At 59.9% G+C, this 47,488-nt stretch carries 41 protein-coding genes and 3 pseudogenes; 20 read left to right on the top strand and 24 right to left on the bottom strand.

The annotated features are described in order from the left end of the window. Positions 1 to 751: 751 nt before the first annotated feature. From NKI37_RS29835 to bluB, 4 genes are all read right to left on the bottom strand, one after another. Positions 752 to 1,006 carry a helix-turn-helix domain-containing protein gene (locus NKI37_RS29835; protein ID WP_031197535.1) on the bottom strand — a complete coding sequence of 85 codons (255 nt, stop codon included), beginning with the start codon at positions 1,004 to 1,006 and terminating at the stop codon, positions 752 to 754. Between the two features lie 430 nt (positions 1,007 to 1,436). Then, positions 1,437 to 3,257 (bottom strand): glutamine--fructose-6-phosphate transaminase (isomerizing), encoded by a 1,821-nt coding sequence (glmS, locus tag NKI37_RS29830; protein WP_352512941.1) that lies wholly within the window; start codon positions 3,255 to 3,257, stop codon positions 1,437 to 1,439. Between the two features lie 228 nt (positions 3,258 to 3,485). Continuing rightward, entirely contained in the window at positions 3,486 to 4,013 is a 528-nt protein-coding gene (locus NKI37_RS29825; RefSeq protein ID WP_156940739.1) for a class I SAM-dependent methyltransferase, read from the bottom strand. Between the two features lie 126 nt (positions 4,014 to 4,139). Further along, positions 4,140 to 4,775: a 5,6-dimethylbenzimidazole synthase gene (bluB, locus tag NKI37_RS29820; RefSeq protein WP_352512939.1), complete on the bottom strand. Its 636-nt coding sequence runs from the start codon at positions 4,773 to 4,775 to the stop codon at positions 4,140 to 4,142. Between the two features lie 2,448 nt (positions 4,776 to 7,223). Between bluB and NKI37_RS29815 the strand changes: the two genes are divergently transcribed. After that, positions 7,224 to 7,979: a Crp/Fnr family transcriptional regulator gene (locus tag NKI37_RS29815; RefSeq protein WP_352544304.1), complete on the top strand. Its 756-nt coding sequence runs from the start codon at positions 7,224 to 7,226 to the stop codon at positions 7,977 to 7,979. 537 nt (positions 7,980 to 8,516) lie between these two features. Here NKI37_RS29815 and NKI37_RS29810 read toward each other — a convergent pair. The 7 genes from NKI37_RS29810 to panB form a co-directional block, all read right to left on the bottom strand. Next, positions 8,517 to 9,491 carry a hypothetical protein gene (locus NKI37_RS29810; protein ID WP_352512937.1) on the bottom strand — a complete coding sequence of 325 codons (975 nt, stop codon included), beginning with the start codon at positions 9,489 to 9,491 and terminating at the stop codon, positions 8,517 to 8,519. Between the two features lie 170 nt (positions 9,492 to 9,661). Beyond that, complete coding sequence (locus NKI37_RS29805; protein WP_023673629.1) at positions 9,662 to 10,072, bottom strand: DUF2285 domain-containing protein; 411 nt, start codon at positions 10,070 to 10,072, stop codon at positions 9,662 to 9,664. Between the two features lie 58 nt (positions 10,073 to 10,130). Further along, positions 10,131 to 10,505 (bottom strand): transcriptional regulator domain-containing protein, encoded by a 375-nt coding sequence (locus tag NKI37_RS29800; RefSeq protein ID WP_352498917.1) that lies wholly within the window; start codon positions 10,503 to 10,505, stop codon positions 10,131 to 10,133. A gap of 22 nt (positions 10,506 to 10,527) precedes the next feature. Further along, positions 10,528 to 11,160, bottom strand: a complete 633-nt coding sequence (locus NKI37_RS29795; RefSeq protein WP_023707030.1) for an acyl-homoserine-lactone synthase — start codon at positions 11,158 to 11,160, stop codon at positions 10,528 to 10,530. 92 nt (positions 11,161 to 11,252) lie between these two features. Further along, positions 11,253 to 11,978 carry a LuxR family transcriptional regulator gene (locus NKI37_RS29790; protein ID WP_352544303.1) on the bottom strand — a complete coding sequence of 242 codons (726 nt, stop codon included), beginning with the start codon at positions 11,976 to 11,978 and terminating at the stop codon, positions 11,253 to 11,255. A 93-nt stretch (positions 11,979 to 12,071) separates the two neighbouring features. Further along, complete coding sequence (gene panC / locus NKI37_RS29785; protein ID WP_023740408.1) at positions 12,072 to 12,935, bottom strand: pantoate--beta-alanine ligase; 864 nt, start codon at positions 12,933 to 12,935, stop codon at positions 12,072 to 12,074. Then, positions 12,932 to 13,792 (bottom strand): 3-methyl-2-oxobutanoate hydroxymethyltransferase, encoded by an 861-nt coding sequence (gene panB / locus NKI37_RS29780; protein ID WP_023707031.1) that lies wholly within the window; start codon positions 13,790 to 13,792, stop codon positions 12,932 to 12,934. Before panB ends, panC begins: the two co-directional genes overlap by 4 nt. A gap of 162 nt (positions 13,793 to 13,954) precedes the next feature. Here panB and NKI37_RS29775 point away from each other — a divergent pair, with 162 nt between their 5' ends. From NKI37_RS29775 to groL, 11 genes are all read left to right on the top strand, one after another. Next, positions 13,955 to 14,923: an NUDIX hydrolase gene (locus NKI37_RS29775; RefSeq protein ID WP_023673634.1), complete on the top strand. Its 969-nt coding sequence runs from the start codon at positions 13,955 to 13,957 to the stop codon at positions 14,921 to 14,923. Positions 14,924 to 14,990: 67 nt separating this feature from the next. After that, positions 14,991 to 15,965, top strand: a complete 975-nt coding sequence (gene nadA, locus NKI37_RS29770; protein WP_352544302.1) for a quinolinate synthase NadA — start codon at positions 14,991 to 14,993, stop codon at positions 15,963 to 15,965. Next, positions 15,962 to 17,503, top strand: coding sequence for an L-aspartate oxidase (locus NKI37_RS29765; RefSeq protein WP_352544301.1), 1,542 nt, complete (start codon positions 15,962 to 15,964; stop codon positions 17,501 to 17,503). The genes nadA and NKI37_RS29765 overlap by 4 nt, the downstream gene beginning before the upstream one ends. After that, complete coding sequence (gene nadC / locus NKI37_RS29760; protein WP_352447893.1) at positions 17,503 to 18,357, top strand: carboxylating nicotinate-nucleotide diphosphorylase; 855 nt, start codon at positions 17,503 to 17,505, stop codon at positions 18,355 to 18,357. Before NKI37_RS29765 ends, nadC begins: the two co-directional genes overlap by 1 nt. Positions 18,358 to 18,449: 92 nt before the next feature. After that, positions 18,450 to 19,463, top strand: a complete 1,014-nt coding sequence (gene bioB, locus NKI37_RS29755) for a biotin synthase BioB (RefSeq protein ID WP_031203143.1) — start codon at positions 18,450 to 18,452, stop codon at positions 19,461 to 19,463. Further along, complete coding sequence (locus NKI37_RS29750; RefSeq protein ID WP_023740402.1) at positions 19,460 to 20,611, top strand: 8-amino-7-oxononanoate synthase; 1,152 nt, start codon at positions 19,460 to 19,462, stop codon at positions 20,609 to 20,611. Before bioB ends, NKI37_RS29750 begins: the two co-directional genes overlap by 4 nt. Then, positions 20,608 to 21,243 carry a dethiobiotin synthase gene (bioD, locus tag NKI37_RS29745; RefSeq protein ID WP_023673640.1) on the top strand — a complete coding sequence of 212 codons (636 nt, stop codon included), beginning with the start codon at positions 20,608 to 20,610 and terminating at the stop codon, positions 21,241 to 21,243. The genes NKI37_RS29750 and bioD overlap by 4 nt, the downstream gene beginning before the upstream one ends. After that, positions 21,243 to 22,508, top strand: a complete 1,266-nt coding sequence (locus NKI37_RS29740) for an adenosylmethionine--8-amino-7-oxononanoate transaminase (protein WP_023673641.1) — start codon at positions 21,243 to 21,245, stop codon at positions 22,506 to 22,508. Before bioD ends, NKI37_RS29740 begins: the two co-directional genes overlap by 1 nt. After that, entirely contained in the window at positions 22,505 to 23,488 is a 984-nt protein-coding gene (gene bioZ, locus NKI37_RS29735; protein ID WP_023685574.1) for a 3-oxopimeloyl-[acyl-carrier-protein] synthase BioZ, read from the top strand. The genes NKI37_RS29740 and bioZ overlap by 4 nt, the downstream gene beginning before the upstream one ends. A gap of 432 nt (positions 23,489 to 23,920) precedes the next feature. Beyond that, positions 23,921 to 24,217, top strand: coding sequence for a co-chaperone GroES (gene groES, locus NKI37_RS29730; protein WP_019863563.1), 297 nt, complete (start codon positions 23,921 to 23,923; stop codon positions 24,215 to 24,217). 63 nt (positions 24,218 to 24,280) lie between these two features. Then, the gene (groL, locus tag NKI37_RS29725) at positions 24,281 to 25,945 is read left to right on the top strand and encodes a chaperonin GroEL (RefSeq protein ID WP_352791529.1); all 1,665 of its coding nucleotides are present in this window, start codon (positions 24,281 to 24,283) and stop codon (positions 25,943 to 25,945) included. A gap of 11 nt (positions 25,946 to 25,956) precedes the next feature. Here groL and NKI37_RS29720 read toward each other — a convergent pair whose 3' ends face one another. Next, positions 25,957 to 26,430 (bottom strand): hypothetical protein, encoded by a 474-nt coding sequence (locus NKI37_RS29720; protein WP_352791531.1) that lies wholly within the window; start codon positions 26,428 to 26,430, stop codon positions 25,957 to 25,959. Between the two features lie 263 nt (positions 26,431 to 26,693). On the opposite strand from NKI37_RS29720, the pseudogene NKI37_RS29715 reads away from it, so the two are divergent. The 4 genes and pseudogenes from NKI37_RS29715 to NKI37_RS29700 all read left to right on the top strand — a co-directional run. Then, positions 26,694 to 27,079: pseudogene (locus tag NKI37_RS29715) on the top strand (DDE-type integrase/transposase/recombinase); the annotation flags it as partial. A 1,053-nt stretch (positions 27,080 to 28,132) separates the two neighbouring features. Next, positions 28,133 to 29,143, top strand: coding sequence for a PLP-dependent cysteine synthase family protein (locus NKI37_RS29710; protein ID WP_352791533.1), 1,011 nt, complete (start codon positions 28,133 to 28,135; stop codon positions 29,141 to 29,143). A gap of 33 nt (positions 29,144 to 29,176) precedes the next feature. After that, positions 29,177 to 29,800, top strand: coding sequence for a class I SAM-dependent methyltransferase (locus tag NKI37_RS29705; protein WP_352791535.1), 624 nt, complete (start codon positions 29,177 to 29,179; stop codon positions 29,798 to 29,800). Between the two features lie 12 nt (positions 29,801 to 29,812). Next, positions 29,813 to 30,787 carry a DMT family transporter gene (locus tag NKI37_RS29700; RefSeq protein ID WP_352791537.1) on the top strand — a complete coding sequence of 325 codons (975 nt, stop codon included), beginning with the start codon at positions 29,813 to 29,815 and terminating at the stop codon, positions 30,785 to 30,787. A 100-nt stretch (positions 30,788 to 30,887) separates the two neighbouring features. Here the strand turns inward: NKI37_RS29700 and NKI37_RS29695 are convergent, their stop codons facing one another. Further along, positions 30,888 to 31,196, bottom strand: a complete 309-nt coding sequence (locus NKI37_RS29695) for a tyrosine-type recombinase/integrase (RefSeq protein ID WP_502896407.1) — start codon at positions 31,194 to 31,196, stop codon at positions 30,888 to 30,890. Here NKI37_RS29695 and NKI37_RS29690 point away from each other — a divergent pair. Then, positions 31,184 to 32,282 (top strand): IS3 family transposase gene (locus NKI37_RS29690; RefSeq protein ID WP_352791539.1). Its coding sequence is split into 2 segments (ribosomal slippage): positions 31,184 to 31,437 and positions 31,436 to 32,282, totalling 1,101 coding nucleotides; the frame shifts between segments, so codons are not numbered across the junction. The two genes, NKI37_RS29695 and NKI37_RS29690, sit on opposite strands and share 13 nt — an antisense overlap. Before the next feature lie 527 nt (positions 32,283 to 32,809). Here the strand turns inward: NKI37_RS29690 and NKI37_RS29685 are convergent. The 4 genes from NKI37_RS29685 to NKI37_RS29670 all read right to left on the bottom strand — a co-directional run bounded on the left by NKI37_RS29685 (position 32,810) and on the right by NKI37_RS29670 (position 36,825). Then, complete coding sequence (locus NKI37_RS29685; protein ID WP_352791541.1) at positions 32,810 to 33,607, bottom strand: tyrosine-type recombinase/integrase; 798 nt, start codon at positions 33,605 to 33,607, stop codon at positions 32,810 to 32,812. Positions 33,608 to 34,419: 812 nt separating this feature from the next. Continuing rightward, positions 34,420 to 34,947 carry a GNAT family N-acetyltransferase gene (locus NKI37_RS29680; RefSeq protein WP_352791543.1) on the bottom strand — a complete coding sequence of 176 codons (528 nt, stop codon included), beginning with the start codon at positions 34,945 to 34,947 and terminating at the stop codon, positions 34,420 to 34,422. A 34-nt stretch (positions 34,948 to 34,981) separates the two neighbouring features. Beyond that, positions 34,982 to 35,677 carry an ATP phosphoribosyltransferase gene (gene hisG, locus NKI37_RS29675; RefSeq protein ID WP_023724319.1) on the bottom strand — a complete coding sequence of 232 codons (696 nt, stop codon included), beginning with the start codon at positions 35,675 to 35,677 and terminating at the stop codon, positions 34,982 to 34,984. Beyond that, on the bottom strand, positions 35,674 to 36,825 hold the full coding sequence (locus NKI37_RS29670) for an ATP phosphoribosyltransferase regulatory subunit (protein WP_245272504.1): 1,152 nt from the start codon (positions 36,823 to 36,825) through the stop codon (positions 35,674 to 35,676). Before NKI37_RS29670 ends, hisG begins: the two co-directional genes overlap by 4 nt. 583 nt (positions 36,826 to 37,408) lie before the next feature. Here NKI37_RS29670 and NKI37_RS32015 point away from each other — a divergent pair. Then, positions 37,409 to 37,598: pseudogene (locus tag NKI37_RS32015) on the top strand (Mu transposase domain-containing protein); the annotation flags it as partial. A gap of 317 nt (positions 37,599 to 37,915) precedes the next feature. Here the strand turns inward: NKI37_RS32015 and NKI37_RS29660 are convergent. Then, complete coding sequence (locus NKI37_RS29660; protein WP_084626306.1) at positions 37,916 to 38,836, bottom strand: NAD(P)-dependent oxidoreductase; 921 nt, start codon at positions 38,834 to 38,836, stop codon at positions 37,916 to 37,918. Between the two features lie 101 nt (positions 38,837 to 38,937). On the opposite strand from NKI37_RS29660, the gene NKI37_RS29655 reads away from it, so the two are divergent. Together NKI37_RS29655 and argE are read left to right on the top strand one after the other, a co-directional pair. Next, positions 38,938 to 39,888 (top strand): LysR family transcriptional regulator, encoded by a 951-nt coding sequence (locus tag NKI37_RS29655; protein ID WP_352791546.1) that lies wholly within the window; start codon positions 38,938 to 38,940, stop codon positions 39,886 to 39,888. 366 nt (positions 39,889 to 40,254) lie between these two features. Beyond that, complete coding sequence (argE, locus tag NKI37_RS29650; RefSeq protein WP_352791548.1) at positions 40,255 to 41,412, top strand: acetylornithine deacetylase; 1,158 nt, start codon at positions 40,255 to 40,257, stop codon at positions 41,410 to 41,412. Positions 41,413 to 42,757: 1,345 nt separating this feature from the next. Here the strand turns inward: argE and NKI37_RS29645 are convergent. From NKI37_RS29645 to NKI37_RS29620, 6 genes and pseudogenes are all read right to left on the bottom strand, one after another. After that, positions 42,758 to 43,432 carry a DUF1028 domain-containing protein gene (locus NKI37_RS29645; RefSeq protein ID WP_023724314.1) on the bottom strand — a complete coding sequence of 225 codons (675 nt, stop codon included), beginning with the start codon at positions 43,430 to 43,432 and terminating at the stop codon, positions 42,758 to 42,760. A gap of 5 nt (positions 43,433 to 43,437) precedes the next feature. Further along, positions 43,438 to 43,878 carry a RidA family protein gene (locus tag NKI37_RS29640; protein ID WP_023724313.1) on the bottom strand — a complete coding sequence of 147 codons (441 nt, stop codon included), beginning with the start codon at positions 43,876 to 43,878 and terminating at the stop codon, positions 43,438 to 43,440. A gap of 41 nt (positions 43,879 to 43,919) precedes the next feature. After that, positions 43,920 to 45,194 carry a flavin-containing monooxygenase gene (locus tag NKI37_RS29635; RefSeq protein ID WP_023724312.1) on the bottom strand — a complete coding sequence of 425 codons (1,275 nt, stop codon included), beginning with the start codon at positions 45,192 to 45,194 and terminating at the stop codon, positions 43,920 to 43,922. Between the two features lie 165 nt (positions 45,195 to 45,359). Continuing rightward, positions 45,360 to 46,508, bottom strand: a pseudogene (locus NKI37_RS29630) (M20 aminoacylase family protein); the annotation flags it as partial. Positions 46,509 to 46,602: 94 nt separating this feature from the next. Next, the gene (irrA, locus tag NKI37_RS29625; RefSeq protein ID WP_352791553.1) at positions 46,603 to 47,010 is read right to left on the bottom strand and encodes an iron response transcriptional regulator IrrA; all 408 of its coding nucleotides are present in this window, start codon (positions 47,008 to 47,010) and stop codon (positions 46,603 to 46,605) included. A gap of 196 nt (positions 47,011 to 47,206) precedes the next feature. Next, positions 47,207 to 47,488: oligopeptide/dipeptide ABC transporter ATP-binding protein (locus tag NKI37_RS29620; RefSeq protein WP_352794640.1), on the bottom strand; the 282-nt coding region annotated here is incomplete at its 5' end.

Raw genomic sequence — 47,488 nt, 5'->3', positions numbered from 1 at the left:
TGCCGCCGACTGATGAAAAACCGCTCACCGGCAGCGCAAGATCGTTCATGGTGGGTGTGGTCTCCGGGAAATTTCGGATCGGCTTAAGCAACCAAATCCTACGTCATTTCAACGGGCTTGCGCCCACATCCACCAACCCCCATGAACTTTTCAGGCTAGCAGAGAGGGTGCTTGCGGTGCACTCACTGACACGAGATCGCAAATGGAGGCGCGTGACCACCAGAACTGGCGACACCCATGGTGGTCCGCTGGACCCGCAGGAGGAACCACAAGGTGTCAGCGGGCAGAGCGCAAGCGAGTGCGTACTTCGATCTTTCTAGAAGCGCGCCGGCAGCCTGGGCGGGGGGCTTGGGGGTGAGACTGCCGGCGCACGCCACTCACGAAGAGCGGCCCCTTTTCGTGGTTCGAACGCCCATAGTCAACCCGGAAACGTCAGGATGCCCGCCATGTTACTTTCAGAGCGGCGCGACTTCGCCGTGGTGGACGATTCAGCCTAGGAGTAGCCACTCTCGTAGGCCGAGTTGATGCTCAAGCCAGCATCGCCTTGCCGAACTGGGAAGAGTTCGCCGTTAGTCCTTCGTCGCGAGCCGATGCCGTCGTGCACGTTTCGTAGCACTCCGGGCGGCTATATCGCTTTGTTGTTCGGCGAGCTGCGCCAGAAGGCATCGCATCAGATCGAATCAAGCGTCGACATCAGCCGCAAGCTTCACATCACAACAGCTAGTCCACCCATTGCAGATCATCCGACTGTTCAGGCGGCGTCCGAAATGTCCAACTCCGACTCAAGAATTCCCACAGGTATGGAAAGCGATTTCGCTATCCGATCCCGATAGCCCTTGCTGTACCTCAGACCTCGCTCGATGTTTTGGATTTCCTCAGCGGCCAGCCCGCACGCGACCGCCAGATCGTCGATCGAATATCCAAGGTGCTCGCGATAAGCGCGGACGATGTGGGTTCCCTGGGACATAGCCGTCAAGACTGGTTCGGGAATGCGCGAATCCTTCATAAACATCTCCAAGAACTGGGAGCTCCCTCGGAGATTCCTCCCGAGGCGCACACCTAGCAAATAAAAAAAATGGTCGTCCATTCGGCCGAACCGGCCTCATGCAAGGGATGGGCCGCTGAATTGGCCGGGCCGGAATATGGCGGCTCACCTGCTTCTGATCAAGTATCAGGGCTGCCCGTGCTGAGAGCCTGGTCGGCGTAGCGCATGCGACCTACGATCCTTCGTGGACCATTCTCGCCGATGGACTTTCGGCACGGACACTGCTTCCTTCGGCAATCTCCACCGGCGAGGCAGCAAAAGACCCGCTCGTAACCGCTACCGAGTTTCGCAATTGCAGCAAACAATGGTCATCTGGTTTCATCCGGGCTTCGGATCCAGACAAGGGGTACCGCTTTCCTGGCGGCGCATCGCCACCTGTACAGGTTCACAATCATTCGACCGTGACCGATTTTGCGAGATTGCGCGGCTGGTCCACATCCGTCCCCATGAAGAGCGCCGTGTAATAGGCTAGAAGCTGTATCGGGAGCGAGAAGATCATTGGCGCGATAATCTCGTCGACAACCGGCAGCACGAGCGTGTGCATGGTTTCGAGTTTCGATACGGCTGCCCCTTTTTCATCGGTGATGAGGATAATCCGCCCTCCACGGGCAGCCACTTCCTGCATGTTGGAAACGGTCTTGTCGAAAAGACGGTCATGGGGCGCGATGACGATCACTGGCATGTTCTCGTCTATCAATGCGATCGGCCCGTGCTTCAATTCACCCGCTGCATAGCCCTCGGCATGGATGTAGGAAATCTCCTTGAGCTTCAGCGCACCTTCCATCGCTAGCGGGAAACTGGTGCCACGGCCGAGATACAGGACGTCACGACACTTTGACAGTTCGCGCGACAAGAACTCGATTTCCGGCTGGATGCTCTCGAGTACGTGGCCCATCACGCGCGGCAATTCGGCGAGGCTCCTGACGAGCTCCTGCAGCTCGTCTTCGGGGACGGTCCCGCGGGCTCTGGCGGCGCCGATGGCGAGTGCTGCTAGAACGGCAAGCTGGCAGGTAAAAGCCTTGGTAGAGGCGACGCCGATCTCCGGTCCGGCAAGGATCGGGAAAACCGTATCGGCCTCGCGAGCGATGGTCGATTCGCAGGCATTGACGATAGCGCCAATTTTCAGCCCACGCTCCTTGCAGTACCTCAATGACGCAAGCGTATCGGCGGTTTCGCCGGACTGCGAGATGAAAAGAGCCGCCGACTGCGGCGGCAACGGGATCTCGCGGTAACGGAATTCGGACGCAACGTCGATTTCAACCGTCAGGCGCGCATAGCGCTCGAACCAGTATTTTCCGATCAGTCCGGCGAAATAGGCGGTCCCGCAGGCAGAGATCGCCAAGCTCGGGACCTTGGCGAAATCAATGCCAGGAACCATGTCGCGACTGTCTATGATGTTAATGTAATGATGGAGAGCATGGGCTATGACCTCGGGCTGCTCGTAAATCTCCTTCTCCATGAAGTGGCGATGGTTGCCCTTGTTGGCGAGATCGGCCGCGGCCGTGGAGATATGGCGCGGACGCTCGACGGGACGGCCGTCGACATCGAAGATATGGGCGCCCGAATTGCCGACAACGGCCCAGTCGCCGTCGATGAGATAGGTAATTTCATTGGTGAAGGGAGCAAGGGCGATCGCGTCCGAGCCCAGGAACATCTCGCCGTCGCCGTGACCGATCGCGAGCGGTGGTCCGTTGCGCGCCGCCGTGATGGTCGACGGTTCATCTTCGAAGAGGATGGCAAGCGCATAAGCGCCCTTGACGCGTTTCAGCATGGCACGCGTGGCCTCTTGCGGCCTCATGCCCTCTCGGCGGTATCTTGCCAAGAGATGCCCAACGACCTCGGTGTCGGTGTCGGTCTGGAACTCGGCGCCATCCGCCGCCAATTCGTCCTTCAGCTCGGTGAAATTCTCGATGATGCCGTTATGGACTACGGCGACACCGTCGCTAAAGTGCGGGTGCGCATTGCGTTCGGTCGAGGCCCCGTGGGTTGCCCAACGCGTGTGGCCGATGCCGACGTTGCCGCTCAGCGGCTCTTCCTTCAGTCGCGTCTCGAGATTGACGAGCTTGCCCTCGGCGCGCCGGCGGTGCAAGGCACCCTCGATGATCGTCGCAACGCCGGCGGAATCATAGCCGCGATATTCCAAACCCTTCAACGCGCCGATCAACCGATCCGACACCGGCTGTTGCCCAACGATGCCAACAATCCCGCACATGTTCGTCTCCGCATCTTTGCGGGCAGCACCAGCCCACGCGAGACGGATACCCGTCTGGCCGCTTTAAGTGGCGGCCTTGTAGTAGAATTCCATAATATTGGTAAAATTGATTGTTGTGATAACTACCATCCACCCGATGGATAGGTCGGCCGCTGTGGAGCCACGACCCAAACTTCTATTCGCGCCTGACGCTCTTATGAGGATCGCAAACTCACACCCGCGGCAGGATCACGGCCTCGGAAAGGCCAGGAGGCCTTGGACAGTGGACGGACGACGGGCCTGCGACCCCTTGTCAGGCAGTCGGCATCTAGGAGCATGGTGCCGCCGACTTGGGCATCGGCGATGGTCTGTCTTGGCGACAGAGTTCGCTTCAGGACCGTCGTCGTCTCGCGCGGCTGCCAGTGTCAGTTGACGATAACAAAATGTCCGCCCGGGGGCGAGCGCCTCACGCACCGCACGTGCCAGCCGCGGTCGGTCCGGGACGCCGTCGAAGGCGTTGGCCGTGAAGACGAAACCGACGGGGCGCGACACCAGAGTAGCGAGTTCATAGCGCGTAGCCGGCGACCAATAGCAATTGGTCGCGCCGGCGCCGGTCAGCCGGCGGTGCGCGGCCTCCAGCTGGTCGGCGTAGTGCGACGACAGGCGGGCGATCGTGGCGATCGGCACAGCCGCCCCGCAACAGAGGTCGACCACCTCCATGCCCGGCTTCAGCCCGGTTGTCGCAAGCGCCATCTTCGCTGCGGTCGCGCTTGTCATGCTGCTCTTTCCTGGCCTTTGCAAGAACACGAACCTCGGCTTCGGTCGGAATGGCAATGTGGCGAAGGGCGACCCGATCTGCGTCAAGCTCATCGCCAGGGAAGAGGCGAATGATGGGCAGCCCCACTACCGCCTGATGACCACCGGCGGCCGCCGATGTTCCCAGCATTCGCGTTCCAAGGTCGGCATGTCGTGCTCCTCGCTGGCATAGCCGAGGCAGAAATAGCCGATCAGCGTCCATTCGGGCGGCGTGTCGAGAATTTCGGCCATCTCGGTCGCATCGAGGATCGACACCCAGCCCATGCCGATGCCCTCCGCCCGCGCCGCCACCCACAGTGTGTGCACTGCCATGACGGCCGAATAGTCGATGGTCGCCGCCATGGTCATGCGACCGAGCCCATGGCCTTGTCGGGTCGTGCGGTCGGCGAAGACCGCGAATTGACAGGGCGCCTCGTCGAGCCCGGCAAGCTTCAGCCGGGCATAGAGTGCGGCGCGCTCTCCCGAAAAGCGCGTGAGCGCCTCAGCATTGCAGCGCTCGAAGCAGTCTCTCACGGCAGTGCGCCGCTTGAGACTCTCGACGACTACGAAGCGCCAGGGCTGGCTGAGGCCAACGGAGGGCGCAATGCTGGCGAGCTCGAGCAGGCGTTCCAGCGTACCCTCTGGCAGAGCCGTCGGCTCGAAGCGCCGCACATCCCTGCGCCAGCGCAGCAGCGTGATCAGCTCGGAGCGAAAATCGTCGGTGAAATCTGGAGTTGACGGCATGGCGGTCTCGTTAGGTATGGATTGGCATTAGGGAGTACAGTGTGGACAGCCTCTGCCTACGCTTGTTGCGTCCGACAATCGCGTCATGCGACCCCAACCGCAAACGATAGAAAAATCTTTCCTCGTGGGCGGCGCTATTACGATGCAATCGACCAAGCCAGTTTCGATCAGCTCGCACCGCGGTGAATCGTGTACCAGGCCGTTGCTAAATGCGCCATTGACACTCAGGCGCACCCGTATCGCTCACCAGGCCTCCGAATGCAGAGAACGTCGGCCTGGAACGCGGAGACGGCGACAGGCATCTCAGCTTGCATATGGTCGTTCCTGCCGCATCGCCTGCAACTCAGTTTGCTTCCGACCACGTCGGCCTCGACGTCCCCGAAGATTCCCCAGGTCATTCGGCAGATACCATCGTCTGACGTCATAGCGCCGCAGCGGACAGCACCAGCTGCCCAGTTTCATTTGGTGCATCGCTGAGCTTCCAGTCGCCACCGCAATTTCGTCTTCCACCAGCGTCAGGCCTGACCCAAATTGCAGCTCATCCCTCTCACAGTCAATTCGCGCTTGAATTATATGTTCTACTTTCGTTCGCTGTTCGGACGACACATTAGAAAGAGCTGGAATGGAATCTATCATCAGCCCTCGACAGCCGCCAAAGGTGGCCGCTATTCAAGCCCGCCGAAAAGTTTGGATGCCGTTCACAAGGGGAGAGCATTGGTGGGACCATGCCGGCGCCATCTACCGCTTTGTTCTTCTCGGGGAACATCGCCCGGGCCAGTGGTCTCAATCGTGACCGGAGAGTAAAAATAACTGACGCGCATCAGGGCTCGCGCACGTGGAACGCAATGAGCATCCCCAGTTACTGGCACATTCTACAATCAGCTACCAACTGACAAACGTATGGCAGGAGACGGATGAGACGTGGACGGTGTTCGACCGTCGTACCGCAGAGTCGCCATAAGTCGCATTTAGGAGGTCCTGATATTTGATGCAAATGGCTGGGAACGTTGCTCACCCTCAACTCGGAGGTGACCGTTACCATAAACAGCGGATGGGCTGGTGCCGTCATGAAGTTGGAGGGCGACTTGCCTCCTCTAGCCGTTTTCGCAACCTATTCCGTCGCCGTCTCGGTCAAGATCATAGATATCGGTGCCTACGACAGAGACCGGCCCGTGTACGTATGCGGGACCATTGCCCTTTCCGGAGGAACAGTCGACATCGCTGGCGATTGGAACACAGGCGCCTGTGTAGTTAGGGTCGCAGGATTCTTGGCCATGAGCGCTGCTGATGAAGGACGCCAGACCCAGAGCGACCGCGCCTAGACGATGAAACCGCATCAAACACCCGCCAGCTAACACCCAAGAAATCTTAGCGGGCATTTTAGCTCCATGCAATATTAGCGCTGGCTTGGGCGCCTATATATCACCACCAAGCTCCAAAGAGATAAGTTATTGCCCCACTGCAATGATCAAGATCGCGTTGAGGGTCGCGCGATGGCGGGCTACTTGATTTCGGTTTGGCAGATGCGTGGCCAAAGACCGACGCGTGCTGCCAGGCATATGCATCTTCGGCGGGGTTTGACTTTTGATATTGCTAGGCAGGAAAGTCGCTAGCTGTACAGACCAGCTTATTACCGAGGTCGAGAATCCTAGTACCGATCGGTGGTAGTGCATCCACAGCAGTCTGATTTGACAGCCGTCGTCGAGCCGGAGTTCGCATCGCCCTCTGCGGTGAGGCCTCCGTAAGCGTCTGCGACGACCGACAGAGTCGACAAGCACGCGCTTCGTTCAGCGCCCCGAGGTGATCATGGCTGAAAGCGGCCCTACAAGGGCGGCCGATAGTAGCCTTCAAGGCCTACAAGAGGCAAACGCTGTGGAATCGTGTGCAGGGCGAGGTCGGCGGTCCCGAAGGAGCATAAGAAGAACAAGGCCGAATGGCTGAAGCCGGGACTGGTCCGCCGGTCACGAGGTCGGAGGGCGAAGAGAAGCTGCGCCTCGCGAGGCTACGGATTTCTGGGAGGATAACCAAAGAGCGCGGCCAGTCTTAGGTATATTGTACGATTGTTACCCAAGCGGCGGCCGCATGGACTCTCATCATCTTGGAACTACATTGCCAGAATGGCACAGCTCTTTGAATCCGCCCCAATGAGCGCTTCATTTCAGATGATCGTGGACCACTATGAGACAGCGGTTTCACTCCAGGAGCGCATTGTAACTCGCGCTCGACAAGTCGGCTTGGCGACCAAAAGCGATGACGAATTTCTGGAGCATCTGAATGCCGCGTTAGAGCGGGTGCGCCAAAGCTTGGCTCGGGCCGATTAACGTAATTGATTAAAAAATGGGACATCCGCGGTCGGCAGGCATACAGTGTGCCATCGACGGCAACTCTAAGGGCGTCCGTCGGCTGTGAGCGATCAACATGCTTCCGCCCCAATAGGGAGAGGGAGCTATGACAGACTCCAGTTCACAAACTCACACTGCCGCGCAACGCGACACCGGCCAAAATTCGATCTATCGCAATTCGCTGCTGCTTCGAATGTGCTCGGCAGATTTGGCATTGCTGCAACCTCATTTCGAAAGCGTCTCCCTTGGGCTGAAGACGCATCTCGAAGTGGCGGGGTCACCAATCAGCACCGTGTACTTCTTCGAGAGCGGTCTCGGGTCAGTGGTGGGCGAGCTGCGGCCTGGTATCGAAGCTGAGATCGGAATCATTGGTTGTGAGGGCATGACCGGCACAGCGCTTATCATGGGCGATGACCGGTCAACGCACGATTGTTACGTCCAATTAGAAGCCCGAGCCTTTGTTATCGACGCGGGCCTCTTCACCAAGGCGCTTCTGACAAGCCCAACCTTGCGAACCTTTCTGCTCCGCTACGTTCACTACTTTCACCTCCAGGCAAGCTTCACCGCGCTCAGCAATGCCCGGATGAACATAGTCGACAGGCTCTCAAGATGGCTGGTGATGTGTGATGATCGCGTCGACGGGAACAGCTTTGCGATTACGCACGAGTTCTTATCAGTTATGCTCGGTGTCAGGCGGCCCGGCGTCACCATAGCGCTGCAAACCTTGGAGGGCCAAGGTCTGATACGCTCAATGCGAGGAGAGGTAGTCATTCTTGATCGCGCGCGTCTAATTGCGCTGGCAGATGGGTCATATGGCAGGGCCGAAGCCGAATACGCTCGGCTAGTCGGCAAACTGCATTGATCGCAGGCGCCGCGGCGTCCGTAGCGCCGCGACGGTGATCGCCAACGAATGTGCTCGAACAGGAGATGGTCGATCTCCTGCATTGGAGTCACGTAAGCCGCCTAGACAGAGCCTTCACCGCCGACGTTGCCGAGCATCGGGATCCAAGACGAAGCTGTCATGCCGGCACCGCTGCATGCGCCGCGCGAGGAACAAACCGCCCCTCGCCTTCGTTCAGGATCCCGAAGCACGATACGGCTGTGCACCACCTTCCGGCCACTCAAAGGAGACCCGAGACGACTTGGTCCGTAAAGGAGGTTTCGAAGAGCATCTGAGGCTTCGCGCGGCAGGCGATATCGAGGAGGATCTCTTGGGCGCACTGCCATCTAACCTCGATTAAACAGGCACTGATGCGCTGGCTGGAGCAATGGCGAGACTCATTGCACCAGCCAAGTTCAGGGCATGTGCAGACAACCGCTTTTGGCCCGGAACAGATCGATTGGCGGCATAGCCTTATCTTCCCTCACAACGGGAAGGCTGTTTCGGGCCTTTTCGAAATCAGCGGATCACAGGCTCGCCATGGAAGCGGCGGCGCGATGGAGGAGAAACGCCGAAGCCAACTTCCATCATCAGCCGTGGCCTGTGCGACGGCACGGTGCCCATATGGAACCCGAACGGATCCTCGACGAAACCGAAACCGGCCTTGCCGGTCAGCGTGACCGGACTCTGCTTGCCGTAGACGTCCAGAACCTCTTGCGCTGGATGGCCGACGACAAGCGTAAATTGGTGCTTGAGGGCGCGGCGATCATGGCTGCCGCGAACATAGATATGCGGGCCGGTCCCCTCGTCGACGGGCACCAGATAGAAAAAGAACTTCAGCATCCGCCAGTCGTCCAGGTCGAAGTGGTATTTGCCGAGCGAAGCCAGGTTCTTGTCCGCGTCCGACGCCTGGCCGGTCGGGAAGCTCCACCAGACGCGCGTCGTGATCAGCGTCGCCTGGCCGCCGAGATAGTGCGCCGCGATATCCATGAGCAGCGGATCGTTTTGGATGGCAACGGCCGACTTACAGCCCAGAATGCGCTCGAAATAATGGCCGCTGAGCAACGGACGGCCAAATCGCGCCTCAGCCTCCGCATGCTCCGCCGGCATGAACTCGAGTCGGCGATCGAAATTGCCGAAACAAGGTGTGCACCTGGCGAATGCGGCTACATCTTCAGCCACCATTGCAGGCAGGACAAGGCCGGGAAAAAGCCCATCCATCCGCAGCGCGTCGACAACGTCGTGGCAATTGACACCGGCAAACATCGTGTCCTGGGCTCTTTGCGGCCTTCGGACCGGCTTTGCACCACGCCAGTGCATTCTCCGTGCCGGCATGGTGCGCGCCAACATGAACATGGGCAGCCACGCCGGGTTCTCGCGAATATCCGACAGGTAGGTCGGAATGCGTACGGCTATGCGACGCAGCATGCTGCCGTTTCGCGCGATTGTCTCAAGGCTTGCAGCGCCGGCTTTGTCGGAGTTCATAACGGTCATCGGGGTCCTCAGGTCATGAATGCACTTATCGACGAAGTTGGGTCCCGGTGTTTCGCCGAAACCCGATTCGCCGCGGAAGAACTAGGCGCTTGCCACGTTTTGTGCAACGCACCATTGCAGTGAGAAAATGGAGGTTGCGCGTTCGTATAAGACAATCGCAACCACTCCAATTACCTCAGGAACTGTCTGTAGCCGCCGCCCATCAGGTAGCGGCCGCGTTGGATGGCGCGACGTACCTGATCGCGAAGATGGCCGCCTGGATGACGCCAATCTTCTTCGACACGGCGTCTCCCGAACAAGGCAATGGCGACCTCCTGATGAGATGCTCCCGCCAGCGAGCCATCCAAAGCCTGCAGTACAATACGCAGACGCGCTCCGCGGTGTTCCGGCGGAAAGCAAGCAGCTGACACGCGGCGGCAATCATTGATGTCGTTCAGGAACTGAAGGGCAGCGACATGGAACTTGAGGTGCTGCGGCTGAAGGATCGCGTCGACATATAGCCGCAACGGGCGGAGGACGGACGCACCGGAAACGGCGATCTGCAGACTCCGGCAGTTCTCCCTCAGCAGCACGTGCTGCATGCCCGCAGCTGTCAGCAGGATGTCCTTGCAGCATGAGAGCGAAGAAAGGTGAAGCGGTTCAAAATCGTGGTCGAGCCCCAGCGGCTCCGCGGCCGCTCGTAGAATACAGGCGCAATCGCGCGGATCCCAAAAGACCCTCGCCGATGTAGCGTCCGACTGTGGCGCGTCCGCGAAAAAGGAGGCTCCATTGTCTTAGGAAAGCTGATTCTGTCGTCAACTCGATTATCTTCATGTCGGCCTGGGTTCCGACAAAGCAGGCGGACGGTGCCATTTTGGCGTGGTCGCGCTGGAATTGTGGATTGCGCCGAAGAAACTCCCAGGCCCAGCCAGTGCGTGGCAATCGTCTGGCGTAGTGGTAAGCGTCCTGGCGACGCCAGTCCGGCCAGCATACAAGGCCGACCGTCGCTTCCTTGGACAAACCAGCATCCTTCATGGCACAGGTGTCCACAATGGCGCTATGCTGACGGGCCTAGAACCGGTTGCCACAGTACCGGTCCGCTCAGACGTCCCCTGCTGCGGATGCGCAAAAGGCTCGCGTGGGAAATCTCGAGAAACCCAGCCACCGCCTCCGTTTTGCCGACGCACTTGGGTTCTCCGATGCGCGACAATGGCCACGTAGCAAGGCGGAGGATCCGCTCCATGCGCGTGTCCGTCACCGTTACGATCCGGGTCAGATCCTTGGCCAAGCCGAACTCGATCATGCCCGCGAAGAGCTCGTAGGTCGCCTGGGCCAGCCCGCCCGCTGCCTTGGGCGCCGACGGAGGAAGATCGAGCGCGAAACGACTGCTCTCCCATATGTCGGTGGTCGAGGGCACGACGTCAGCACCCAGCAGCACCGGGAAGGTGTCGCGCAACATTGTGGGTCCGGTGCTGGGCAAAAGACGCACGCAACCGCGAATTCGCCAGTCGGATCCTTTGAGGAGCAGATAGACAGGCTTGAGAGCATCAAACGGATCGGATTCCATCTGGTCTTCGGTATCAACTTCCCAATCGAGCCTTTCCTTGAACACCCGAAACCTGAGCCCGTGCATCTCTTTGAGCTCGCCTGCAAAATCACTGTAAAAGTCTGGTGCTATCAGTTGCATCATGGTCGCCTCCATGTGGGATGTGTTCCCGCCATCGAAGGGCAAAGCTGACAGCGATGCAGCCTGTAGAGGTTTACAGGTATCGTGGCTGAGAATCAGGATCTCGTCAGGCCGGAGGCAGCCATTCGTGCAACGGCTTGGTTGATCGTTCGAACGCCAAACTTTGCCTTGGCGTTTTCCAGATGAAAGGTCACGGTGCGCTTTGAGACGCCGAGAAGCTGGCTAGTATCCCAAGCCGACTTGCCGCGCGCCGCCCATTTCAGGCACTCGAACTCCCGCGGGGTGAGCGTTACACCATCCACCACGCGATGATCGGCGAGCCTTCGCCGGACATGGATATGAAAGTTGATGGCCACCAGCTGCAATGCTTTTTCGTAACGTGCCAGTGACCGCAACAGAGGCGGACGGGACTCGTCGGAAGCAAAGGTCAGGGCAGCAAACCGGCCGAGATGATCATGCATGGACATCGTCAGGCCGCCGCAGATGCCAAACTCAGCCGCACTCTCTAGAATTTGTTGCTGCGAATTCGGCAGACCGTGCCGAGCGCGATCCACACCCCAATCGAATGTATCCCAGCCTTGCAGCCCGCGCAGGATGACCGGATCGAGACTGTGGTACCGCTGTTGCAGATAACGTGACGTCCAGGATGAAGGATAGTTTGAAATCAATTGGGGGGCGTCGCCGGAGGCTGACGGGTAGGTGAAATAGGCGAATAGCGGGAAGTCGAAGCCGGCTGCAGCGGAGACCATTGCCTCACAGAGATCGGCAGCATCAACACTTGCAGACAGTTGCTCGACGAAGTTCTCAAACACGCGATGCATGTGTCCTGTGCGTAACCTCCGTAACGCTCAATGCCAGGCAGAGACCTTGTTTTAGATGATCCCGGACGAATACGGCGCGTGCCGAGAACGTGGCTAATCTGTTGAACCAATCCGAAATAGTCTGACGTTGTCTATGAGCCGTGTGCCGCCGAGCCAGGCGGCGGCAAGCAACCGTGCCGGTCGATCGAGGCTTGTTATCGGGTGCAGATCTGCCTCATCGCGAAGTTCCAGGTATTCGACCTCGCGATAGCCTGCAGCCAGAATTGCTGCGCGAGATTCTGCAAGCGTTGGCAGGATGGGTGAGCCGCGCTCAAGCCGCTCAGCCGTCTTGAGCAGGACCGATGATAGCTTGGGAGCAACAGCGCGTTCCGCTGGCGAGAGCCGCACATTGCGCGATGATAGCGCAAGACCGTCGGCTTCACGGACTGTCGGACAGGCAACAATGGTGATTGGAATATCCAGATCCCGGGCCATGCGCCTGACCAGGTGAATTTGCTGAAAGTCCTTTTCGCCAAAGAAGCCGAAGTCAGCGCTGGTCTGCAGGAAGAGCTTGGCGACGACGGTCGCCACGCCGTCGAAATGCCCCGGCCGGAATGTACCGCACAGGCCTTCGCTGACACCGCAAACCGAAACGGTGGTGGCGAAGCCCGCCGGATACATCTCCTCTGCATCTGGCGCATAAAGCAGGTGCGCGCCAACCGGTGCCAGTTTGGCGGCATCCTCGTCCTCGGTGCGGGGATACGCGGCAAGATCGGCCTGGCTGTTGAATTGCTTCGGGTTGACGAAGAGCGTCACTATCACACGGTCTGCCTTCTCGAGTGCAGCGCGCACCAGGCTGAGATGGCCCTCATGCAGGACGCCCATCGTTGGCACCAGGGCTATCCTCACACCTTCGCAGCGCCATGCGGCGACGCTTTCGCGAAGCTGGTCAACGCTCCTGACGATCGGCACGCTCACGCTGCTTCTCCGCTCTTGGTGGCGTCCGTGTCGGCGGGCTTGGGCGCATCGGCAAACACGTGCTCTGCGGCGGGAAACTGGCGCTCCTTCACCTCGCGCGCATAGGAAGCGATCGCAGCCGCGGCCGCCTCCCGGAGTTCAGCATAGCGCTTGACGAACTTGGGCCGGAAGTCGCCGAAGAGGCCCAGCATGTCGTCGACGACGAGAATCTGGCCGTCACAGGCTGCCGAGGCACCGATGCCAATGGTCGGGGTCGCCACCTCCTTGGTGATCCGGCGGGCGAGCGCCTCAGGAACCTTCTCCAGGACGACCGCAAAGGCGCCCGCCTCGCCCACCGCAATTGCGTCGCGCCTGATGCGCTCGGCATCCCCGCCCCTGCCCTGTACGCGGTAGCCACCGATGGTGTTGATGGCCTGCGGCGTCAATCCGACATGGGCCATGACGGGCACGCCGCGTGCGGCGAGGAAGCCGATCGTCTCTGCCATCGCTTCGCCGCCTTCCAGCTTGACGGCCGTGCAGCCGGTCTCGGCCATGACGCGCGCGGCATTGCGGAAAGCCTGCTCTGGGCTTTCCTCGTAGGAACCGAACGGCAGGTCGACCACCATCAGCGCCTGCTTGATGCCACGGCGCACCGCCTGGCCGTGCGTGATCATCATCTCCAGCGTGACACCGAGCGTCGAGGGCAGGCCGTGGAGAACCATGCCGACGCTGTCGCCGACGAGCACCACATCACAATGGGGATCGACAAGCCGGGCGACTGGGGTGGTGTAGGCGGTAAGGCAGACGAGCGGCGTCCCACCTTTGCGCGAACGAATATCCGGCGGTGTGATCGCCCTGGTGTCACCATAAGCGCTCATGGGACCCTCCTTCCCCTACGTTACCAGCTGCGGCTGTCGCCTTTGGCACATTTTTGTGCAGGTGCGAAGAGCAAAAAAATGGCCATGCAGCTGCGGGGTGTTGACGTGCCAATTGGCACGCTTACACTAAATCGATTAAGGTGCCCCCGAGTTGGCCAAATAATGGACGATCAGGCAATAGGACTCAGGAAAGACAGAGCCGCGGGCAAAGCCGACAACGTCAAAGTGGACTTGATCGCCTTTGTGGTCGCCGTAAACGGCAGTCAACCCTGTGTCCTCACCATCGGCCAGGCGGACACCTTGCCCTCCGGTCCCTTTGCGCTTGAGCACCGATCGCTGCAATCCGGCTTGAGGGGGTGGGTCGAGCAGCAAACCGGCCATCGGCTGGGGTACATTGAGCAACTCTACACGTTCGCGGATCGGGATCGCATCGGCGCCGAGCGCCAGCAGCGCGTCATCTCCATCAGCTATCTCGCATTGACGCGCAAGGAACAGGCAGCGGGCTCGCCCAAGTGCGGATGGCAGAGTTGGTATGAATATTTTCCATGGGAGGACCACCGCTCCGGCACGCCTGCGGTCGTGCTGGACGTTCTGCGGCCGCGCCTGATCGAATGGGCAAACGGGGTTGGCGATTCGGCCACGCGACGTGAACGCTGGCAGCGGGCGACGATAGCCTTTGGCTTCGACGACCGCCTTTGGAACGAGGAACTCACGCTTCAACGCTATGAGTTAGTCTACGAAGCAGGCCTGGTCCAAGAGGCCGTAAGAGGGCGGGACGCAGGACCCCCGCCGCTGGTGCCCAGCAAGTCCATGGTCGCCGATCATCGCCGCATCGTGGCGACCGGCATTGCGCGGCTGCGCTCCAAGATCAAATACCGCCCAGTCGTCTTTGAGCTGATGCCGCCGGTCTTCACGCTTTTGCAGCTGCAGCGAACCGTGGAGGCGCTCGCCGGCAGGCTCATCCACAAGCCGAACTTTCGCCGACTGATCGAACAGCAGGAGCTGGTCGAGGAGACCGGAGAGGCCACCACTGAGACCGGCGGCCGGCCAGCGAAGCTTTTCCGTTTCCGCCACGCCGTTCTCGACGATAGGCTCATCGCCGGGACAAAATTGCCGCTGGCGCGGGGTTGACATCCCTTATACTCACAGCAAGTATATGCTGGTTATTTTCAGTTAGAGTATAAGCGGGAGGGGGTCTATGGGCGCCATGCTGCCTACGGCCGCGTTGCTCTACGAGCGCGTCCGACGAGTGATCCCGCCGATCGAATGGCCGGCTTTCGCCGAGGATATCGAGGCGATCCTTGCGCTGAAGCGCGAGCGCAACGCGATCATCCTGGCGCACAACTATCAGACGCCCGAGATCTTCCACTGCGTGGCCGACATCGTCGGCGACAGCTTGGCACTAGCCCGCACGGCCGCGACGGTCGAGGCGCAAGTCATCGTGCTGGCCGGCGTCCATTTCATGGCCGAAACGGCCAAGCTCCTTAATCCGGGCAAGACCGTGCTCATTCCGGATCTCAGCGCCGGTTGCTCGTTGGCGGACTCAATCACGGCAGAAGACGTGCGCTTGATGCGCCAGCGTTATCCCGGCGTTCCGATCATCACTTATGTAAATACGTCCGCCGAAGTGAAGGCCGAGTCGGATATCTGCTGTACATCCGGCAACGCCAAGGCGGTCGTCGAATCCCTTGGGGTTCCCCGGGTGATCATGTTGCCGGACGAATATCTGGCCCAGAATATCGCCGCCCAGACAGATGTGCAGATCATCGCCTGGAAAGGGCGTTGCGAGGTGCATGAGCGCTTTACACCGGCCGACATTCGCGAGTTGCGCGAAAGCCATCCCGGCGTGGTCGTGCTCGCCCATCCCGAATGCCCGCCCGACGTCGTGGCTGAAGCCGATTTTTCCGGCTCGACGGCTGCCATGTCCGACTATGTCGAAAGGCAAAGGCCGCCACGTGTCGTGCTGATGACGGAATGCTCAATGAGCGACAACGTCGCGTTAGCGCACCCAGAGGTCGAGTTCATCCGGCCCTGCAATTTGTGCCCGCATATGAAGCGGATCACGCTTGCCAACATCCGCACGGCGCTCGAGCAGAACCACCATGTCGTAACCGTCGAACCCGGGATCGCCGGGCGCGCGCGGCTAGCGGTCGAACGGATGCTGGCAGTTTGAGCGCCGACCCCCGCAGCTTCTTCGGGCGGCCCATCATCATCGGCGGCGGCATCGCCGGACTGATGACCGCGCTTCAACTGTCGCCGGAGCCGGTGCTTCTTCTGTCAAGGTCGCTGCTGGGAGCTGACAACTCGAGCACCTGGGCCCAGGGGGGCCTGGCTGCAAGTTTCGGCGAAGACGACGATCCGGCAATGCACCTGGCCGATACGGTTGCCGCCGGGGATGGTCTCTGCGACAGAGCCGTGGCGAGCCGCATCCTCCAAGCCGCGCCCAAGGCCATAGAGGGGCTTGCGGGCTTTGGGGTTCGCTTTGACCGCACGCCGGAAGGATCACTGTTCCTCGGATTGGAGGCCGCACACAGCCGACGTCGCATCGTTCATGCGCATGGGGACGGCACCGGGCGTGAGATCATGCGTGCGCTGATCGCGGCTGTGCGTTCCACTCCGTCGATAGTTGTCGTGGAGGGCGTGGAAGCGCGCCGGCTCGCCGTGCGAGAGAATGCGATCCGAGGCGTCTGGGCGAGCTGTTCGATCGCACCTTTCTTCTTCGGCTCACGGCGGGTCGTCCTCGCCACCGGTGGCATCGGGGGACTGTTTTTCGACACCACGAACCCTTGGGGCAGTTGCGGACAAGGCCTTGCGCTTGCGGCCCGCGCTGGAGCTGTCCTAGCCGACCTCGAATTCATCCAGTTCCACCCGACCGCGCTTGACGGCCCAGAACGCCCAATGGCGCTGGTCAGCGAGGCTGTGCGAGGCGAAGGTGCTGCCCTGATCGATGAAACCGGCCAGGCTTTTCTCCAGAGCGTGCCAGGGGCGGAACTTGCGCCTCGCGATGTCTTGGCCCGCGCCGTGTGGAACCACCTTGCGGACGGCCACCATGTTTTTCTCGATGCCCGACAACGGCCAGGCCCGGCATTCGCTCGACATTTCCCGACAATCGCATCAGCCTGCCTTGGAGCCGGCATCAATCCCGCGCGCGATCTCATCCCCATTCGTCCGGCCCAACACTACCACATGGGTGGCGTTGCCGTGGACAGCTCGGGCAGGACCTCCGTCAAGGGGCTGTGGGCCTGCGGCGAAGTCGCTTCGACAGGACTGCATGGCGCCAACAGGCTCGCCAGCAATTCCTTGACCGAGGCAATCGTGTGCGCCCGCTGGGTCGCTGAAAGCGTCGCCGGAACGCCTGCGCGCAGAACAAGGCCTGCGTTTGCGAACGTTTACCCACCGCCCGCTCCGATAGCCGTGCGCGTTTTTCTGTCGCGCGCACTCGGCATCGTCCGGGATGGTCAAGCGTTGAAAGCAGCCGCGCGTGCCTTATTGCCGCTCGCCGAAAGCAAGGATGCGGTCTCGGATCCGGCGGCTGTCGGGCTAATGATTGCTGTTGCCGCCTTGTTGCGCGAAGAAAGCCGCGGCGCTCATTACCGGACAGATTTTCCTCATCATGCGACTGCCGCCCGACGGTCCGAAATCACGCTCGAAGCCGCCTTGGCGGCTGCGCGGGAACTCGGACACTCGCCAAGCTCCGAAGGTGCAAAGTGATGATGCTCTCACCGCTCCCCACGGTCCTGCTTGAGCCGCTTGTACGGGCATCTCTTCTTGAAGACCTTGGCAGAGCCGGCGACTTGACCACGGACGCCATCGTCCCGAAGGAATACCAAGCGGGAACCGTGTTGGTGGCGCGACAGTCCGGAGTTGTCGCCGGCATCGATCTGGCGATGCTCGCTTTCGGCATGATTGATCCTGGTGTCGAAATCTCCGTGGAGCGGACAGACGGCTGCAATGTCGTGGATGGAGAGGTCATTGCATCAGTGGTTGGCCCGGCCCGAGCCATTCTCACAGCGGAAAGGACGGCACTCAATTTTTTGTGCCATCTGAGCGGCATCGCCACAGCAACGGCATCGATCGTCGCTGCGGTTCGTGGATATGGCGCGAAGATCGTCTGCACCCGCAAGACAACGCCCGGATTGCGGGCAGTCGAAAAGTATGCCGTGCGCGCAGGTGGCGGGTCCAATCACCGCTTCGGCCTGGACGATGCAATTTTGATCAAGGACAACCACATCGCCATCGCAGGCGGCGTCCGGCCAGCGCTCGAGCGAGCACGAAGAGCGGCCGGTCATCTCGTCAAGATCGAAGTCGAAGTCGATACTCTGGCCCAGCTGGAGGAGGTACTTGGCTTCGCTCCCGATGCGGTTCTGCTCGACAACATGTCCCTCCCCGATCTTCGCCGCGCCGTCGCAATGGTCGGTGGCCGCGCTATCACCGAGGCTTCTGGCGGGATCACGTCGCATACAGCGCGAGCGGTTGCCGCGACCGGCGTTGATCTGATTTCGGTCGGCCGACTCATCCACAGCGCGCCGATCCTGGATATCGGCCTCGACCATCGGGGCTCATGATTGTCTGAGTAACGAACAGGATTGGGTCAACTGTCCTTTCCGATCATCATAGTCAGATAGCAAAGACCCGCAAGACAGACCGGAGGAACAGCATGGAGATGCAAACGGCAAGTTCAACGCAGACACCGCCACAGGCCAAATCTCTTGACCCCCCTGACCCTGGAGCGTGGACCTTGGAGAAGGCTCAGGCACTTTACCATGCCCCCTTCAACAATCTCCTCTTCCTGGCGCAAACGGTGCACCGCCAGAATTTCGATCCAAACAAGGTCCAGCTCAGCCGGCTGCTCAGCATCAAGACCGGAGGATGCCCGGAGGATTGTGGCTATTGCAGCCAGTCGGCGCGTCACGAAACCGGGTTGGAGGCGTCCAAGCTGATGGATGTCAGGCGCGTCATCGCCGAAGCGACCAAGGCGCGTGATGCCGGCGCCACCCGTTATTGCATGGGCGCGGCCTGGCGAAACCCCAAGGCGCGCGACATGGATGCGGTGGTGGCGATGGTCGAAGGCGTCAAGGCGCTGGGCCTGGAGACCTGCATGACACTCGGCATGCTCGATCTTGAGCAAGCCGCTCGACTGAAGCAGGCGGGCCTCGACTACTACAACCACAACATCGATACGTCAGAACGCTACTATAGCGAGATCATCGGTACGCGGAGCTTTGCCGAGCGGCTCGAGACGCTTGACCACGTTCGCAAATCCGGCATCAAGGTCTGCTGTGGAGGCATTGTCGGCATGGGCGAGGAGCCGGTGGACCGGATCGACATGCTGGTGACGCTGGCCAATCTGCCGGAACATCCGCAAAGCGTTCCGATCAACATGCTGATCCCGATCGCCGGTACGCCGCTTGCAGACGCCAAGCCCATTGAGCCGATCGAATTCGTGCGCGTGATCGCGCTGGCGCGCATCATGATGCCGAAATCGCATGTCCGTCTGTCCGCCGGCCGCACTGCGATGACTGACGAGATGCAGGCGCTGTGCTTTTTTGCCGGCGCCAACTCGATCTTCTTCGGCGACACGCTGCTGACGGCGGACAATCCCGGTGAGGACAAGGATACCCTGCTGTTCCGGCGCCTTGGCATCGATCCGATGGAACTCGAGGCGCAATGAACGGGGCGCCGCTTGCCCGTTATGATGCGACCTTGCAGGGGCTAGCGCGCAAGGACCGGCTGCGGACGCTTTCGCCCCGCGCCGGGCTGGACTTCTCGTCGAACGACTATCTCGGGCTGGCCGCGTCCAGAAGACTTGGCGATGCGGTTGTGGCGGCGATTGCGCGGGGCACGCCGGTTGGCGCCACCGGGTCGCGGCTGTTGCGCGGCAATGCACCGGAACACGAGCAGCTCGAGGCAGACGCGGCGGCATTCTTTGGAGCCGACCGCGCGCTGTTCTTCGGCAGCGGCTACATCGCCAACTTCGCTCTGCTGAGCGCCCTGCCGCAGAAGGGCGATCTTTTGGTTGTCGATGAGCTCGCCCATGCCAGCATGCATGAGGGTGCGCAGGCCGGGCGCGCACAGTTCGTGCTGGCCGCGCACAACGACGCCACCGCTGTCGAGGATGCGATTACACGTTGGCGCGTCGCAGGCGGCATGGGATGCGTCTGGATCGCGGTGGAAAGCCTTTACAGCATGGATGGCGACTGCGCGCCTTTGGAGAGCCTGGTCGCACTTGCCGATCGGCACGGCGCATTCATCGTCATTGATGAGGCGCATGCCACCGGCGTCTGGGGACCGGATGGCCGGGGGCTTGCCGCCGCTTTCGAGGGCCGCGACAACATCATAGCGCTCCACACCTGCGGCAAGGCGCTCGGCGCATCTGGTGGGCTCGTCACCGGGCCGAGGGCACTGTGCGAATATCTGATCAACCGTTGCCGGCCATTCATCTACGCAACCGCGCCATCGCCACTGATGGCGGTCGTGGCGCGCGAGGCACTCGCAATGCTCGCCGACGAGCCTATGCGGCGTGTTCAGCTGCATGAACGCGTCGCCAGCGCCGGCCGGTTGGTCAATCGCTGGGGTGTGACACCAAGTGGCTCTCAGATCCAGCCCTTAGTAATCGGCGATGTCAGGCGCACCATGGCAGTGGCGGCGCGCCTTCAGGCCCGCGGCTTCGACATACGCGGCGTTCGTCCTCCGACCGTGCCCGAGGGCACGTCGCGGCTGCGCATCTCACTGACGCTCAATATTGGCGAAGCCGACATTTCCGCCATGGTCGAGGCGCTGGTCGAGGTGTTGGCCCAAACATCACCGGAGGCGATATGACCCAACGCATCGTCATCACCGGAACGGATACCGGAGTTGGCAAGACCGTGTTTGCGGCTGGGCTCGCCGGTTTGCTGGACGGCTTTTACTGGAAACCGGTGCAATCGGGCCTCGACGGCGAGACCGACAGCGAGGTTGTCGCGCGGCTTGCCGGCTTGCCCTCAGAGCGCGTGCTGCCGGAAGCCTACCGCTTGCGGAGCCCGCTGTCGCCGCATCGTTCGGCCGAGATCGACGGCGTGGCGATCAAGGCTGCCGATCTTGCTTTTCCCGTCCTACCGACGCCGCTCGTCATCGAAGGCTCCGGCGGCCTAATGGTGCCGCTCAACCGGCGCACAAGGTTAATCGACATCTTCGCTGAATGGCGGCTGCCCGTTATTCTGTGCGCCCGCACCACACTCGGCACCATCAACCACACCTTGCTATCGGTCGAGGCGCTCCGCGCCCGCTCCATCCCGTTGGCGGGCATCGCTTTCATCGGCGATGAGATGGCCGATACGCAACGGACCATCGTGGAATTCAGCGGTGCCCCGCAGCTCGGCAGGCTGCCGCACCTCGATGTGCTGACGGGCAAAACACTGAGGGACGCAATGGTTGCCGGCTTCGCCTTCGCCTCGATTACTGGAGGTGACTGATGTCGCAGTCTCATGTGTGGCATCCCTTCACCCAGCACGCACTCGAGCCTGCGATCCCAGAAATCGTCCTGACTGAGGGCGCCTATCTCCACAGGGCCGACGGCGCCCGCATCCTGGACGCCATCTCCTCCTGGTGGGTCGTCACACATGGCCACCGCCATCCCCGCATCATGAAGGCAATCGAGACAACCGCGTCGAGCCTCGACCAGATTATCTTTGCGGGCTTCACGCACGAGCCGGCAGAGCGCTTGGCCAAGGCGCTTGTCGGCCTCGCTCCCGCTGGACTCGACTGGGTGTTCTATTCCGACAGTGGCTCGACCTCAGTCGAAGTCGCGCTGAAGATGGCGCTCGGTTATTTCCGCAACATCGGCGCGCCGCGCTCGCGCATCGTCGTCATGGAGCACAGCTATCATGGTGACACGATTGGAACGATGAGCGTCGGTGCGCGTGGCGTGTTCAACGCCGCCTATGAACCCTTGCTGTTCGAGGTCGACATCATCCCCTTTCCGGCCGCGGGGCACGAGCAGGAGACGCTGGATCGTTTCGAGGCTGTGACCCGCGATCGACGAGCCGCAGCCTTGATCGTCGAGCCGCTGGTGCTGGGCGCCGGCGGCATGCTGATGTATCCAGCATCGGTTCTGGCCGAATTGAAGAAGATCACTGAGGCCTCCGGCTCGCTGCTGATCGCCGACGAGGTGATGACCGGCTGGGGACGCACCGGAACCATGTTCGCCTGCGAGCAGGCATCGATTTCTCCAGATATCCTGTGCACCTCCAAAGGCTTGACCGGCGGCACCATCCCGCTGGCCGTAACGCTTGTCACCGATGCCATCTTCCGGGCGCACTATTCCGAGGACCGGAAGAAGACGTTTTTCCATTCGAGCTCCTACACCGCCAATCCGATTGCCTGTGCGGCAGCACTCGCCAATGTCGAGATCTGGCGCGACGAGCCAGTGGCCGGGCGGATCACGGCATTGAGCGTGATGCAGGCCGTCGGGCTGCAACGCTTTCGGGACAATCCATATTTTGCCGACTGTCGAGCCACGGGAACGATCGCGGCGCTCGACCTGCGAACCGGTTCAGCAGGTTATCTCGCCGAGATTGGTCCGAAGCTGCGCGCTTTCTTCCTCGAGCGCGGCCTGCTTGTGCGCCCGCTCGGCAATGTCCTCTACCTTCTGCCACCCTATTGCATCGCAGGCGACGAGCTCGAACGACTCTATGACGCCATCGAGGAGGCCGGGGAACGCTTCGGGTCAAGGCCATGAGCAAGTCGTCGCGCATTCTCGGACTTGGCCATCACGTGCCTGGGCGCAAGGTGGCCAATGCCGAGATCGAGAGCAATCTCGGCCTCGAGCCGGGCTGGATCGAAAGGCGTACCGGAATCCGTTCGCGCTTCTGGGCAACGGACGAAGACACGCTGTCGGGTCTTGCCACCCGGGCTGGCGACATGGCGCTGGTGAACGCCGGTATTGCGCGCCACGACATCGGTCTGCTGTTGCTTGCCACCTCGACGCCCGACCATCTTCTGCCGCCAAGCGCGCCGCTGGTCGCACACAAGCTTGGCCTTGGCCGCGCCGGCGCGGTCGATCTGACCGGCGCCTGCGCCGGCTTCATCTATGCGCTCATGTTTGCGGACGGGTTCACCCGCCTGCATGGCAAACCAGCGCTGGTCATCGCCGCCAACATCCTCAGCCGCCGCATCAATCCAGCCGAGCGCGCGAGCTCAGTCTTGTTCGCCGATGCCGCCGGCGCCCTGGTGATCGGTCAGTGCGATGATGCTGATCGGGGCATTCTCGGTGCCTCGGTGGCTTCGGACGGCTCGCGCTACGGGCTGATCCAGATTCCCGCAGGAGGAAGCAACACGCCGTTCCATGGCGACCTCGACCTCGGGCAGACCCGGATGACGATGACCGACGGGCCCGAAGTGTTCGCAAAGGCCGTCGAGATGATGACCGATTGCTCGACAGCCGCGCTAGCCACTGCGGGAGTGCGGCCACACAATGTCGGCCGGTTTGTGCCGCATCAGGCCAATACTCGGATTTTCGGCGCGGTCGGAAGAAACCTCGGCATTGCGGACCAAGCAATTGTCAAGACGATTGCCGAATACGGCAACTCTTCGGCCGCGACGGTCCCGCTGTCGCTCTCGCTCGCCAACCAGATGAAGCCATTCCAGCCAGGAGAGAAAATCCTTCTGGCGGCGGCGGGTGCGGGTCTCAGCGGCGGCGCTCTCGTGGTTGGAATCTAGCCGGCCGGCTCACGCGCGCAGGATTGGTCATGAATGGCAATAGGAGCAACAGAACCAATGCCAAAAAATGGCCTTCTGAAGCTCGACATGACCAAGCTGACGCAGCACGACCCGTGCGAGCCTCTGGATGAGTTCAAATGCAACACCCGTTGCACCAATCGTACCATCTGAATAAAGCTCAATTACAAAGGGTGAGCCGCCCCATATATGTCGGATACCCGACATTGTTCACATAAAAGGCTCGATGCTTACACGCTCTTTGCTGGCTGCTCTTTGCTGTCTTCTCTTTTCTCTTTGCTCTTTGCTCTTCCGTCTTGACTAGCAGGAGCCTGCGGCTTATCTCATTGCCGCGTTAGCACTCGCTTCGGCTGAGTGCTAGGCATGCTCCGGCAACGGAGCACCGTTCAACATCCGCACCAAGGAAATCCAAAAATGGCAAAGTCGAATTTCCGGCCGCTGCATGACCGCGTGGTCGTACGCCGGGTCGAATCCGAATCCAAGACCGCCGGCGGGATCATCATCCCGGATACGGCGAAGGAAAAGCCGCAGGAAGGCGAGATCATCGCCGTCGGCTCCGGCGCTCGCGACGAAGCCGGCAAGCTGGTCCCGCTGGACGTCAAGGCCGGCGACCGCATCCTGTTCGGCAAGTGGTCGGGCACCGAAGTCAAGCTCAATGGCGAAGACCTTCTGATCATGAAGGAATCCGACATTATGGGCATCATCGGCTGATTATCGGCCTCACCGTCAACTGAATTTCGGGCTTGATCGCAAGCCCCTGCCAGGAGCTAAAAAATGGCTGCCAAAGACGTAAAATTCTCCCGCGACGCCCGCGAGCGCATGCTTCACGGCATCAACATCCTCGCCGACGCGGTGAAGGTGACCCTCGGTCCCAAGGGCCGCAACGTCGTCATCGACAAGTCGTTCGGCGCACCGCGCATCACCAAGGACGGCGTCACCGTCGCCAAGGAAATCGAACTTTCCGACAAGTTCGAAAACATGGGCGCGCAGATGATCCGCGAAGTTGCTTCGAAGACCAACGACATCGCCGGCGACGGCACCACGACCGCGACCGTTCTGGCGCAGTCGATCGTCCAGGAAGGTAACAAGGCGGTTGCCGCCGGCATGAACCCGATGGACCTGAAGCGCGGCATCGACCTGGCCGTGACCGAAGTCGTCGCGGCTCTCGGCAACGCTGCCAAGAAGATCAAGACCTCCGAGGAAGTTGCCCAGGTCGGCACGATCGCCGGCAATGGCGACGAGTCGGTCGGCAAGATGATCGCCGAAGCGATGCAGAAGGTCGGCAATGAAGGCGTCATCACGGTTGAGGAAGCCAAGACCGCCGAGACCGAGCTGGAAGTCGTCGAAGGCATGCAGTTCGACCGCGGCTACCTCTCGCCCTACTTCGTCACCAACGCCGACAAGATGGTTGCCGAGCTCGAGGACGTCTACATCCTCCTGCACGAGAAGAAGCTTTCCAACCTTCAGGCCATGCTGCCGGTTCTCGAAGCCGTCGTGCAGACCTCCAAGCCGCTGCTCATCATCTCGGAAGACGTCGAAGGCGAGGCTCTGGCCACGCTGGTCGTCAACAAGCTGCGCGGTGGCCTGAAGATCGCCGCCGTCAAGGCGCCGGGCTTCGGTGATCGCCGCAAGGCCATGCTGGAAGACATCGCCATCCTCACCGGTGGCCAGGTCATTTCGGAAGACCTCGGCATCAAGCTCGAGAATGTCGGCCTCAACATGCTCGGCCGCGCCAAGAAGGTGTCGATCTCCAAGGAGAACACCACCATTGTCGACGGCGCCGGCAAGAAGGACGAGATCCAGGGCCGCGTTGCCCAGATCAAGCAGCAGATCGAAGAGACCACGTCGGACTACGACAAGGAGAAGCTGCAGGAACGTCTGGCGAAGCTCGCGGGCGGCGTCGCGGTGATCCGCGTCGGCGGCGCGACGGAAGTCGAAGTCAAGGAAAAGAAGGACCGCGTCGATGACGCCCTCAACGCGACCCGCGCGGCCGTGGAAGAAGGCATCGTTGCAGGCGGCGGCGTCGCTCTCCTGCGCGCTTCGGCCGACATCAAGGTCACCGGCGTCAATGCCGACCAGGCCGCCGGCATCAACATCGTTCGTCGTGCGCTGCAGGCTCCGGCCCGTCAGATCGCTTCGAACGCAGGTGCTGAAGCTTCGATCGTTGCCGGCAAGATCCTCGACAACAAGGGCGCGACCTACGGCTACAACGCCCAGACCGGCGAGTATGGCGACATGATCGCCATGGGCATCGTCGACCCGGTCAAGGTCGTTCGTACCGCTCTCCAGGACGCGGCTTCGGTCGCCGGCCTGCTCGTCACCACCGAAGCCATGATCGCGGAGGCTCCCAAGAAGGAGTCGGCTGGCGGCGGCATGCCTGGCGGCATGGGCGGCGGTGGCATGGGCGGCATGGGCGGTATGGGCGGTATGGATTTTTAATCCAGCCCCTATCAACTTACAGCGGAAAGGGCGGCAGCAATGCCGCCCTTTCCTTGTGTGCCGAACATGATCGACACCATGGAGTGCATCCCGAGGATCTCGTTCGAGCCTTGCGCACCAACGCACATGGAGGAAAAACGCTCGGCCAGAAGGTTCGCTGACACGACCGTTTCGTCCGCCGAATCCGTTGTGGAGACGGTCGCATCTGGCATTTCGGCCGGCGAAGCTGACACGTTGACCGGCAAGCTGGCTCGATCGGATGCGTCAATTGCCACCGACAGGTTGCCGAGCGTTCCCGAGGGCTTTGCACGCCAGACAGCACTGGGCGCCTCAGCGCCGAAGGTTCGCGCCAGTACGTTCGCCACGTCCGAAGCCCGCCGGTACAGCAGTGGACGCACGTGAATGTTTGCCGTCGCCTGCGGCGCACTATCCAGTTTGAGGACCGCCTGGCGGACCTGCTTGAGAGCCGCAGGATCTTCTGCCACGACCAGAATACCATTCAGTCGCTCTAGCGCCGCAAATTGGACAATCCTTCCTTCTTGCCCATTCCGCGTAAACAACAAACCGACAGCAGGACCGGCCGCGATTGGCGCGCCAAGTCTATGGCGGCTTGGCAACTTTGTTTAAAATCCAGCGATTTGTACGCGGGCGTCCAGCAAACGGCCGTCAGCATCAACCGCACTCTCAGGCATCGGCACGGTGGTATCGCATTGATTGAGGGGTAAGGAGTTGTAGCAGCAGCGCGCCTATGACAGTGAGTGCACCGACCTACAAGAACCACCGCTGTCCGATCGAATCGTAGCCCGCGTTGTCTGGCTCTACTTCCCCTTCAATCTGAGCTTGCGCGCGGTCGAGGAAATGTTGCTTGATCGCGGGATCCGTCGTTCCTACGAGACCATCCGCCTATCGTGCCGAAAGCACGGCCCTGGTTATACGCGCCGCATACGCCGCAAGGCGCGGACGAAAGACGATATCTGGCACCTCGGTGATGTCGTGGTGCGCATCAACGGTCAGAAATGCTGGTTGTGGATAGCGGTTGATCATGACGGCTATGTGCTCGGCGAGATCGTCCAGACGCGCCGCAACACCAGGGCCGCGAGGCGTCTGCTGACGCGACTTCTACGAAGCAGGGGTGCCCCCAACCCGTATGATCACCCCGATGGCCTTGAAGGTTGGCTGCGCGAGAGGTTGATTCCGCATCGCCGCAATGCGGACGTGGTGCGCCAGGACTTTTTGACCGAGCAAGGCGTGGCAGTTGGCCCGCGAACGCTGCAACGTGCCGTGCAGCCGTATCGCGTTGTGCTTCAAACATTATGTCGGGAATCGGACCACGCGAGATCAACTGTTGGTGTGCGAAACGGCTCGCATTCCGCCCTGACCGGGCGAGCCGGGACGCCTCAGGCTGGCACGACGTTTGCTTGGTAAGGGCTGGACCGGGACATCGGTTCATTAACGAGAGGAAGTGATGCATGACCGGTGTTGCCGCAGCGTTTCTATGCCCCTCAAGCAATTTAGGGGCGACGGCTTATGATCGGCTCAAGCACATGGTCCCGAAACTTGCACATCGTGGGCAGGCGGGAGTCAGTGTTGCCGCTTTCACGCAGAAGGACGGTATTCGATATGCGAGAGCGCCTCAATCATCATGGGATTCACTGCGGATTGAGCACTATGAACAGGATTCCACTTTCAGGCCCCATGTTGCAATCGCCCATCTCCATAGCCAATGTGACCGAATCAACGATGACCGCGACGTTCAACCAAGTCACAAGAATGCGGCACCAGCCGCCACCTGGCAAACGCTTTGGATGGAGCGTTGGTCAACGGCAGCGAGCTCAGGGAAGAATTGCCTGCCCAGGGCCACAGGCCAGACGACGACACACGTGCTGAGCTCTTGCTCAACTTGATTGACCGCTCTTTGAAGACTATCGGCTGTACGGTCCGCTCATCGACTGCGAAAACATCTTTCGCGACATTGACGGTCGTATCGATGGCGCGATCACCGCGCTTCTCCTGGATGAGACGGAAAATCTGGTTGCATAGCGTAATCGATGTGGTTTGCGGTCCTGGAAACTATGCAAGTGGACGACGGGTTCTTGCTCTTTGCTTCGGAAATTGTGCGTTTGTGGGTCAGGGGAAGCCCCCCAGTGAATCCACAGGTGGAATGCAACGGTTAAAATGGAGACGGTCGTGACGAATGCACAAGAAAAGGCCGGGGCCCACGCTCCGCGCGCGCCCATCCCGTCGAAAGAAATAGCCGGCCTTATCGGAAATACACCGCTTGTAAGAATAGGAAGTCTTACTGCCCATGTATCTCACAATCTTTGGGCCAAATGTGAATTTATGAACCCGACGGGTTCCGTAAAGGATCGGGCCGCAATTGCGATGATCCGAGCAGCAGAGCAAGCCCGGCAAATTGTGCCTCATACATCGGTCCTGGTCGAGGCAACGGCAGGAAATACAGGAGTTGGATTAGCAGCAGTGGCCGGGTCACAATACCGCTTGAAGTGTGTTCTTACTGATAAATTTGGTCCAGACAAAGTCAACTTGTTGCAAGCGTGGGGCGCTGAAGTAATAATCTGCCCGTCTAACGTGGACCATTCCGACCCACAGTTCTGGCTAAATACGGCGCAATCATTGGGCAACGAAGACCATCATTTTTATATTGATCAATTCAGCAACCCGGCTAACCCGGAAGCACACTATCGCACTACGGGTCCTGAGATTTGGGAACAAACATCCGGGAAAATTGACGCGGTCGTCGCAGGCTTCGGTACGGGGGGCACTCTGATGGGAGTAGCTCGTTTTTTGAAAGAGAGAAGGCCGGAAATAAGGATCATAATTGCTGATCCAATTGGCAGTATTCTGAGATGTCCGCCGGAAGAACTCACTCCAAAACCATACCTCGTGGAAGGAATTGGAAGCTCCTTTTTTCCTACATTGTTTGACCCAACGCTTGTCGATCAAGTCATCAGCGTGTCCGACGTGGAGTCTTTTGAAATGTGCATTAAATTGGCGCGGCAGGAGGGGCTCTTCGTCGGAGGCTCTGCCGGGTGCGCGGTTGCGGCTGCTGTTAAGTACCTTTCCTGTTCGTCGAACCGACCCGCTAATATTGTGACTATTCTACCGGACGGTGGTGACAGATATATTTCCACGATATATTCGCCAAAATGGCGACAGGAGAAATGTCAAATGATCTAGGCCAAGCGTCCTGGTCCTTTTTGAGGAAAATTAATGGTGAATATTGAAGAAAAACTGAACCGGTGGTATGACGAAGGTCATTACTACTATCTCGACTCAGATGAGGCGCGGATTCTGTATATGCACGCGGGGAAGATTATATCGGATAGCAATTGTAAGAAGGTCCTTGATATCGGAGCCCATCACGGAAACGTAGTTCCTCATCTTAATCACGAAACGTTGGAGAAATACCTTGGTATAGATATTTGTTCTAGAGCAGTTGAGGAGGGGGCAAAAAGGTACTCCAGCGACCGAAGGATTCATTTTTCTGTGGTGGACTGGAATGATGTTGACAAGATTGGTAATCTTGGTGCGTTCGACGCGTTGTACCTCAGCGGCGTTCTTTTCTATATTCCTGAACCGAAAGACGATTTCATTGAATCTATGGTTCGGGCGACCGGTGCGCGATTAGTAGTAATTCAGGATCTGGCCATCACTGATCTAACTAGCATTCGCCAAGCTCGCGAGGCTTTTTACGACGAGGGCTATTTTATAGACTTCGACTTTCCTCCCATTGAATGGGGATCTGAATGGCGGGAGAGGTTCGAATGGAACAAGGATTGGAGCGTTAACATCCTTAAGGAACGAACGCTTCTTGCTTTCAATACTCAGGTGTGACTCGTGCTACCTGTGCAACGCACTACAGAAGGGTCGATCGTAGACCCGCGGGCTAGCTTCAATGGGTATCTCCTTAGCCTGGTAACGGCCACCATCTTTGCCGGCAGCACGATTGCTGCGAAGTTCGTATCAGCGTCATTAGATCCAATATCTATCATTCTACTACGGTCGCTCATTGCACTGGTTGTTCTGTCGGCTTTGGTTACTTTGAAAGGTTTGAAATCAATAGCGGTTGCGCCAAGAGACCTGTTGCCGATGGTGGCACTTGGCGCGACTGGGATCGTTGGATACGCCTACTTCTCACTGCTTAGTCTTGAAAGCACCACAGTGGCTAATGTCGCCATAATTAGCTCCCTGAGCCCCGCCATAACAGCAATTGTGGCCGCCATCCTCATGAATGAGCGGTTATCGGCAACTGATTATGTTGGTGGCCTTTTGTCGTTTGGCGGCGCTCTGTTGCTACTGTTTAAGGGAGACTGGGAGCGCATCAGCGCACTTAGGTTGAGTTATGGTGATTACTTGATGCTGATCGCCGTGTGCTGCTCTGTCACAAATGGGCTTGTTGCCAGCGCCTTAAGCCGCCGATATCTCCCGATTACATTGACTTTTTACATGACGTTGACGGCTTGTGGTATTTTGATACCGATAGCAGACTGGTCGAATGTGCCCGCAGCTAAGTCCTCATTTGCGGAACTGTGGCTAGTAATACTGTTCATGGGTGTCGTGTCGTCATCATTGGGGTACTGGCTTTTTAACGTTACGGTTTCGTCCGTTGGTCCGACGAGGGCATCATGTTATGTATACAGCTCGTCCCCGGTGATTTCCTCTATGCTTGGAAAATGGTTGTATGGCGACGCGATTACGACACTGTCCGTTGTGAGCAGCGCTGTCATTGCGACTGGTTTGTATCTCATGGTACATGACAAACAGGCACCTCAGGGGGGGATGGTGCCGGGGTCAGCGGAACGGGATCGCGATCCACCTTGAAGGGTGGCCGTGGCCGCCATAGGCATCAGCTACAGAATACCTGGGGAAATATCGACGCTCGCGCCCGTGCGACCTGTCGCTCAAGAGAGAGTGGATGGAATTACGCAAGCATCCCGCCGCCGTGCATGTTCGGAAAGAGAGCCGTTGCGCCCCGTTTCCTGGGCTCGTTGAGCCAGCCCCGAAGGGCTTGCTGTGCAACCTTGGTGAGCGCCGTACTTCGCTCCTTGCGGCCCTTGCCAACGCATCGCACGTGGGCACCGTGCCCCAGCACGACCGGATCCCGGTTGAGATCGATGATTTCCGAGACCCGCAGGCCTGTTTGCGCGGCCAGTGACCTGAGACCCTGAACCTCCTCCAGTTTTTGGTAGAGTCTGTCCCACTCAAGGAGACGGACGAATGAAGCGTTCACGGTTCACGGAAGAACAAGTCATCGCGATTTTGAAGGAGCAGGAGGCGGGTATGAAGACCGCCGATGTCTGCCGCAAGCATGGGATCTCGGAAGCGACCTTCTACAAATACAAGGCCAAGTTCGGTGGCATGGACGTTTCCGATGCGCGCAAGCTGAAGGCTTTTGAAGAGGAGAACGCCAAGCTGAAGAAGCTGCTGGCCGAGCAGATGCTGGACAATGCCATCCTGAAGGATGTCGCCGCAAAAAATGGTGACGCCCGATGCCAAGCGATGCGCTGTGGCCCACGCCTGCGATCGGCATGGGGTGAGCCAGCGTCGGGCGTGCAAGGCTCTTTTCGTCGACCGCTCAAGCGTTCGCTACACAAGCATCCGGTCGGACGATGCCGCCGTTCGAGCCGCGATGAAGACGGTGGCTGCCGAGCGCCGCCGCTTTGGCTACCGGCGCATCCACATCATGCTTGAACGGCAAGGGATCGTGATGAACCAGAAGAAGCTGCGGCGGCTTTACCGGGAGGAGAAGCTCCAGGTCCGCAAGCGTGGCGGCCGCAAACGGGCCTTGGGAACAAGACGGCCGATGATCGCGCCGGGTCGGACGAATGAGCGCTGGAGCCTGGACTTCGTAAGCGATGCCTTCACGGACGGACGCCGGTTCCGGGTTCTGGCCGTCGTCGACGACTTCACGCGCGAGTGCCTGGCGCTGGTCGCGGATACATCGCTGTCGGGCGCCCGCGTCGCTCGGGAGCTGGATGCCATCCTCGCCCGCCGCGGCAGGCCTCGCACGATCGTCTCGGACAATGGCACCGAGCTAACGTCGATGGCGATCCTCAAATGGTGCCAGGAAGGCGGCGTCGAATGGCACTACATCGCGCCCGGCAAGCCGATGCAAAACGGATTCGTGGAGAGTTTCAACGGCCGATTTCGCGACGAATGCTTGAACGAAACGTTGTTCTCCACTCTCACGCAAGCACGGGCAGCAATCGATCTATGGAAGGAGGACTACAACCAGAACAGACCACACTCAGCCCTGGGCAACATCACGCCCATCGAATTCGCCATCAAAATGGCTCTGGAAAAACAGGCCGCATGAGGCCAGAAATGAAACTCCGGACTCTCCATTGAACTGGAGGGAACAAGGGTCCCAGGTCACCAGCAACAGCAGAGTGTGATCACGCCGTCCCAGCCATGTGCTGCGATCCGGACAGGCCAGGATCGCTTCAATCTCGGGCCTGGTGAGAAACTGAAGCTATCGGTTGTCGCATCGCTTGCTCGGGATCGCGAGCACGCGTTGAATCTAAGCGCTATGAGCCGGCTCCTCGAACGACGCATATCTGAAGAAAGACCGAATGGCTGTGATGAGGCGGGGGGTCCGGGTTCTCACTGAGGCGGACCGCAGTGTCTCGAGGTAGTCCTCCAGAAATGCGCCGACGAAAGGCTCGTCCAATCCCGCAGTGTCAACTGCGTCGGAGACCTGCCAAGGCGTGTCTGCGCGAATGCAAACAGGAGCCGGAAGGTGTCGCGATAGGGGGCGATGGTGTTGGAGCTTACGCCTCGATGTCGCCATGAGCCGATCGGTGAACCACCGCTCGATCAGCACGGCTAAATCGTTCGAGGCGCTTATGAGCGAACCTCCCACCGCTTACCCAGCAGTCGCGCAGCATGGGTAATTAGCTCCGGCGCGGCGGATAGATGCCAGTAGGTGTCGCCAACATTGGCGTGGCCGAGAAAGGTCGAGAGAACCGGCAGTTCCCGCTCGACATCTTCGCCCGCACGATACCAGTTGGTCAGGGCCTGGACGGCGAAACGGTGACGAAGATCGTGAACCCGCGGACCATTGCGCTGTGCCCGCTGCCGCAGACCGATCTGTCGCGACAGCTCCCAGAACACCCGGTGCACGTATTGGTGCAGCAATCTGCCGCCCTGCTCGGCGACAAAGAAATAGGGGCTACGAGGCGCGACGAGATGCGCGTTGCGTCGCGCGGCGTAGTCCGACAGCACGGCGACCGTCGTGGCATGGAGCGGGACCAGCCGCGACTTGCCGAACTTCGTCTCCCGAATGGTGAGGACACCTTGGTCGAGATCGACGTCGTCTCGGCGCAGGTCCAGCGCTTCGGAACGGCGTAGCCCGGCGACCGCTATCAATCCGAACAGGCAATGATATGTACAGCGACGGAGGGCGTTGGCCGGCGGCAGCGCCAGCGCCGCCGCCAGAAGCGCCGTGATCTCAGCATCGATATAGATGTAGGGCTTTGCCCGCCGCGCCGGCGGCACAGCGTCTTGAGGTGGCACTTCCGTCATGGTCAGGTGGATGGACCAACTCGGTTGTCGGCCGATCAACGTCACCCACTTCATTGCCAACGCCGTGGTGGTGGTCTCGGCGCCACGAGCCTCCATGAAGGTGACGAAATCCGACAACCGTCGAGCAGGGCCATGATAGTTGTATCCCAGTCCCGGCGCATGCCCACATAGCGCTCGAGCGCCGTTCGAAAACGTTGGACACCTCCCGGCCAGGGCAGGCTCAGTTCGCGCAGCTTCTCGATGTCGAGCTTGGCATAAATCCTTGTGCTGTCGATGCTCCGGTGACGAAGCAACTGGCCGATCTCGGCAAAGCTGGCCCCGACCGCAGCAGGTCGGTCGCAAGGCTGTGGCGGAAGAGGTGCGCGCCGTGGTGCGCATAGCCGTGAATACCCGCCCGCTCGAGGGCCTGCTTCGCGATCACGGTGAAGCCGGTCGCCCATGCCGGATGTAGGAGCTGCACCGACGTCGTGGCGTAGCGGCATCGAAAAAACAGGGTCCCGATTCCGTGGTCATTGACAGTGATGAGCGTTGACGGTCTTGGTGAAGCCGAGGAGCTTACAGAGTGAATTTCTATGTCTTCGCCTACGCCTGATGATAGAAGTTTCCATGTCCTTTAGGCGGTCCCGATCCGGCGGGAGGCAGATAGCCGATTTTGCCCGGCTGCGCGCGGCTGTAGATAAATTCGGTCGTGTCGGCTACAAGGCCGGGCAGCCCAACGCGCTCACCTACGGGGTGCTGATGCATTCGAGCCTGGCCGTCACCCCCTCACCGCACACCCCTCGGTCTGACGGCGGTGAAGTTCTGGAAGGGAAGCCCGCGCTCCAGCGGCACACAATCCTACCCGCGTGCCGGTCGAGAGAGGGAGAGCTACCGAGTGGCCATCCACGCTCCGTAGTAGGCAGCGTCTACTACTCCACATCTCTTTGGGGTCAATGGCGTTTTATGGAACAAGCCATCCACAGCTCGTCATAGTACCTCTCACCCACTTTCAAGGCCTTTCGTTCGAGGCCGTATTTCCTAAATCCATAGTAGGTGTAGAGACGAATGGCTGCTTCGTTGGATGCGACCACCGTGAGGTGGACTTCTTCTATCATTCCTCGCGCCTTATCTAACAAGTGCTCGACCAAAGCTGCAGCTAGTCCTGATCCTCGCGCCCTGGGGCGGACGTACATGCCCCAAAGAACGCCTTTGTGCCGTTGCTTCAGCGCCTGGTGGAAGCCGAGAGCAGCAATTCCCACAAGTTGACCACTTTCCGTGGAACCAGCCACTATGATATTCTGCTCTAACTGCTCCACGAACCAAGCCAGGGGTTTTTCCGCCTCTTCTTCCCACGATGAGCCAAATGCATTTGGATGATTTTTAAGTCCTTCCAGGCGCAGTTCCCGGAATGCTTCGGCATCTGAAGCGCTTAGACGACGAAGTGGAAAGGAAGAAATTTTGGTAGGCATCTGATCCATTTTGTGGCCTCTGGATAAGGGGATTAAGGCGGTGTTAGGGAGAGCTTAGCTTTCTCGCAAACTCCCAGATTACCCTCTTGTCTGCTTCCGGTCGCTCAATCCGCGAAACCACAAGGCATGCTTCCGACCGCAGAATGACTCCATCCTCGAGTACCTTTAGATGGTTAGCCCGAAGCGTCGCTCCCGTCGTCATGATGTCGACGATCACGTCGGCGGAGCCCCTCGCCAGCGTGCCTTCCGTCGCCCCGGGACTCTCAACTATCCTGTAGAGTTGGATGCCGTGCTGTTTGCTAAAGAACTGCTGTGTGAGCCGCCGATATTTCGTCGCGATCCGAAGTCGCCGGCCGTGACGATACCGAAAATCCGCCGCAACATCGTCAAGATCTGCCATCGTTTGTACATCAAGCCAGACATCGGGAACGGCAACAACGACATCAGCGTTCCCAAAGCCAAGCCGCGCGACAATCTCCATCGATCCATTCCAATCGGTCCAGCTTTCAAAAAAGAGATCCTCGCCGGTGATGCCGAGATCGATCCCTCCCCGCCCGAGTTCGACCGCTATTTCGCGAGCTGAGAGGAATAGCACGCGGACATCATCACGGCCATCAAGGCGCGCCAGGTATTTGCGTCCGTCGCCGTCCTGGATAACCGGCAGGTCGGCACTTGCAAGTGCCTCCAGTGCCTGTTCCTTCAGCCGACCTTTCGAGGGAAGCGACAATAAAACCGTCACGCGATCGACTGCCCCAAACTCTGGATCCGGTCGAGCCAAACGGAGAAGCCGACGCCTCGAACCGGCGGTGGGGCGCCCAGGAGCGCGAGCAGCTGATCGTAACGCCCGCCGTCCAACAACGGCTGGTCGATTTCTGGCACGGAAATCTGGAAAGCGAGACCCGTATAGCAGTCGAGCGGCCGACCGTATCCAGCATCGTAAATCATATGGCTGCTCGGTAAGCAGTGGTTCGCAATTGCTTCAGCCCTCGCGGCGAAGCAGTCGAGCGCGGCTCCAAGCATCAGCCCTTTCTCCTTGGCGAAGTCGGCTAATTCGCTAGGAGCTCGTTCGAACGGAACCCGTATCAAAAGGAACGTCTTCAGGGCATCGAAAGTGGCTTGTGGTAGGGTCACGCGCGCAAGCTCGGCCTTCTCTATGTGGCGCCTTGCAATCTCCTCGGGCGTGCGTCCAACGGCCGGCGAAATTCCGACAAGCTCCATAGCTGCAGCGATATGAGCAGTCAGCCCCTTCAAGTGGCTGCAGACTACAAAGGGCGTAAGCGAATCCCCGAACTCCTTCTTGGGCATGGATTTTGCAAAATCCGCGAGCACCAGGTTAAGCTGATCCGGCATTCCGAAGACTCGTACCAACCGCCTCTCCCAGATGGGCGGCAGACCAAGCCCTGCGAGCACTGCCTCGAAGATCGTCTGGTCTCCGATTGTCACTGCAAGCTCTTGACCCGGCAGCAACTGTTCTAGCAATGCATATGCGTCCGCGATCAACCGCGCATCAGTCGCTGCAATATCCGTGTTGCCGAGATCCTCAAGGCCGGCCAGGAATTCGCTGTTGGTTTCCTTGCACTGCCGGAAGATTTCTCCGAGATAGGCGCGGCGCCGCGGGGCTGACACTCTGGTTTTGATGTAGTCAAGACAGGTCGGAAGCCTGAATTCGTGCCTCAGACACAGCGTCTCGCCAGCGTCGCTCCCCGTGAGGAAAATGCGGCCCCGTAAGCCCTCGCCCGCAATGTCCAAGAACGGGTCGGCCGGCTGAATCAGCGGCACATCAATCATGTCGGCGCCGCAGGTTGCAAAAAAACGCAGAATGGCGTGCGCGAAGGACCAATAACTGAAACCCGCGGGCATGCTGCCATCAGCCACGACGCGTGACATGTGTTCGCATCGAAGCGGGCCGAGCGGTTCCACGGGCGACGACTTTTTTGCTAGACATGGCATAGAACAATCTTTCCCAGTTCGCGGCACGTTTGCGGAAAACGCGCATGTATCGTGCCAAGGGGAAAACATATCGAAACAACATAGTTTCTCTCCTTCTGCTGTGTCGCATGTCCGACATCAACGGATCGGGATAAGGGCACCTCGCGAGGCTGCCCCTCCCGCAGAAAGCGGTACATGATAGAGGATACTTCCGGCCCACCGGCTGCAGACACCGACGCCACCGACTGGGAGGACGCGCCGGGCGGCGATCTGATTGGCCCATTGCCAGTGCAACACTTCATCGCCTCGGGACAACGCAGCCCGCAGCCTGGCGCGCGCCCTACACGTGAACCCCAAGCTTGCGCTTCAAGACCTGCGAGGAATTGAGCGCCCGGCTGCAGTTCGAGGACGAAGCCGGCCAAGATGTCGAATACCGCAGCGCCTTTGAGAGATTTTATCCGGTGCCGGCCTCGGTGTCGAACACATGCACGGTGCGGCATCGAGACAATACTCGGCGTAGTCGACGGCAGTCGGCCGCCCGGTCGAGGTCATTGCCTATGTCGGCAAGATCGTCATCCGCCAGGACGGCGTGGTTGTCGCGAGCATACCCGCTGCTTCGGGCGCGGCCAGACGATGTATGATCCCTGGCATTACGTCCCTGTGCTGCCCGCAAACCTGGTGCCTTGCGCAATGGCGCGCTGTCCCAGAACCGGGTCCTGCCGTCGGCGATAGAGCGTAACCCGACGCAGAGCTCTGGCCGAAAATTCGAGGGCATGTGCCATTTGTAAACTTTTCCCGCACAGCACACTCGGTGGCTTCTGCACCCGGTGGCTGTGCGTTCACCTTCTACTGTGCTTGGACTCGCGGCGAAAGGGTAACCAGAACGGCCCAGAAAGCTGACGTTTCGAAGGCAGAGGATCTCGTCCTGGCCACAGCCAGTGAATTCTCCTACTGATGTTCCTTTGAATTTCTCGCGACCTCGAGGACAGCAAGGTCAAGGACAAGCAGCCTCGCGACCGTTTCGATATGGACTGCTTGTCTGCATCGCCTACTTTTCCCAATGAGGAATCCAATCGCCTTGGAGGCGCATCGAGAGGCCGGCGTCATCCTCGATGCGCTTGGCAATATGGAGTTCCGCTGCGCCAGCACCATAGCGGCTTGCAGCGAGGGCGAAAGCACCTTCGGCGGCAGTTGTCATAGGCATGGCCGCGCGGACATTGCGGTTGAGTTCCTGAATTAGACGCAGGTCCTTGAGGCAGAGCTCGAGGGAAAACGACGGGTCGTAATGTCCAGCGAAAATGGATGGCGCGTCATGGCGTACAACGAAACTATCGCCGACGCTGTTCTGAATCGCGCCCCAGAGGGTGCCGAGTTCGACGCCGTTAGCGATGCCCGTCGCGAAGCCTTCACCAATCGCTGCCGCGGCGATGAACCAGAGCTGGTTGGTGACGAGCTTGACGACATTGCCAGTGCCAAGCATACCGCAGTGGATAACCATTCCGAGGTTCTTCAGGACCGGTTCCACACGACCGAACGACGCATTGTCGCCACCAACGAACAGCGTCAGTCTTCCGTTCCGGGCGCCGTCAACCGCCCCGGTTACAGGAGCGTCCACAACACTGACACCTTCGGGTGCTTCGGCCGCGAGGCGAATCAATAGGTCCTTCCGGTTTGTCGTCAAGTCGATCCAGATACTGCCCAGCTCCAAGTTTTGAAGGGCTCCATTCTCTCCTGCCATTACGGTCTCGACGTGATCCGGCCTTGGAAGTGAGGTAAGGAAGATTTGCGCGCCCGCGGCGCATTCCCGAGCCGAAGACGCGGCTTTGGCTCCTCCGGCGACCACTTTGTCCAGGGCGTCCCGATTGAGGTCGAAAGCGATCACAGAATGTCCGGCCGCCAAAAGCCGGAGACACATGGGTCCCCCCATATTTCCGAGGCCAACGAAACCGATGTGTGGCAGTGAAGTCATGTGTATGTCCTATGGATGCTAGGTTGATTTGGTTGTAGGTTAAGACGGTTCGCAGGCCTGTAAACCACAGAAAATCTCACGCTTATGAGTAACCAGCAGTTATGAAAAAGTACCGTGTCAGTCTGCCGCCGCTTGATACATTGATCTTTTTTGAAGCGGCTTATCGAGCGGGAAGTTTCACAAACAGCGCCGGTGAGTTGAACGTCTCCCAGGCTGCGGTGAGCAAGCGCATCAGGCAGCTCGAGGACTGGATGGGCGAGTGCCTGTTCGTCCGGGACGGCAGGCGACTTTTGCCGACCCCGCTCGGTGATAAGCTGTTCCAGACCACGAGTATGACCCTGGAGTTCCTCCAGCTAGGAGTCGGCGCGTTGCGCGAGGAAGCGCAGCGGCCACTGTCCATCGGAGCCAACACCGCTGTCGGCATGTTCTGGCTAACGCCTCATCTCCGCGACTTCGGGCTTTCCCAACATGCCTGCCCGACGCGGCTGATCACGTCAGACAACCCGCAAGACCTCTTTAATGACGGTAATGATCTTACAGTGACCTATGGCGACGGTGTCCTACCTGGGCGAAACCCCATTCTGCTATTTGATGAGGAATTGACACCTGTTGCAGCACCGAAGGTAGCAAGACAATTCGGTGACGACCTCCGGACGATCCAGGATATCCCACCTTCCCACAGGCCGAAGTTGTTGAATTGCGGCCGAGCATCTCCGGATTGGGTGGACTGGCGCGTGTGGTTCCAAGGACTGTCCTTCAGCGGTTTTGAAAAGTGGCCCGTGGAGACCCTGTCGACCTACTCGCAGACGATCGGCGAAGCGATCAAGGGCAAAGGAATTGCTCTGGGTAGCGTGTGGCTGCTGCGCGCCGAACTAAAGGCAGAAAGCCTCCAGCGTGTGGGCCGTGACGTCCTCCTCTCAGGTAGAGGGTACTACGTCTCTCACAGCGACCGCTCAATTCTGCCCGATGGTGCGAAGCACCTGGTTGACTATCTCATGGCTGCGGCGCAGCTGGCTCGGAATGAGCGAAACAAGATCACGAGCGATGCATAGCCCCTTCGCGACGCCGCGAGAATCCGAACGCGAAGATCGACTGCGTATTCCAATGATTCCGGACAGTGATCGCGTCCGGTTTTTGATCGGAATGCCGTCCGACAAATCGTCGGAATCCTCAGATCGATCGACAAAGCTTTCGATAGGGTCGCCTCTATACAGCATGGATCATGTTCGCAGCGTTTTGGAATCCCTCTCGATTCAACCAGCTGGGCGAACGCTTTAGAACATGCCTAAATTAGTCTGATGGAGAGCGGCATCTGCTGGTTAAGCTGAGACAAATCTCGGATGGATCAAATCCGACGCCGGCTCTTGCAAGTGACTGGTGCTAGTTAGATAGCGGCGGTTCAAACGAAAGGTCCAATCGTGGACAGCATCGAGATTCTACGAAAACTAATTTCTTTTCCGACCGTCAGCCGAGATTCGAACCTCGAGCTGATCGGCTATATCGGGGAATTGCTTGATGCGCACGGCATCCCCTTCAAGCTCATTCAGGACGAGGACCGGAGAAAGGCCAACCTCTTTGCCACCGTCGGACCGACGCGACGCGCAGGCATCATGCTGTCGGGCCATACGGACGTCGTCCCGGTCGACGGCCAGAATTGGAGCGTCCCGCCTTTCGAGATGACGGAGCGGAACGGACGCCTTCACGGTCGTGGTGCCGCCGACATGAAAGGGTTCATTGCCTCCGCGTTGGCAGCCTCGCTGCGCGCATCCAAGATGGAGTTGAACACCCCTCTTTACCTTGCGCTTTCCTATGACGAGGAGGTCGGCTGTCTCGGAGTGCGCAGCCTGATTCAAATGCTGGCGTCGACTCCCGTCCGGCCCCTACTGTGCATCGTCGGCGAACCGACCGGCATGGCGGTAGCGACCGGACACAAGGGCAAGATCGCGGCGCGCGCCACCTGCGTCGGACGTGAGGGCCATTCGGCGCTCGCTCCGCTCGCCCTAAACGCCATTCACATGGGCTGCGACTTCGTAACCGCCCTCCGTGCAGAGCAGGACCGCCTTGCAAAGAAAGGCGGCCGGGACGGCGACTACGACATTCCCTATTCAACTGTTCATGTGGGCAAGATGAATGCGGGAGTCGCCTTGAACATCGTCCCCAATCTATGCCACGTCGATTTCGAGATCCGCACCGTCGCCACCGACAATCCCGAGTGCATCATGGCGAGACTGCAGCATGCGGCCGCGATGATTGTCGAGAGCGCCGCGAGGACGGCACCTGAAGCCACGATCGATATTGACATCGTGAACGCCTATCCGGGCCTCGACACGCCCGGTGCTTCGGACGCTGTTCAATTTGTCAAGTCGCTGATCGGAGCCAACGGCACGATCAAGGTCGCCTTCGGCACCGAGGGGGGCCTGTTCGACCGCGACCTTGCCCTGCCGACCGTGATCTGCGGACCTGGATCGATGGCTCAGGGCCACAAGCCGGATGAATTCGTCACGATCGAACAGATTTGTCGCTGCGATGCGATGCTCGATGCGCTGCTTTTGCGGCTTGCGCGGGGGCTAGACTGACCGAGCAATTGCAGGAGCGTAACGGTTCAGTCCGGACTTCCGGGACACCATCCATGCCGAAAACGCCTAGTTCGCCCGCGAATCGGCGGCGATGGTCATGAACGCCTGGATCGTTTGTGTGCAGTGTTGGGTCTTTGGCAGGGCTATACCCATCATGAGCGGCCGCAGACTGCCGAGGGGCACGAAGGACAGCGGCTCTCCCGTCGGGTGAAAGTGTTTTCAGCGCTCGCATATTGGCGATCCAGTTGACGAAGCCGTTCGCGACCATCGAGCAGGTGACGGCGATGTCGCCGGTTCGCCCGGCGATGTTTGGCCGAATTGCTTTCAGGTGCAAGGCGGACCGGAAATATTCGAAGCTGAACGGAAGTCGAGAAGCACCAGAGGCTACTTCGCGAGTTCCTCCGGCGTCAACGATTGCTTACCTCTCAAGCGGTAGCACCCGGGCAAAATTAGGTAGGCGGGCAGCGCTATTAAGGGCTCGAACGCCATGTCCTGGGAGAGTTCCAGGCCATAGGTCAAGGTAAGGTCGATCCGCCGCGCTGCAGAATCTCGAGAAGTTCGCCTCCATGGCGCTCGAACTGTCTTGATCCTGACCGTCACGATGCGTCTGTTCGAACTTGTGCCGCAGCGAAGGGAGAATGAGCTTCGCTAACGTCAGCAGGCAGCCGATCGCGAGCGGCCCTTCGACGCTGTTGGAATGGTCACAGGCAAGGTCAGCGCGTCGGCGTCGCTGAGCAGCCGCGCGCGGGCCTCTTTAAGGAATACCCTGCCTCCCGCCGTCAGCGACAGTGCGTGTGACTGCTTACGCACAAATAGCTGTATGCGAACTCTGTCTCCAATTGGGGCGAGTCAGGCCGAGATCGTCGGCGGTGACACGTTAACGAGCTCCGCAGCCTTGGCAATGCTCCCTGCCTGTCCGACGGCGACGAAGTCGCAATGTAAACCGTAGAGGCATGATTTCCGTTGCGTGCCGCTTCCGGCCATTTCTGCCCTTGTCGCGGCGGTATTGTACCCATGTGGTCTTCAGCGCTGTGTACTTGTCGAAGAGTGTAACCAAAAGAACTGTGCGAGGCGCATCAGGACGCACTGGGTTGGTGCGCACGGGACGCCGACCTCGAAGCTATGCCGCGCCGCGGCACCGCGAAATCGATTCGCTCATCGCGCAGGAAGCGACCTCGGCGAGCGTTTCCCCTGTTGCCGATTAAGCTTGCCAAGGTCTGGCCGGACGGGACGCAATGAATTTGTAGTCTATGAAGGCCTTACCCCGAAACTGGATCGCCGCCGCCTTGCTGATCCAGTACTTGTGGCCGAGCTCGCTCATGTCCCGCTCTCGGACTACTCTTGTCTATTCGTCGCCCGGAACGCCGTAGCTCGGCGCATCGGACGGGTTGAGAGCCCGGGTGACGTAGGCATCGAGCTGGGGCTTGTAGATCTCCCACAGCCCAGCCAACCGTTCGATAGGGCAGTCCTCGGTCCAGTCGTAACGCAGGTCGGCGACTGGCCATGACACGTCACGCACCAGCTTCATGCCGGCAGAGCGGACTGGCCCCGCCTCACCGCCGGCATGAAGCGCGGCGCGCATCGTGGCGATCAGCCGGTCGCCGAGGTGACCCTCTGAGCCAAGAAAGGCGCCGACCATGGCTTTCGGAACCGTGTCGTTGGCAAGCAGGTTGCCGCCGCAGGCGACGTCCTCGCCGCGCGCTTCGGCCCATATACCGAGCGCTTTCGGGCCGGAATGGATTGCGGCCGCCCCGTTGGCATCGACGGCGAGCAGTTGGCGATATTCGATATGGAATCCGGTTCGTTTGAGTATAGCAATGGCTTCCGGCGCAGAAGCGCCGCAGGCCATCAATTCCAACGCCCGCGGCCCGAGCGTCGGATCCGTGACGTTCTGGCTGGCGACCGCGCCGACGCCTGCCTGAGCATAGGCGCAACGGGCCGCGACCGCGGGCGATGACGAGGACACTGCCACCCCGAACATGCCCGTGCGGCGACACCGCGCGACGATGGAGAATGTCATGGCGCTCAGTCCCTGATGATGCCGTTGCCATCATCAGGGATGAGGGCGATGCCGTCGATCTCGACAAGCCATTCCGGCCGCGCCAAGGCCGACACGACCACGCCGGTCGAAACCGGATGGACGCCCTTGATATATTCGCCCATCGTCCGGTAGACGGCTTCGCGATGACGGACATCGGTCAGGTAGACCACCACCTTGACCAAATGCTCCATCGTACCGCCGCATTCCTCGATGAGCTGCTTGATGTTCTGCATGACCTTATGGGTTTGCTCGGCCGGATCGTGACTGTCGATGGTATTGGCCGTATCGAGGTCCTGCGGACACTGGCCACGCAGATAGACGGTCCGGCCGCCACGCGTGACGACCGCCTGGCAGAGATCATTGTCGAGCTTCTGCTCGGGATAGGTATCCTTGGTGTTGAAGGTGCGAATTCGCGTATGCGCCATTGTGGTCTCCATCAGGTCGGGCTGGCCGCTGTCATCTTTGGTCAGGCGTCCACGGGCTCGCGCGTCGCGGCGGCGTGGTAGGCCAGATATTTGCGCTGTGTCGAAATACGGTCGGCAACGTGCTTGGCATCATGCCAGACGCCCCAGATGAAGCTCGACCCTCTGCGCGACTGCCAGGGCAGTCCCAGGAAGTAGATCCCGGGTTCCACCGAAACGCCGCGCTGATGCCTTGGCCGGCCCTTCTCGTCGAAGGCGTCGACCTTCAGCCAGCTGTAGTCGACGGCAAAGCCCGTCGCCCAGATGATGGTCGTGATCCCGGCCTTGGCGAGAGTGAGCTCGCAGATCGGATTGGTCACGCAGTCCGGATCCGGGTCGATCCGGCGGGCCGAGGGTTCTTCCGGGAGGTCGAGACCGTTGCGTTCGACATAGGCGTCGGCTTCGTCCAGCAGCGACATCAGGTTGGCGTCGCCCCGGGCAATGTTTTTCGCGAGGTCTGGCGCGAAGGCCATCACGCCCTCTTGATACGTTTTGGTCGTGCCGACGAGCTTAAGCCCCTGCGCGGCAAGGCGGCGGAAATCGATTGTCTCGCCGCCGCGCGCGCCGCTGACGGCGATCGTCACATGTTCCGTGCCGGGTCCCGGGGTTTCGAGGTCCCATTTGCCGAGAACGCCCAGCCACCAGCAGAAGTCGCGGCCGCGATAGGCGCGCGGCGGGCGATCATGCGGGCCGACCGAAAGATATACGCGCTTGCCAGCGCGCTGGAGTTCGTCAGCGATCTGAACGCCCGAGGATCCCGCGCCGACCACCAGCACCGCGCCTTTCGGCAGTTGTTCAGGGTTGCGGTATGCGCTGGAATGGATTTGCAGCATGCCTGCATTCCCAGGGACGACGGGCGGAATAACGGGGATCTGGAAAGGTCCGGTCGCGGCGACAATGCTGTTGGCTTCGATCACGCCGCCCGACGTCTCGACGCGGAATCCGGACCGCCCGACATTTCTTCGCACGAGCTTCACCTCCACGCCGCAGCGGATGGGCGCATTGATCTGCTTTGCATAAGCGACAAAATAGTCGGCGACCTCCTCCTTGGGGGCAAATCCATTGGGACCGGTCTGCGGGAACTCCATGCCTGGGAACCGGTCATGCCAAGCCGGGCCATTGGCAACCAGGGAATCCCACCGCTGCGAGCGCCAGCGTTCGGCAATCCGGCCGCGTTCAAGGACCAGATGAGGCACCCCGCACTTGCTCAGGTGCTCGCTCATAGCCACTCCCCCTTGACCGGCGCCTACGACAAGCGTGTCCACTTTTTCAACAGACATATCTGCGTCCTTTTCTGGCTAGCCTGTTTTCTGCAATGCGGCGGCGGCCTGATTCTCGACTCACTGAATGGACTCAGACGAACGGCTGGCTGTATTTTTTTGCCGTTCCCGTTGAAAACCTTCGCTCCCGACGTCGGCGTGCGTCGCCGGTTCGCTGTGTCTCTCAGAGGCCAGCAGCGTTTCAGCGAGCTTCACCCAGTAGGAGATCCTGTGTGGGATCGCGTCGTCGTTAAAATCATAGGTCAAATTATGCAGCCCGGCAGTATCGCCGTTGCCGATGAAGATGAAGGCGCCCGGACGAGCAAGCAGCATGTAGGAAAAGTCCTCGCCGCCCATCATCGGGTCGAGCGCAACATTGACCTTGCCGTCCCCGGCGACCTTTGCCGCGGCGGCAGGCGCGTGACTGGTTTCCACCGGATGGTTGACTGTAACGGGATAGTTGCGGCCAGACCAGACATCGACGGTCGCGCCATAGGCGCCGGCGATGCTCTCGGCGATCTGGCGGGCCCGCTGCTCGCCGGTATCGCGCACCTCCTGCGTCAGCGCTCGCATCGTTCCGGGGAGGACCGCCTGTTCAGGGATGACGTTATGCGCAGAACCGGCATTGAACTTCGTCACAGAGACGACCACCGAGGCCAGGGGGTCGACCATCCGCGAGGCGATCGTCTGCAGGGCGTTGACGATCTGGGCGCCGATCGCGATCGGGTCGATTGTCTTGTGCGGTTGAGCCGCATGGCCACCGCGGCCCTTGATCGTGATGGTAAATTCGCCGGCGGATGCCATGATCGGGCCGACGCAGCTGCCGAACTGGCCGACAGGCATGCCCGGCATGTTATGCATGCCATAGACCTCCTCTATGGCGAAGCGCTCCATCATGCCCTCCTTCACCATCTCGTTGCCGCCGCCGCCGCCTTCCTCTGCTGGCTGAAAGATGAGGGCGACGCCCCCTGCGAATTTGCGCGTTTCCGAAAGGCATTGCGCCGCGCCGAGTAGAATGGCCATCGTGGCCGCAGGCATGCATCTTGCCGGTAGTCGAGGTCCAGGGCTTGCCACTCGTCTCGGGGATCGGCAGGGCGTCCATGTCGGCCCTGAGTCCGATGGTGCGGCCGGGGCCGAGACTGCCCCGAATGACGCCGACGACGCCGGTTCGTCGAGACCAGTCACGATCTCGTCAACGCCGAAACCCTTGAGCTTCCTTTCGACGAAGGCTGCCGTATTTTCCACCGCGAAAAGGATCTCCGGGTTCTGGTGGAGGTGGCGCCGCCACTCGGTCACTTCGCTCTGGAGTTCGGCGGGACGTTTCAAAATTGGCATAGTATATCCCTGTCAATCTTTTGGTAGATAGCTTGGCAGCCAATCGAATGCGCTTGCCATTTCTTCCCTCAGTTGAGTCAATTTTGTCAGCTATTCATTCTCGAACTAGTCGGATGACGACGTCCACGTGCGCGATCTTCATGCCGGTCGGCGGGCGTGGCAAATTTAAGATTTCAAGCTGGAGTGTATCAACATCAAGGATGACCCCCTCGCCCTCAATGAAGAAATGATGGTGGTTCGCAACGTTTGTATCAAACCAGGTTCGAACCCCATCAATTGCAAGAACGCGGAGCAGGCCGGCATTAGTGAACTGGTGCAAGGTGTTGTAAACAGTAGCCACAGAAAGCACGGTATCGTTTTCAATTGCTTCGGCATGCAATTGCTCGGCTGTCACATGTCTCTGACAGCCGCCGAACAAAAGGTTGGCGAGTGCGATGCGCTGCGCAGTGGGCTTGAGACCAGCGGATCGGAGGCGGTGTGCGGTTGGTACGTCTTGTCTCATTTCACTCCTTCTCGCTTCGCGGAAGTTCGTCTCGGTCATGGGTTTGGTTGTAGTGCCCTGCCGGTGGGGAGGGGCACCCGGCAGGGCGCGCCGCGCTTAAGTTGCGGCCAGAGTTGCCGACGTAATAGCGTGGAGGGCTGTATAGACGTCGACACGGCCGCACAGCAGCTGGCGCAAACACGACCGCAAATTGATCCTATCCCGATCCCGCCTCTCTCACCCCCGCGTCATCGACGGGCTTAGGATTGAGTTTGATAACCGGCTCCATCACTGCGAAGACCGCGTCCGGTAGGTGGCATTTGATATCATGGCCACCGGGCAGCTTTCGGATGGGCGGAACCTCGCGCTCACAGATATCTCTGGGAACCAGATGCTTGCGCGGACAGCGCGTCTGGAACGGGCAGCCGCTCGGCGGGTTCATCGCCGACGGGATATCGCCTTCGAGCACGATGTGCCGTTTGACCACGCTGGTGTCGGC

Origin of the sequence: Mesorhizobium sp. M0626 (genome assembly GCF_040320665.1) — a bacterium.
GTDB lineage: Bacteria > Pseudomonadota > Alphaproteobacteria > Rhizobiales > Rhizobiaceae > Mesorhizobium.
Note: the sequence above shows the minus strand (reverse complement) of the source record. Positions and strands in the feature narration are given on the sequence as shown.

Bases quoted from the DNA above. Each gene is read 5' to 3' on its own strand.
- NKI37_RS29835 (WP_031197535.1), bottom strand. From the start codon at position 1,006: ATGAAGGATTCGCGCATTCCCGAACCAGTCTTGACGGCTATGTCCCAG.
- glmS (WP_352512941.1), bottom strand. From the start codon at position 3,257: ATGTGCGGGATTGTTGGCATCGTTGGGCAACAGCCGGTGTCGGATCGG.
- NKI37_RS29825 (WP_156940739.1), bottom strand. From the start codon at position 4,013: ATGACAAGCGCGACCGCAGCGAAGATGGCGCTTGCGACAACCGGGCTG.
- bluB (WP_352512939.1), bottom strand. From the start codon at position 4,775: ATGCCGTCAACTCCAGATTTCACCGACGATTTTCGCTCCGAGCTGATC.
- NKI37_RS29815 (WP_352544304.1), top strand. From the start codon at position 7,224: ATGACAGACTCCAGTTCACAAACTCACACTGCCGCGCAACGCGACACC.
- NKI37_RS29810 (WP_352512937.1), bottom strand. From the start codon at position 9,491: ATGACCGTTATGAACTCCGACAAAGCCGGCGCTGCAAGCCTTGAGACA.
- NKI37_RS29805 (WP_023673629.1), bottom strand. From the start codon at position 10,072: ATGCAGCACGTGCTGCTGAGGGAGAACTGCCGGAGTCTGCAGATCGCC.
- NKI37_RS29800 (WP_352498917.1), bottom strand. From the start codon at position 10,505: ATGAAGGATGCTGGTTTGTCCAAGGAAGCGACGGTCGGCCTTGTATGC.
- NKI37_RS29795 (WP_023707030.1), bottom strand. From the start codon at position 11,160: ATGATGCAACTGATAGCACCAGACTTTTACAGTGATTTTGCAGGCGAG.
- NKI37_RS29790 (WP_352544303.1), bottom strand. From the start codon at position 11,978: ATGCATCGCGTGTTTGAGAACTTCGTCGAGCAACTGTCTGCAAGTGTT.
- panB (WP_023707031.1), bottom strand. From the start codon at position 13,792: ATGAGCGCTTATGGTGACACCAGGGCGATCACACCGCCGGATATTCGT.
- NKI37_RS29775 (WP_023673634.1), top strand. From the start codon at position 13,955: ATGGACGATCAGGCAATAGGACTCAGGAAAGACAGAGCCGCGGGCAAA.
- nadA (WP_352544302.1), top strand. From the start codon at position 14,991: ATGGGCGCCATGCTGCCTACGGCCGCGTTGCTCTACGAGCGCGTCCGA.
- nadC (WP_352447893.1), top strand. From the start codon at position 17,503: ATGATGCTCTCACCGCTCCCCACGGTCCTGCTTGAGCCGCTTGTACGG.
- bioB (WP_031203143.1), top strand. From the start codon at position 18,450: ATGGAGATGCAAACGGCAAGTTCAACGCAGACACCGCCACAGGCCAAA.
- NKI37_RS29750 (WP_023740402.1), top strand. From the start codon at position 19,460: ATGAACGGGGCGCCGCTTGCCCGTTATGATGCGACCTTGCAGGGGCTA.
- bioD (WP_023673640.1), top strand. From the start codon at position 20,608: ATGACCCAACGCATCGTCATCACCGGAACGGATACCGGAGTTGGCAAG.
- NKI37_RS29740 (WP_023673641.1), top strand. From the start codon at position 21,243: ATGTCGCAGTCTCATGTGTGGCATCCCTTCACCCAGCACGCACTCGAG.
- bioZ (WP_023685574.1), top strand. From the start codon at position 22,505: ATGAGCAAGTCGTCGCGCATTCTCGGACTTGGCCATCACGTGCCTGGG.
- groES (WP_019863563.1), top strand. From the start codon at position 23,921: ATGGCAAAGTCGAATTTCCGGCCGCTGCATGACCGCGTGGTCGTACGC.
- groL (WP_352791529.1), top strand. From the start codon at position 24,281: ATGGCTGCCAAAGACGTAAAATTCTCCCGCGACGCCCGCGAGCGCATG.
- NKI37_RS29705 (WP_352791535.1), top strand. From the start codon at position 29,177: ATGGTGAATATTGAAGAAAAACTGAACCGGTGGTATGACGAAGGTCAT.
- NKI37_RS29680 (WP_352791543.1), bottom strand. From the start codon at position 34,947: ATGGATCAGATGCCTACCAAAATTTCTTCCTTTCCACTTCGTCGTCTA.
- NKI37_RS29670 (WP_245272504.1), bottom strand. From the start codon at position 36,825: ATGTCACGCGTCGTGGCTGATGGCAGCATGCCCGCGGGTTTCAGTTAT.
- NKI37_RS29660 (WP_084626306.1), bottom strand. From the start codon at position 38,836: ATGACTTCACTGCCACACATCGGTTTCGTTGGCCTCGGAAATATGGGG.
- NKI37_RS29655 (WP_352791546.1), top strand. From the start codon at position 38,938: ATGAAAAAGTACCGTGTCAGTCTGCCGCCGCTTGATACATTGATCTTT.
- NKI37_RS29645 (WP_023724314.1), bottom strand. From the start codon at position 43,432: ATGACATTCTCCATCGTCGCGCGGTGTCGCCGCACGGGCATGTTCGGG.
- NKI37_RS29640 (WP_023724313.1), bottom strand. From the start codon at position 43,878: ATGGCGCATACGCGAATTCGCACCTTCAACACCAAGGATACCTATCCC.
- NKI37_RS29635 (WP_023724312.1), bottom strand. From the start codon at position 45,194: ATGTCTGTTGAAAAAGTGGACACGCTTGTCGTAGGCGCCGGTCAAGGG.
- irrA (WP_352791553.1), bottom strand. From the start codon at position 47,010: ATGAGACAAGACGTACCAACCGCACACCGCCTCCGATCCGCTGGTCTC.